The sequence below is a fragment of the Paraburkholderia sp. GAS82 genome (assembly GCF_050436285.1).
GTDB lineage: Bacteria > Pseudomonadota > Gammaproteobacteria > Burkholderiales > Burkholderiaceae > Paraburkholderia > Paraburkholderia phenazinium_B.
The window spans coordinates 169,751-227,421 of the sequence record NZ_JBNDLX010000014.1 but is presented as its reverse complement, the minus strand read 5'-3'; the positions used below and the strand labels follow the sequence as shown (position 1 = coordinate 227,421).

The 57,671-nt window shown below is 60.6% G+C and carries 43 protein-coding genes, 1 pseudogene and 1 riboswitch (1 of these 45 cut by a window edge); of the genes and pseudogenes, 22 read left to right on the top strand and 22 right to left on the bottom strand.

Features of this window, described 5'->3' with window-relative positions; genetic code table 11:
- From tnpC to P3T17_RS34090, 7 genes are all read right to left on the bottom strand, one after another.
- Window positions 1-416 carry the 5' portion of an IS66 family transposase gene (tnpC, locus tag P3T17_RS34120; RefSeq protein ID WP_429411335.1) on the bottom strand. Its footprint begins 1,138 nt before the window's first position, so 416 of the gene's 1,554 nt are visible here — the first part of the coding sequence; the start codon lies at window positions 414-416; the stop codon falls past the left edge of the window.
- A gap of 32 nt (window positions 417-448) precedes the next feature.
- Window positions 449-799 (bottom strand): IS66 family insertion sequence element accessory protein TnpB, encoded by a 351-nt coding sequence (gene tnpB, locus P3T17_RS34115; RefSeq protein ID WP_429411333.1) that lies wholly within the window; start codon window positions 797-799, stop codon window positions 449-451.
- Complete coding sequence (gene tnpA / locus P3T17_RS34110; RefSeq protein WP_429411331.1) at window positions 775-1,251, bottom strand: IS66-like element accessory protein TnpA; 477 nt, start codon at window positions 1,249-1,251, stop codon at window positions 775-777. Before tnpA ends, tnpB begins: the two co-directional genes overlap by 25 nt.
- Before the next feature lie 365 nt (window positions 1,252-1,616).
- Window positions 1,617-2,645, bottom strand: coding sequence for an IS110 family transposase (locus P3T17_RS34105; protein WP_429411329.1), 1,029 nt, complete (start codon window positions 2,643-2,645; stop codon window positions 1,617-1,619).
- 736 nt (window positions 2,646-3,381) lie between these two features.
- Complete coding sequence (locus P3T17_RS34100; RefSeq protein ID WP_429411327.1) at window positions 3,382-3,843, bottom strand: N-acetyltransferase family protein; 462 nt, start codon at window positions 3,841-3,843, stop codon at window positions 3,382-3,384.
- Between the two features lie 235 nt (window positions 3,844-4,078).
- Window positions 4,079-4,663 carry a hypothetical protein gene (locus P3T17_RS34095; protein WP_429411325.1) on the bottom strand — a complete coding sequence of 195 codons (585 nt, stop codon included), beginning with the start codon at window positions 4,661-4,663 and terminating at the stop codon, window positions 4,079-4,081.
- 649 nt (window positions 4,664-5,312) lie between these two features.
- Complete coding sequence (locus P3T17_RS34090) at window positions 5,313-6,350, bottom strand: hypothetical protein (protein ID WP_429411323.1); 1,038 nt, start codon at window positions 6,348-6,350, stop codon at window positions 5,313-5,315.
- 704 nt (window positions 6,351-7,054) lie between these two features.
- Here P3T17_RS34090 and P3T17_RS34085 point away from each other — a divergent pair.
- The 5 genes from P3T17_RS34085 to P3T17_RS34065 all read left to right on the top strand — a co-directional run bounded on the left by P3T17_RS34085 (window position 7,055) and on the right by P3T17_RS34065 (window position 15,636).
- The gene (locus P3T17_RS34085) at window positions 7,055-8,158 is read left to right on the top strand and encodes an acyltransferase family protein (protein WP_429411321.1); all 1,104 of its coding nucleotides are present in this window, start codon (window positions 7,055-7,057) and stop codon (window positions 8,156-8,158) included.
- A 1,050-nt stretch (window positions 8,159-9,208) separates the two neighbouring features.
- A complete protein-coding gene (locus P3T17_RS34080; protein ID WP_429411319.1) occupies window positions 9,209-10,591 on the top strand; it encodes an HlyD family secretion protein in 1,383 nt (460 codons plus the stop codon).
- Window positions 10,592-10,623: 32 nt separating this feature from the next.
- Window positions 10,624-11,913: a hypothetical protein gene (locus tag P3T17_RS34075; RefSeq protein WP_429411317.1), complete on the top strand. Its 1,290-nt coding sequence runs from the start codon at window positions 10,624-10,626 to the stop codon at window positions 11,911-11,913.
- A gap of 14 nt (window positions 11,914-11,927) precedes the next feature.
- Window positions 11,928-13,889 (top strand): glycosyltransferase family 2 protein, encoded by a 1,962-nt coding sequence (locus P3T17_RS34070; protein WP_429411315.1) that lies wholly within the window; start codon window positions 11,928-11,930, stop codon window positions 13,887-13,889.
- Between the two features lie 70 nt (window positions 13,890-13,959).
- Window positions 13,960-15,636: an efflux transporter outer membrane subunit gene (locus tag P3T17_RS34065; protein WP_429411313.1), complete on the top strand. Its 1,677-nt coding sequence runs from the start codon at window positions 13,960-13,962 to the stop codon at window positions 15,634-15,636.
- Window positions 15,637-15,692: 56 nt separating this feature from the next.
- Here P3T17_RS34065 and P3T17_RS34060 read toward each other — a convergent pair whose 3' ends face one another.
- Window positions 15,693-16,055: a Rieske 2Fe-2S domain-containing protein gene (locus tag P3T17_RS34060; RefSeq protein ID WP_429411312.1), complete on the bottom strand. Its 363-nt coding sequence runs from the start codon at window positions 16,053-16,055 to the stop codon at window positions 15,693-15,695.
- A 308-nt stretch (window positions 16,056-16,363) separates the two neighbouring features.
- On the opposite strand from P3T17_RS34060, the gene P3T17_RS34055 reads away from it, so the two are divergent.
- Window positions 16,364-19,417: a PAS domain-containing sensor histidine kinase gene (locus P3T17_RS34055; RefSeq protein ID WP_429411311.1), complete on the top strand. Its 3,054-nt coding sequence runs from the start codon at window positions 16,364-16,366 to the stop codon at window positions 19,415-19,417.
- A 55-nt stretch (window positions 19,418-19,472) separates the two neighbouring features.
- Here P3T17_RS34055 and P3T17_RS34050 read toward each other — a convergent pair whose 3' ends face one another.
- The 5 genes from P3T17_RS34050 to gcvA form a co-directional block, all read right to left on the bottom strand.
- Window positions 19,473-20,771 (bottom strand): L-fuconate dehydratase, encoded by a 1,299-nt coding sequence (locus P3T17_RS34050; RefSeq protein ID WP_429411309.1) that lies wholly within the window; start codon window positions 20,769-20,771, stop codon window positions 19,473-19,475.
- Between the two features lie 123 nt (window positions 20,772-20,894).
- Complete coding sequence (locus tag P3T17_RS34045) at window positions 20,895-21,836, bottom strand: ABC transporter substrate-binding protein (RefSeq protein WP_074265702.1); 942 nt, start codon at window positions 21,834-21,836, stop codon at window positions 20,895-20,897.
- 115 nt (window positions 21,837-21,951) lie between these two features.
- Window positions 21,952-22,977: an ABC transporter permease gene (locus tag P3T17_RS34040; protein ID WP_429411306.1), complete on the bottom strand. Its 1,026-nt coding sequence runs from the start codon at window positions 22,975-22,977 to the stop codon at window positions 21,952-21,954.
- Window positions 22,978-22,996: 19 nt separating this feature from the next.
- A complete protein-coding gene (locus tag P3T17_RS34035) occupies window positions 22,997-24,508 on the bottom strand; it encodes a sugar ABC transporter ATP-binding protein (RefSeq protein WP_429411304.1) in 1,512 nt (503 codons plus the stop codon).
- A gap of 283 nt (window positions 24,509-24,791) precedes the next feature.
- Entirely contained in the window at window positions 24,792-25,739 is a 948-nt protein-coding gene (gene gcvA, locus P3T17_RS34030) for a transcriptional regulator GcvA (RefSeq protein ID WP_429411301.1), read from the bottom strand.
- Window positions 25,740-25,923: 184 nt separating this feature from the next.
- Between gcvA and P3T17_RS34025 the strand changes: the two genes are divergently transcribed.
- Together P3T17_RS34025 and P3T17_RS34020 are read left to right on the top strand one after the other, a co-directional pair.
- Window positions 25,924-27,075, top strand: a complete 1,152-nt coding sequence (locus P3T17_RS34025) for an epoxide hydrolase family protein (protein ID WP_429411299.1) — start codon at window positions 25,924-25,926, stop codon at window positions 27,073-27,075.
- A gap of 376 nt (window positions 27,076-27,451) precedes the next feature.
- Window positions 27,452-28,624: a TIGR03118 family protein gene (locus P3T17_RS34020; RefSeq protein WP_429411297.1), complete on the top strand. Its 1,173-nt coding sequence runs from the start codon at window positions 27,452-27,454 to the stop codon at window positions 28,622-28,624.
- Window positions 28,625-29,009: 385 nt separating this feature from the next.
- Here the strand turns inward: P3T17_RS34020 and P3T17_RS34015 are convergent, their stop codons facing one another.
- Window positions 29,010-29,672 (bottom strand): TetR/AcrR family transcriptional regulator, encoded by a 663-nt coding sequence (locus P3T17_RS34015; protein ID WP_429411342.1) that lies wholly within the window; start codon window positions 29,670-29,672, stop codon window positions 29,010-29,012.
- A gap of 73 nt (window positions 29,673-29,745) precedes the next feature.
- On the opposite strand from P3T17_RS34015, the gene P3T17_RS34010 reads away from it, so the two are divergent.
- Together P3T17_RS34010 and P3T17_RS34005 are read left to right on the top strand one after the other, a co-directional pair.
- Complete coding sequence (locus P3T17_RS34010) at window positions 29,746-30,327, top strand: hydrolase (RefSeq protein ID WP_429411295.1); 582 nt, start codon at window positions 29,746-29,748, stop codon at window positions 30,325-30,327.
- A gap of 117 nt (window positions 30,328-30,444) precedes the next feature.
- Complete coding sequence (locus P3T17_RS34005; RefSeq protein WP_429411293.1) at window positions 30,445-31,635, top strand: FUSC family protein; 1,191 nt, start codon at window positions 30,445-30,447, stop codon at window positions 31,633-31,635.
- A 159-nt stretch (window positions 31,636-31,794) separates the two neighbouring features.
- Here the strand turns inward: P3T17_RS34005 and P3T17_RS34000 are convergent.
- Together P3T17_RS34000 and P3T17_RS33995 are read right to left on the bottom strand one after the other, a co-directional pair.
- A pseudogene (locus P3T17_RS34000) lies at window positions 31,795-32,013 on the bottom strand (alpha/beta fold hydrolase); the annotation flags it as partial.
- A gap of 81 nt (window positions 32,014-32,094) precedes the next feature.
- Window positions 32,095-33,804: a long-chain-fatty-acid--CoA ligase gene (locus P3T17_RS33995; RefSeq protein ID WP_429411291.1), complete on the bottom strand. Its 1,710-nt coding sequence runs from the start codon at window positions 33,802-33,804 to the stop codon at window positions 32,095-32,097.
- Window positions 33,805-34,474: 670 nt separating this feature from the next.
- Here P3T17_RS33995 and P3T17_RS33990 point away from each other — a divergent pair.
- Window positions 34,475-35,053 (top strand): hypothetical protein, encoded by a 579-nt coding sequence (locus P3T17_RS33990; protein WP_074265710.1) that lies wholly within the window; start codon window positions 34,475-34,477, stop codon window positions 35,051-35,053.
- A gap of 172 nt (window positions 35,054-35,225) precedes the next feature.
- The gene (locus P3T17_RS33985) at window positions 35,226-37,658 is read left to right on the top strand and encodes an ATP-binding protein (RefSeq protein ID WP_429411288.1); all 2,433 of its coding nucleotides are present in this window, start codon (window positions 35,226-35,228) and stop codon (window positions 37,656-37,658) included.
- A 118-nt stretch (window positions 37,659-37,776) separates the two neighbouring features.
- Here P3T17_RS33985 and P3T17_RS33980 read toward each other — a convergent pair whose 3' ends face one another.
- A complete protein-coding gene (locus P3T17_RS33980; protein WP_429411286.1) occupies window positions 37,777-38,382 on the bottom strand; it encodes a TetR/AcrR family transcriptional regulator in 606 nt (201 codons plus the stop codon).
- Window positions 38,383-38,509: 127 nt separating this feature from the next.
- Between P3T17_RS33980 and P3T17_RS33975 the strand changes: the two genes are divergently transcribed.
- The 3 genes from P3T17_RS33975 to P3T17_RS33965 all read left to right on the top strand — a co-directional run bounded on the left by P3T17_RS33975 (window position 38,510) and on the right by P3T17_RS33965 (window position 42,245).
- Window positions 38,510-39,433 (top strand): NAD-dependent epimerase/dehydratase family protein, encoded by a 924-nt coding sequence (locus P3T17_RS33975; protein WP_429411284.1) that lies wholly within the window; start codon window positions 38,510-38,512, stop codon window positions 39,431-39,433.
- A 2-nt stretch (window positions 39,434-39,435) separates the two neighbouring features.
- Window positions 39,436-39,780 carry a DoxX family protein gene (locus P3T17_RS33970; RefSeq protein ID WP_074265714.1) on the top strand — a complete coding sequence of 115 codons (345 nt, stop codon included), beginning with the start codon at window positions 39,436-39,438 and terminating at the stop codon, window positions 39,778-39,780.
- 269 nt (window positions 39,781-40,049) lie between these two features.
- Window positions 40,050-42,245 carry a glycoside hydrolase family 28 protein gene (locus tag P3T17_RS33965; RefSeq protein ID WP_429411282.1) on the top strand — a complete coding sequence of 732 codons (2,196 nt, stop codon included), beginning with the start codon at window positions 40,050-40,052 and terminating at the stop codon, window positions 42,243-42,245.
- Window positions 42,246-42,330: 85 nt separating this feature from the next.
- On the opposite strand, the gene P3T17_RS33960 is transcribed toward P3T17_RS33965, so the two are convergent.
- On the bottom strand, window positions 42,331-43,179 hold the full coding sequence (locus P3T17_RS33960; RefSeq protein ID WP_429411280.1) for a DUF2182 domain-containing protein: 849 nt from the start codon (window positions 43,177-43,179) through the stop codon (window positions 42,331-42,333).
- Between the two features lie 8 nt (window positions 43,180-43,187).
- Entirely contained in the window at window positions 43,188-43,955 is a 768-nt protein-coding gene (locus tag P3T17_RS33955) for a DUF899 domain-containing protein (protein ID WP_429411278.1), read from the bottom strand.
- A 131-nt stretch (window positions 43,956-44,086) separates the two neighbouring features.
- On the opposite strand from P3T17_RS33955, the gene P3T17_RS33950 reads away from it, so the two are divergent.
- Both P3T17_RS33950 and P3T17_RS33945 read left to right on the top strand, forming a co-directional pair.
- Window positions 44,087-45,325 (top strand): helix-turn-helix domain-containing protein, encoded by a 1,239-nt coding sequence (locus tag P3T17_RS33950; protein ID WP_429411275.1) that lies wholly within the window; start codon window positions 44,087-44,089, stop codon window positions 45,323-45,325.
- Between the two features lie 17 nt (window positions 45,326-45,342).
- A complete protein-coding gene (locus tag P3T17_RS33945) occupies window positions 45,343-45,990 on the top strand; it encodes a DUF5074 domain-containing protein (protein ID WP_429411273.1) in 648 nt (215 codons plus the stop codon).
- A gap of 21 nt (window positions 45,991-46,011) precedes the next feature.
- On the opposite strand, the gene P3T17_RS33940 is transcribed toward P3T17_RS33945, so the two are convergent.
- Entirely contained in the window at window positions 46,012-47,937 is a 1,926-nt protein-coding gene (locus tag P3T17_RS33940; protein WP_429411271.1) for a TonB-dependent receptor domain-containing protein, read from the bottom strand.
- A 45-nt stretch (window positions 47,938-47,982) separates the two neighbouring features.
- Window positions 47,983-48,072, bottom strand: a riboswitch (adenosylcobalamin (AdoCbl) riboswitch).
- A 259-nt stretch (window positions 48,073-48,331) separates the two neighbouring features.
- Between P3T17_RS33940 and atzF the strand changes: the two genes are divergently transcribed.
- The 3 genes from atzF to urtA all read left to right on the top strand — a co-directional run bounded on the left by atzF (window position 48,332) and on the right by urtA (window position 52,503).
- The gene (gene atzF / locus P3T17_RS33935) at window positions 48,332-50,146 is read left to right on the top strand and encodes an allophanate hydrolase (protein ID WP_429411269.1); all 1,815 of its coding nucleotides are present in this window, start codon (window positions 48,332-48,334) and stop codon (window positions 50,144-50,146) included.
- Window positions 50,147-50,274: 128 nt separating this feature from the next.
- A complete protein-coding gene (locus P3T17_RS33930; protein ID WP_429411267.1) occupies window positions 50,275-50,991 on the top strand; it encodes a GntR family transcriptional regulator in 717 nt (238 codons plus the stop codon).
- Between the two features lie 198 nt (window positions 50,992-51,189).
- Window positions 51,190-52,503, top strand: a complete 1,314-nt coding sequence (urtA, locus tag P3T17_RS33925; RefSeq protein WP_074265723.1) for an urea ABC transporter substrate-binding protein — start codon at window positions 51,190-51,192, stop codon at window positions 52,501-52,503.
- Between the two features lie 82 nt (window positions 52,504-52,585).
- Here urtA and metE read toward each other — a convergent pair whose 3' ends face one another.
- A complete protein-coding gene (gene metE / locus P3T17_RS33920; protein ID WP_429411265.1) occupies window positions 52,586-54,901 on the bottom strand; it encodes a 5-methyltetrahydropteroyltriglutamate--homocysteine S-methyltransferase in 2,316 nt (771 codons plus the stop codon).
- Window positions 54,902-55,032: 131 nt separating this feature from the next.
- Between metE and P3T17_RS33915 the strand changes: the two genes are divergently transcribed.
- Window positions 55,033-55,956 carry a LysR family transcriptional regulator gene (locus tag P3T17_RS33915; RefSeq protein WP_429411263.1) on the top strand — a complete coding sequence of 308 codons (924 nt, stop codon included), beginning with the start codon at window positions 55,033-55,035 and terminating at the stop codon, window positions 55,954-55,956.
- A 108-nt stretch (window positions 55,957-56,064) separates the two neighbouring features.
- Window positions 56,065-56,985, top strand: coding sequence for a hypothetical protein (locus P3T17_RS33910; protein ID WP_429411261.1), 921 nt, complete (start codon window positions 56,065-56,067; stop codon window positions 56,983-56,985).
- A gap of 87 nt (window positions 56,986-57,072) precedes the next feature.
- Here the strand turns inward: P3T17_RS33910 and P3T17_RS33905 are convergent, their stop codons facing one another.
- Window positions 57,073-57,501: a TOBE domain-containing protein gene (locus P3T17_RS33905; protein ID WP_429411259.1), complete on the bottom strand. Its 429-nt coding sequence runs from the start codon at window positions 57,499-57,501 to the stop codon at window positions 57,073-57,075.
- Window positions 57,502-57,671: the final 170 nt, after the last annotated feature.

Below are 57,671 nucleotides of genomic sequence, written 5' to 3'. Positions count from 1 at the left end.
ACGTCGAGTTGCTCGCTGGTCTCGACACCAATCTCAATCAGCGCATGGCCGTCGTGTGCGCAGAAGCGGTCCGGCTCGGGCAATTCATGCCGCACTATCTCGCGCGGCAGATTCGGATCTAGCGGTTTGCGACCACGCTTGCCACGCGTGTGGCCTGCAACCTGCGTGGCCGGTTCGTCCTCACGCGCCGGCGTGGCGTCAGCACCGAGCGCTTCGGCCTCGTTAAACAGGCCGAGCTGGTCAGTCGCGCGCGCCTCGCTCGACGCGCCGAACAGTTCGTGCTTGTAGGCACGTAGCCGTTCCTCCGCCAGATCACGCTCAGCCTTCGCCAAACGAAGCTCGCCACGCAGTGCTTCGCGCTCGGCGAGCAGCGCCTGATATTCTTCGACACTCAGTGTGACGATGTCGTTCGGCATGGCCGGTTAGACCATCCCGGTGCGCCGGGCGTTCAGCCGATCCGTTCGTAAAAACGTCGTGGATGCTTCTGGATAACGGCCAGGTCGATGCCGTCGAGCAACCAGTGCAGTTGCTCGACGGTGAGGGAGATGGTCTCGCCTCCCGATGGCCAGGTAAAGCGATCAGCCTCAAGTCGCTTGAGGAACAACCAGAAGCCGTTGCCGCCCCAGCCAAGTATCTTGATGCGATCGCGACGCCGGTTGCCGAACACGAATAGAGCCGATGTCATCGGGTTCAGGCGCATTGCCTGCTCGACCAGGATCGATAGTCCGTTGATGCCCACGCGGAAGTCGACTGGCTCGCGATGCAGGTACACCTTCAACCCTTCGTCGAACCGGAACATGGCAGCCTCCCGAGCATCTGGATGATCGTCTCCAGCTCTTCAGCGGGCGTCTGTCCAACCTCCATGCGAACGCCGTTGGGCAATCGAACACTCAACTGGAACGTCGTGGCTGATTTGATCGGTGGCGGCGGCAGCACAGGAGTCTCGACCGGTACGAAGGCCGGCTCATCTGATGGCGCAACCTCCGAAACCCCGGCCTGAGTCTCACGGACGAGCTCACTCGCAAGCCCGGCCACTCCGGCCCGTCCCTGCTCGCGCTGATACTGCGAAATCCAGGTCCGCACCAGGTTCGGATTGATACCATAATCCATCGCAGTGCGCGCTATCGACACACCGGGCTTAAGGCATGCCTGTATCAGCTCGCGCTTTGCACTCTCGTCGTATTTGCGCCGCCCGTCGCGCTTCGAGCCGACTACCAGCCGGCCCTGCAAGCCTTCTTCCTGTTCGCTCATGTACACGTGTCCACGTTCGTTGACATGGACAGGTAGCCTCTGTGAATCGGCCGTGCGATGGAAGGGCGTGCTTCATAGACCGTACATGGACGCCCCCGGCTTGCCAAGCTACCAGTTGGTGAGAACAGGAAGGAAGATTGCACCCGTACATTCGGACTTTGGTTGCGAGACATGCTCACTGTCCCTGATGGGTTCTGCTAGCCGGCGCCGCTATCGCTTACACGCACTCGAGGTGCCTCGGTCTATGTGGGCTTCGCCAGCCACGGTCTTACCTGTCTGCCATCACTTCGTGTTTGCCTGAGCAATCGGTGGTAGGGTTCTAGTGTCCTTAAATCGCCATTCCTTTAGGCGCTGGGTAACATGGATTAAACGGCACGAGGTACATAACCCTGCTGGAAACATCGATCATGCGCAAGCAGCGCCCATACAGTGCGGGCCACCTTGTTCGCCAACGCGACGGCTGCCACATTCTTGTTGCGACGGGTTGTGACGTTGTAGATCCAACTGTCCGGGTCGGCCTTCTGCATCGCCCGATAGATGACCGATCTGGCACCGTGGATCAACATGGTTCGCAAGTATGCATCTCCGCGCTTGCTCATGCCTAACAAGTTCTGCTTGCCACCGCTTGAATGTTGTCGAGGAACGAGTCCCAGCCACGCGGCAAGCTCCCGACCATTGGCGAAGTTTCTCGCGTCACCGACGGTAGCCACCAAGGCGGTTGCAGTGAGAGGACCGATTCCCGGGACCTTCTCGAGGCGCTGGCTCGCCTCATTGTCGCGGTGCCACGCCTTGATCACCGCTTCGATCTCGTCGATCTGGCGATGCAGCATCCTCAGATGCTCAAGCAGCCGGTCGATCAGCAGGCGGAACGAGCCCGGCAGCGCATTGCTTGCATCGTCGATAAGCTCGGGCACTCGCTGGGTGATATAGGCAATGCCCTGCGGCACAACAATCCCGAATTCGCTCAGCAGTCCACGAATTTGGTTCGCTTGCGCTGTGCGAGCCTTGACGAAACCTTGGCGAACACGGTGCAGCGAAAGCACCGACTGCTGCTCAATGTTCTTGATCGGAACAAATCGCATCGACGGCCGAACTACCGCCTCACAAATCGCCTCGGCATCGGCCGCGTCGTTCTTATTACTCTTGACGTACGGTTTTACGAACTGAGGTGCCATCAATTTGACCGTATGTCCGAGTGCTTGCAGTTTGCGCGCCCAATGATGGGCGCTACCGCATGCTTCCATGCCGATCAGGCACGGCTGTAAGTTGGCGAAGAACGTCGCGATCTGCTCCCGACGAAGCTGCTTGCGAAGGAGAACCTTGCCGTTCCGGTTTACCCCGTGGACCTGGAACACATTCTTGGCCAAGTCAATGCCGATCGTTGCAATCTCCATGATGGGCGCTCCCGCTATTCGAGTGGTTGTTGACACTTCCACTCTGGCACATCGATGCCGTTATAGGTGGGGGCGTCCATCCCATTGCTTACGAGCAAGCGGCTTCTTTTTCAGACTGCTTCGAAGGCAACGAGAGTTGTCAACGAGCTACAGGCGTGTGTCGCGTGTCCCGTACTGGCCGCGTGTTGTCCGACACGGGCGGCTGCGACTGGGCCACTATCCGTCGCCGTATGCTCGGGAGTCCTTCAGCATCGCCGCAACGAAGTCCTCAAGCGACCCATATGAAACCCATTCTGGGTACTTATCCGCGAATGGGCCTCCGTCTGACACGCTCCAAGTGAGGTGCACAACGACGTACGCCCCGTCGAAAAGGACCGCAACGATGTCATCGGTGTCAATGCGCCTGCCCTTGACGGTGGCTCCGCGGCCAAAGAGGGGATGCCGCGCGGTCACTTCCCTATCTAATTGACGTTTCAGTCCGATAGCTTCGTGCTCCGTAGCGAGCGGACGCCACGGAGCGAGCCAGTCTAGTTCGTCGATGCCCATTTGGAGGTCGCGCAGGTTGCCGAAAGTGGCTGGCCCGAGCTGAACGTTTCTATTCGAACTCGGGGGCCTCAATTGTCCGCGATCTAGGCGTCGACGTCGGTTGTCCGAAAGTGGCCGGCTGTTGACAAATGCATATCGCATAAATCAAGGCGGGACGGCCTACCACCGGATCGGCTCGCGAGGGCGCCGCTCAAATGGTTGGGGCAAACTGCCGGCGGTATTTCACAAAGCCACGCTTGAGGTCGGCACGGAACCCGACATGTTCGAAGAATTTATGGGCCTCGGCGCGGGAGGCCGAACTAAGCAACATCATCTTCGAACAATTCCGCGATAAGCAGTACTGCTCGACCTCACGTAGCAGAGCCTGTCCGATTCCATTTCCGCGGCATCGATGATCGACGACCAGATTTTCGATCACGGCTAAAGGTTGGCCGGCGTACATCACGTCTGCGCAAAGAGAGACCAGTACGGTAGCGCGGACGTCGCCATCAATCTCGCAGACGAACACCCGAGTGCGTGGGTCTTCCGCAATCATTTGAATCTGCGCTTCGGTGACATTCACGTTCACATCGTCCACCAACTGGCAATACAACGACTGGAGAGCCGCAGCATCTGTGCGGTCTGCTACGCGAACGACCGGAAGGTAACTCATGATGTACCGTGAACGTTTCGGAAATAAACGTCGATTTTAGATCACTAGAGCCGCCGACTGGTGGTGTTGCCCCGGTCAACTGACTGTTGACGATCAGCGAGCGACCCCGACCGGCGGCTTCTGGCCGATCCGTGCCCCATGCGGCCGGCTCATCTCGACCTCTCGACCCACTGGGACGGTGGCCGCGCGAATGAACGAGCATTCGAGCCACCTATCGCCATGCGATAGTCCAAGCTTATCTGAGGTTAAGTTGGCCGAGACGTGCATCACCGGTCCGCCACGTGTACGACCGACTCGTCCCGCCTTCGCAAGAGCCCGTAGTCGATATCACAAATGTTGGCAAGGTCAAAGTCAATGATCCATCGTCGCGAATGCCTGAGACGCGAATACGTCGGACATCAACAGCGCAGCCGTCGCCAACCTCCGTAAGACCTGACAGCGCATAGTACGGAAACGAGGACTCTGGCCCCGGATCAGCAGGCGGCCCGAAGACAGCAAGAAATTGATGAGCATTGTTTCCGTCGCCGAAGCCCTCGATGATAAAGGATGCAATCGCGATGGTCCCGTGCTTCGGCACGACAACAAACTGTAATTGCCTGCCATGCGGCTTTTCCGCCGCATACTCATCCTGAATTACGGCGACTAGATGGTCGAGTTGCGAGTTGATCTGGTGCGCACGAGAAAAGCGAACGTCCTCGGTCGCGTGCTGTCCCGCTAACGCCGGGAATGCGATAAAAATGGCCGCCAAAATCAAGGCGACGAGACGAGCGCATTCCGAGACCACGCGCGTCGTCGGCAACTTTGCCTTCCCCGTTTTCATAATCTCGATCTCTATTTGTTGCGTGCATTGTCGCCAATTCAGGTGGCCGCGGCGAATGTCTCATTGTGGCCGATTCCGGAAATTTGCCATAGACTATCGGCCGCTGAAGACCATAGTTCTGGCTGCGCTCCAGAAAGTTCAAAGTTAAACGAACTGCCGTCCGGATAGTTCAAACTTAAGTGAACCACAGGTTCAAGGTTTACTGAGCGGCCTGCCCGCGCAAGCTCGTCCCTCCGACATGACCTGTTCAAAGTTAACTGAATCTCGACACGGGAGTGCCGAGATTCCGCCAACTTTGAACTTTGTGCGCTTGAGTTTGAACTCCCGCCCTTGCATCGGATGTCGAATCTCTTCCATAAAAAACATCAACTTAGGCCCGAATCGATGTCTTAGTGCCGCACGTGGAGTACGGTCCCCTCCTTTTCTGGCGGCATCCGCTCGTCGGACCTGGTGACCCACCTTCATAGTGGGTAAACCCTGAAGACGAGACTGTGCTCATTGCCGAGATTGACAGTCGAATGGTGCGGACCGGGCTTGTTGCTGAACATTCAGAGTCGATGTTTTGACGGCCTCGGCGAGATCAAATTCTTTTATGTTGCTCCCGAGAGAAACTAGATCTCCGGCCAAACTGGTCCTTATCAACACGCTTTCAAGAACGGTCTGGTGTGACCCGTACCAATTTCGAGGATTGGCCGCGCTGGCTGAAAAGAGGCAGCCAGGAGGGAATCCGGTGAGCAAAACTTCGACGTTTCTGCAGCTTCACTGACACAACGTGGCTCCTGTCACCCACAAAATGGTTAATTCCGAGCAACCGTACCAAATCCTGAAGACAAGCAATTTCTCTGGCGCCGGAGAACTGAACCAGCAGAGCATCCATACCGCGTTGCAACTCTCGTAGGTCGGAGCCTGCATCGGCCTTGCTGACCAGCGCGACAACTTTCCTGACGAAATTCGTCACATCGCCAACGCCTACGTCTTCAAAATTGGGCTTTGTCCAATAATCCCTTCCCCCGCCGCCGTGATATCCGATTACGTAGTTTCCGCACAGGGCGGCTTCAATTGGCGGCAGGCCCAAGCCTTCCATCGCTGAAAACGAGAGGAACAGCCGGGATCGTCGAAGAACCGCTGCGACTTCCGGGATCGAAAGCCCGTCGATTGATCGAACGGACCATCCAGTAGGCAATTGACGACGCAACGCGAACAGAACCGCCTCTGCATGGGCACCGTTCTTCCGCGGCATGTAGGTAATCAACCTCTCCTTCTCTCCTTCAGAGTGAAACAGTCCAGCGTTGATTGTGGTTGCCATCCGGACCACGCGGTATGCAAGCTGGGGGTAATGCAAGCGGATCAGGTCCGATGTATCGTCAGAGATCGAGAGAATGTATGTTGCTTGCGCGTAGGCGAAATCTACATCGCTGTCCGTGAGATTCCGATCCCGAGTTGACAGGTAATAACCGTTCTGCACAAAAATCGAATATTGCATGCCCGCTGCGATAAGTCGGGGCGCTATCAACGCGGACTTTATCTCAGGGACAATTACGTGATCGCTCGATCGCAATTCATTATCTGCAATCGTCGGCACCGAGAGTTCGGTCCACGGGTACCGATAGCCGTTGCGCTCATGCATGACGTAAGCGGGAATGCCAAGTTCCACCAATGCACGCACATGATCGTAAATGACCTTCACTCCCCCGGCGTGCTTACCCGACCCCGGACACGTACAGAAATAAATGATTCGCATCGTTTAGAAGAAGATATCCGATACCAAACTCCGAGCCATCGATAGTGGCACGCGCCACGAGACGTCCTAGGCACGCCAACAATGGAAATTCGACCATTTGAACTCACCTGTTGAAATCTCAGCAGTCAGTCTGAGCTGAAAGTGGCGTAGGGAAATCCTTGGAGTCCTTATCAAATATTTCATGGTCGTCCGCACCGTCAGACCCGTTCTGTCGCGTACATATAGGGCGAATGGAAATCCAGCTCTGGTCTGTGTGCCCAATACGCCGTTGTGCTGCCACCGAGGTGCCCCCGCGGTCAGCGTCACGAAAGCCTTAGAGGGCTTCCCGAATTCAATAGCGAGAGGGCAAAGTGGGCCAGGATTCTGCCTTGCACCCACATGTCCTCTAGCCTTTCCCTGCTAACGCCTTTAACCAATGCCGTCCGAAACGATGCGCTACTTCCTCGGACGTCGGGTATCAAAACAACGCGGAAAACAATTCCGATCTATGCATGGAATATGAACCGTACTGCAACAGGTGTCTTACTGAGCGCACCGGGCAAGTGCCGGAGTAGCGCAGACGCATTCGTTTTATTCGTATGAAAAACTGATAGTGGATCACCGGACACGGTTAGAATTCCGCCTGGCGCAATCCTTACCCGAAATGTCTAGTGAGTAATAATTCCACTTCCTCACCCGGCCACCTCGCAAGTTTCGACGGCTTGCGGATCGCCTTTGCCGCAATGGTGTTGTTTTCCCATAGCTTTGCGCTTCTCGGCGTCGCAGATCCCATACGGTCGGTAGTGACCGGTGGCGGCGACCCAGGCGATCTCGCAGTCGATGGTTTCTTCCTTATCAGTGGTTACCTGATTACTAGAAGCTGGATATCTGATCCATCTATCTCCCGATTTCTCGCGAGGCGGGCGTTGCGTCTTTATCCAGCGTTTGTCGTCGCTTCAATCTTCTCCGTCCTTCTCGTCGGGCCGCTCGGTGCGTCTGCAGTGGGGGATTACTTTCACGCACTGAATCTCAGGCAGACGCTGGTAGGCTTTCTGGTGTTGCGCGAACCTCACACCCCGGCCGTATTTGCCGGGACGACGGTAGGTTCAGTCAATGGGTCGATGTGGACCATCTCATTCGAGGCGCGGTGCTATCTACTCGCAATGTTGCTGGGCCTGGCTGGCATGTTCAGGAAACGGACAACGCTGCTGATTTTGACTGTGATCGTAGGATGCGCAATTAGCTACGCCGTCCCCGAGGCTGGACCGACCGACAATCAGCACGTACTCTTCGGCATAAAAGCAGTGCGCGTTTCGGACTGGATGGCCTGGTTTGCGGCATTGTTTTTAATGGGAAGTTGTTTCTTTGTATTCCGAAGCCGCATTCGATTTACGTTATGGGGCCTCGCACTTGCGATGTTTGTGCTGGCCGCTTCGCTGTTCAGTGCCGCGTTATTGCGGCCGGGCATCCTGCTCGGAGGGGCGTACGTCGTCTTCGCACTGGCGTCTATCCGGCGAGGATCGAGAGCACAGCGACGCACTATGCCCGACGTTTCCTATGGAATGTACCTGTACGGTTGGCCCGTCCAGAAACTGCTGGGTTGGAACATACCGCACATGTCACCTTGGCTGATGTTCGTCCTGAGCCTGACCATTAGCGCTGTTCTGGGCTGGCTGAGTTGGACGTTTATCGAACGCCCGGCGCTCAAGAAAAAGCCCCACCGACCGTTGGCACATCAACGCAAGACGGATACACCCGAAGCCTTGCAATCATAGTCTGTGACCATCGACTGCGCATACGCCATACGGGTAAGCGGTGCTGTTATCAGCACCGCGGGAAATTTTCCTCAAAATAGTCTGGGATCTCATTACTTAACTCTCGCGAATCCCTAACAGCAAGCGCTTGTAAGCCGACCTCCCTGGTTTCAGGTCCTAGGCCGGGTTCTCGTACTTATTCCATTACCTGATCGGGATCCTTACCATCAAAGCACCCATTGATCTTCATCGTCGTCTTCCTGCCATGAACGCCGGGCTTGCTTTTTTGCATTGGCACTTTGTCCACTGAACGCCCAACCGCGCGTTGCTACGCCTTCATCCTGCTTTATACCCAGTTCGGATCGCACGAACCACTCACATGAATCATTGCCGGAACTTCATCACCAAAGCTGTCAAGGCACGGCGGTCATTACGCCCTCCCTCACGATCCCAAACGTCGGCCCTCCGCCCAATATTTTCCGAATTCCCCGCCACAAGTTTTCAAATCTTGCAGCGCCAAAAGTGGCACCTGCGCAACACGAACCGCCAAGTGTAAGAGGACGTTACCCCTCGATTTCAAGCTCATTTTTTGTTCCTGCCCTGCCGCTTCGCCATCTTCATACGCAAGCTCGCCATTAGCCGCGCGACGCTAGATGGCCGCGCGACGTCCAGCCAGTATTTCCGCCCCCGTTTAACCTCCACACACTACGTTTTCATTTCGTAACAAACCGCGCGCGTTCGTAACCGGGACTTGCTCTAGATTTTGGGTACCGGGATTCACTCCCATGTCTGATTCACGTTCTTCAATCTGCGAAGTCACCGCACATTCCAACGTGCCGGCTCGCCACTGCTAGCTACCTCTGCAACTCTGCCACGGCTGTGACCCGATCAGACGCGCAGATTGCAATGGCTATCGTTTAATCACAAACAGGCCTAGGGGACGCGATGAGCTGCAAAGCTCACCTGCCCACTGGCGTCAGGCCAACGGGTGGAACCGCGCGCGTTCCCGTGCATCGTTGCTTGTCAGGTCGCACTCCTAATTGTCAAAGAGGTGAGGTTATGGTGAACAAGGTGCAAACATCCGCGTCCGATCTAGGCGCTCCCCGCGGAAGCACGTCTTCGGGGCTGTCGCGCTGGTTCAGCGGACAGTCGATCGCACGGCTCGCCGGCTTCGGCGTGGTGATCTTCATCGGGTGGACGCTGCTTTCGATGGTGATGCCGCCTATGTTCTTCCGCTCCTCGCAACGGGCCGTGGTCGATGTACCCACCACTCTCGTCACCACACCGATTGAAGGCACGGTCGCATCGCAGCGGCTGCACATCGGAGACCGGTTTCATGCCGGCGATGCACTGGTGGATATCCAGAACCAGAACGTCGACCGCTCGACGCTCGTCGAACTGACCAGCAAAAGGATGGAGCTCGCCCAGCAATACGATGCAGTCAGCACGCAACTCGATGCATCGCGTATCCGCCTTGCCACCGCCGATCAGCAAATGACCAAGTATCAGGCGGCCACGCAGAAGATGAACGACGCCAACCTTTCCGGCATCCGCTCGAAACTGGCCATCGCCAACACACAAATCGACGCACAGCAGGACATCGTCAACCGCGACTCGACGCTGGCCGCGGCCGGCGCAATCAGCGGGTCGGTCAGCGACACCTCGAAATACCAGCTATCTGAGTTACAGAACGCGAAAGCCGCGATACAGGCGGAACTGCAGGCAGCCGAGACGGATAGCCAGGCGTCGAAGAACAAGGTCTTCTTCGATGACAAGGACAACGGCGTATCCACGCTTGCCCACGAGCGCGAAGATCTGCACAACACGGTGGACCAGTTGACCGCGCAGGCAAGCGCACTCCAGCAATCGCAGAGCACCATCGATCAGTTGATCGCCAAGGAACGCGACCGGGTCGACCGCATGTCCAATTTTGAAATCAAGGCTTATGGTGACGGTGTCGTCAAGGACGTGCTGGCTCCTCCTGGCACGCAGGTAAGCGCCGGCGCAACGTTGATTCGCGCTGTCGATTGCTCGCGCGCCCAGGTCGTCGCCGTCTTTCCGCGCAGCCTCAGCGACAGCCTGCTGCCAGGCACGCGTCTGAAGGTACGTGTCGATGGCGTCGACCATCCGGTTGGCGCGTCCGTCACCGGGCTCTTGCCGCGTGCGTCCGATGGTGACCAGGCCCGCTACTTCGTGCCGTTCCCATCAATCGAATCCAACGAGATCTACGCACTCGCCACTTTCGACAAGCCACTCGATGCGAATGCACAGGGTGATGCGGTGCAAAGCGGCAGCGTTCAGGGCAACAACGCGCCGGGTGACGGCACGCAAAGCGGCTCGTGCAAGCTGGGCCAATGGGTGCATGTAAGCATCGACCGGCCTTGGACGAACCGGCTGCAGGCCTTCCTCGGCGGCCACATGCCGGGACTGTCGTCCGGCGGCAGCCAGTCGTGATTCGTGTGTCTCGGCGCGGCCCGGAGGTCGTCATGCGAAGTTTCTCGACACGGTTGCGGATACAGGCGTTAGAGGCGCTCGCTATGCTGACCTCAGTGGTAATTTTCCTGTCGCCCGCCCCTGCCAGGGCTGTGGATTCCCCCGCGCAGCAACAGAAAATGCTGGCGACGGGCTGCGACGCACTCGTCCATCAGGTCGCTGCGATACCCGGCAACGGACCGGCGTTTGTGCAGAGCTATGAAGCCGCAGATGGCCAACCGCTCGCTCCCGCCTTGCAAAACGCCGCCTTCGTCTACGACAACGCGCTCGCCAGCATTGCGCTCGTCGCTTGCGGCAAGACCGCAGAAGCGCGACGGATTGCCGATGCATTGGTCCTCGCGACCTCACATGACCGCCACTACCACGACGGACGTTTGCGCAACGCGTATCGTGCCGGAGCCGCCAGTCACGACCCGCTCGAGTTGCCGGGATGGTGGGACGCGCCCGCGAATCGATGGGATGAGGATGCGTATCAGGTCGGCTCGGCCACCGGCAATGTCGCGTGGGCCGCGCTGGCTCTCATGACGGTGTACGACACCACACACGAGCGGCGCTATCTCGATGCCGCGGCTTCGCTGATGAACTGGGTCGCCACCAACACCTTCGATGCCGGACCGCCCGATGGTTTTATCGGTGGCTATTTCGGTGAAGAGCCGCAGCCGCTGCGGCAGTCGTGGAAGTCGACGGAACAGAACGTCGATGCGTACGCCGCTTTCAGTTGGCTCGCGCGCGCAACCGGCGACTCGCATTGGACAGCGCAAGCCCAACACGCACGAGACTTCGTCGCGGCCATGTGGAACGCGCAGGAAGGACGCTTCAACATCGGCACACAGAATGACGGCCGCACGCTCAATGCGGGTCCGTCGGCCATCGACGCCGAGCTATGGCCATTGATCGCACTGCCAGGCAACGCCACCAGCGGCTGGGGCCACTCAATCGACTGGACCCTGCAGCATCACCGCACCGGCGCCGGCTTTGGCTTCAATGCCGCACCCGATGGCATATGGACTGAAGGCACCGGGCAAGCGGCTTTGGTGCTACAAGCCCGAGGACACAGTCAGGATGCGGTGCCGCTGTGGGACGTATTGCTCAGTCAACGCGCCCCGTCCGGACTGCTGTATGCCACACCGAACGAGCGCATCCGTACGGGCCTCGCGATCGGGCCCACCTCGAAGAACGCGGATTTCGACTACTTCCACCTGCCTCACCTGGGCGCTACCGCCTGGGCAGTGCTGGCGGCAGCAGGATGGAATCCTTTTACGGGCCGCAGGCTCGGCGCCTGACTGGATACGCTGCCATGTACGAACAATTCTTCGATACCAGCACGCTGTTCAATATCAATCTGGGTACGCTCGCGATCGTGACGGTGCTCTGCCTCGTGTCGGATCGGCGTCGCGCTTTCGACCGGATCGTCGTCGGCAGCGTGACGGCCTTTCTGCTCGTCAACTACCTGCTATGGCGCAGCACCTCGACGTTGCCCGAATTCAAACCGGAACTCGCGAGCCTCTGGCCATATTGCTTCTTCGCGTTCGAACTGCTGACCGTGACGTACACGCTGTTCTCGATCGTCGTGCTGACGCGCAGTTCCGACCATAGCGAGCGGGCCAACCGTGGCGAAGCGAAGCTCAGGCGTAGCCCAGCCGTGCCGGCCGTCGACATCTTCATTGCCACGTATAACGAAGGCCTCGACGTGCTCGAGAAAACCATCGTTGCCGCTTTGGCTGTCGACTATCCGAACTTTAAGGTGTGGGTGCTCGACGACACACGTCGCGACTGGTTGCGCTCGTTTTGCGAGGAAGTCGGCGCGCACTATCTGACGCGTCCCGACAATACGCACGCAAAAGCCGGCAATCTCAACAACGGCCTGCAGGCAACCGCAGCGCTCACCAACGCGCCCTACATCCTCGTGCTCGATGCGGATTTCGCCCCGCAGCGAAACATCCTCATGCGGACCATCGGCCTCTTTGACTCGCCCGATATCGGTGTCGTACAGACTCCGCAGTTCTATTACAACGCCGATCCGATCCAGTACAACCTGCGTTCGACCGAGTGCTGGGTCGACGAACAACGCGTCTTCTTCGACGTGTTTCAACCCGCGAAGGATGCCTGGGGCGCGGCCTTTTGCGTCGGCACCTCGTTCGTCGTGCGGCGCGATCTGCTGAATCTGATCGGCGGATTTCCCACTGGCACAGTGACGGAAGACATCCACCTGACGTACCGGCTATTGCCGCGCGGCTACAAAACACGCTGGCTCAACGAGCGGCTAAGCGTCGGACTGTCTGCCGAAGGACTGCCTGAATACATCACGCAGCGAAGCCGCTGGTGTCTGGGAACGATACAGGTAGCACTCCTGCCGGACGGACCGTTTCGCGGCAAAGGCTTTGCGTTCATGCACCGGTTGCACTATCTGCACGGCATGCTGCACTGGTTCAGCCGTCCGTTCATTCTGATGATGCTGGTGGCGCCGCTCCTTTACTGGTACCTCGGGATTCCCTCGATCTACACGAACCCGGCGGAATTCCTCGCTTACGGCACACCCGCGCTGCTCGCATTCTGGTTCTACAGCAGCTGGATTTCCGGCTCGCGCACGCTGCCGGTGTTTACCGAAGTCACGCAGATCGTCGCGGCGTTGACCGTCAGCGCCACGCTGGCGAGTGCGCTCCTCAGACCGTTCGGACGTCCCTTCAAGGTCACCAACAAGGGCCTTGATCGTTCACGCGTCGTCGTGCACGCCAAGCTGGCTGGCTTTTTCGGCAGCCTGATTGTGCTGTCGTCGCTGGGCCTCGTGCGCTCGCTGCTCGACAATCCCGGCGCGCCCGGCTTCGCCTTCAATGTCGTGTGGACCGCCATCGCACTCGCGCTGTATCTGGTGTCGCTGCTCGTCTGCATCGAGTTGCCGCGTCCACGAAAGGAAGAGCGCTTTCCGTTCGATGCCACCGCGCGGCTGAATGTGAACGGCATCGAATTTCCCGGCAACACGCGCGACCTTTCGTGCAGCGGTGTCGGCATGATCTGCGGGCGCGCACGTGACATCCCTGACGGCGCCGAAGGCTGGGTGAAGATCGAGCCGGCTGGCTGGGTCGCGTGCCGGGTCGTGCGTCATCAGGGCGATTTCATCGGGCTCGAATTCAATCACATCAAGGCGACGCGTCACGCGTTGATCCGGCTGCTATTCAGCGAGACGCCGGTCAACCTGGCGAGCAAGGCGAAGCGCCGCATGGCGCTGGCGAGATTGCTACAACGAGCGTTCCTCGGCTGAGGACGCAACAGCATTCGCCACCGCACTTCTCAGCGTTTGCGAATCGGAAATCAGAAGAATGAGGATCACTATGCATAAGTCCTGTCTCTCGATGATCTGCCTGAGCCTGCTCACTGCATGCTCGTTCGAACCGACCTATGAAAGACCGGCCGCCCCAGTCGCCGGTACCTACCCGAACGGCCCCGAATACCAGTCGGGATCCTCCGGGCAAAATGGCGGTAACGGCGCCGGGCAGGCCGCGGATATCGGCTGGCGTGACTTCTTTGCCGATCCGCGCCTGCAACGCCTGATTTCGATTGCATTGCAAAACAACCGCGACTTGCGTATCGCGACGCTAAACGTTGAGGATTTGCGAGCAAAGTATCAGATTCAACGTTCGACCCTGTTTCCGACCGTCGATGCGCTGGCCAACTCGACCACGCTGCATCAACCGGGCGCGCTGCAGTATGCGGGCGAGCCATCGACCATCTATAGCGTGGGCGTCGGTGTGACCTCCTATGAACTGGACTTCTTCGGGCGCGTGCGCAGCCTTAAGGATCAGGCGTTACAGCAGTACTTCTCGACTGAACAGGCGCGTACCAGTGCGCAGATCACGCTGGTTGCCGAAGTCGCAAACGCGTATCTGACGTGGGAAGCGAATCAGGAACTGGTGGCGCTGGCGCAGGCAACCTTGAAGTCGCAGAAGGAAGGCTATGACATGATGACGCGCCGGGTCGAGGGCCGCGCGGCCTCGCAACTCGATCTGGAGCGCGCGCAAACCCAGGTGGAGACAGCCGATACGGCACTCGATGAATACCGGCGCCAGGCGGCGAAAAGCGAAAACGAGCTGACGCTGCTCATCGGCAGCCCGATTCCGAACGATCTTCCGCCTGCGCGTCCGCTCGAAGCACAAGGCATTCTGGCGGACCTGCCAGCGGGCCTGCCGTCCGATCTGCTCGAGCGCCGGCCTGACATCATCGCAGCGGAAGACCAGCTCAAGGGCGCGAACGCAAATATCGGCGCGGCGCGCGCGGCATTCTTTCCGCGCATTACCTTGACTGGTACGTTTGGTGTCCAAAGTACTTCGCTCGCGGGGCTCTTTTCCAGTGGCCTTGCGTGGAGCTTTGCGCCCCAGGTCACCTTACCGATCTTCGACGCCGGCTCGAACAAGGCGAACCTGGCCTCCGCAAATGTCGAGAAAAACATCTACGTGGCGCAGTACGAAAAGACCATTCAGACGGCCTTTCGCGAGGTATCGGATGGGCTGGTGGGACGCACCACCCTGGATAGCGAGGCGCGCAAGGAGCAGACGCTCGTCGACACCACGTCGAAGAGCTATGACCTTTCGATGATGCGTTACCGCGCAGGCGTAGGGGATTACTTCGATGCGCTCGATACTCAGCGTTCGTTGTTTGCCGCGCAGCAGACGCTGGTTGAAGTGCGTCTGGCGCGTCTGACCAACCTCGTCACGCTCTACAAGGCACTCGGCGGCGGATGGACTGAAACGACTGCGCAGGCCGCGCAGCCGGCGCCGGTGGCGGCTGTCGCGCCGGCTGTCGCGCCTCGGGCTGCGCCGGCTGCGGCGCCCAGGGTTGCGGCTGCGGCGGCCGCTGCGCCGACGGTTGTTACTACACCATTGGCTGCGCCTGCCACTGCGTCGACCGCCGCACCTGCACCTCCAGTTGTCGTTGCCTCGCCCGCTCCGCAGCCCGCGCCATCCGAAACACAGCATCGAATGTTCGCCCCGATCCAGTCCAGCAGCAACTGACACGGCAGCGCATTGCCAAACTGGCGGTAGCGGCCGCGACAGACACAGGACCGCAGCTACACCATCCTGTCCAGACATGCCCATACGGCGCCGTCGATCTCTTCGGCGTCGTATGTCATCGCGCGGGCACCCTCGAGGCACGCGTTAGAGGTAGTCAGGCGCCGCACCACCTGCCCGTTGACGTCGAATCGCCACCCGTGTTCAGGACATGCGATCAACCCACCCGTCACCCGCCCACGCGACAACTCCGCCCCCCGGTGCGGGCAATGGTCACGCCATACATGCACGTCCCCTTCCGCGTCTCGCCACACCACAAGCTGCCTGTCCTGGACCACGCACCCTAGCGCAGTCTCCTTGCCGACCTCCGCTGACTGGCAGACAAGCTCCCAGCCCTCCCGCTGATGTGATATGTGGGTCATCGTTTACATGATTATCGTATGACTGTCCGGCGCAACCCGGTCTGGACAGGTGGCCCGAACGGTACAACAATGGGCGTGCGCATCCGGACGGCCGCACCAAGACGAAACGCCTTGCCGCAGCCTCTGCGATGCACTGGATTTACTGGGAAAAGAACGATCCGCCCACTGAATCGTATTACTAACTTCGCATCGATAGACTATCTGTCGGCGTCGAGACGTTCGCGAAACGGCCGTCTCGACGCGCTCGCATTATAAATTCCGGCTTAAGACGCGATTTCGCGGCATGTAGAAATATTTGTGGGCAACGTATGAACGAATCCGCACGCGACGCTGAGACAGATACGATTCTCCGGGAACTGAAACGGGAAAATGCGGAGCTTCGCGAGGAGCGCGAAAACCTGCAACGCCTCGTGACCGAACACAACGAACTGCTGCATCTGACCAGCTTCGTGCTCAACAGGGTGCACGAGGCCGCCTATCTGCTCGACGAAGCCGGCCGCCTCGTCTACGTCAACGAAGAGGCCTGCCGCACGCTCGGGTACAGCAATGCCGAATTGTTGCAGATGAGCGTGGCAGACATCGATCCGGAATGGACCATCCCCCTGTGGAAACAGGAATGGTCGGTGCTGCGCGAGCGAGGCTCACGCATCATCGAGACCACGCACCGTCGCAGGGACGGCAGCTCGTTTCCGGTCCAGGTCAACGCCAACCACTTCGAATACGGCGGAAAAGAATACAACCTGGCGCTCGCACGCGATGTCACGGAGCGCGAGCGCGCAAAGCACGCACTGCGGGAAAGCGAACAGCGTTACCGGCAAGTCTTCGACAATGTCTCGGACGTGCTTTATCTGCTCGAGGTCACGCCGGAAGGACGCTTTCGCATACTCGAAATGAACCCGAGCGGCGTGCAGTCGCTCGGCATTCCAAGGGCGGAGTTGATCGGCAAGCTCTTCGACGATGTGGTGCCCAACGAAGTATCCAGCGTCCTGATCGAGAAATTCAGGCGATGCGCCCAGTCCGGCGAGGCGTTCGACGATCAAAGGACGCTCCAGCTACCGACCGGGCCGCACCACTACCACTCCACCCTGATCCCCGTACATGACGAGTCAGGACGGGTGCACAGGATTGTTGGTATCGCGCGCGACATGACGGCTCATCACCGGACGGAATCGCTGCTGACCACCCAGCTGGAACTCGAAGCGCAGTTTCGCAGGCTGGCAGAAAGCACGCTCGACGTGATCTGCCGTTATGACCGCCAATGCCGTCTGGTCTACGCAAATTCAGGGCTTTCCACGACATTGCGCAAGCCCTTGCGGGAGATGCTGGGTAGGACTCCGACCGAACACGAGCCCGATGGCCGCTACGCGCAGTACCAGGCACTGCTCGCGGACGTCATCGAAACCGGCACCGAGCACCAGATTGAAGTCGTGATACAGGATAGCGGCAATGGCACGCGCCATCATCATGTTCGCCTCCTCCCCGAGCGCGGCCTGCAGGACGAGATTGTGGGCGCGCTTGCTCTTGGGCTCGACATTACCGCGCGCAAGGAGGCCGAGTTGCGCCTCTATGCGAGCGAACAGGCCTTCCGTGCCGTTGTCGAACATTCGCCCGATTACATCGCCCGCTACGATCTGAGCTACCGCCGCATCTACGCCAACCCGGCGCTTCTCAAGCTGATGCGTCTGCCTGCCAGCGACGTGCTCGGCACGACGCCGGCCGAGCGAGGGTCGTTCGTCGATGCAGCCCGGTACATGCAGCAGTTGCAACACGTGGTCGAAACAGGCATGGAAGTGACCGAAGAGTTAGCGCTGCGGGATGCCGGAGGCCGGATCCGCTGGGGGCATATGCGTATCGTTCCCGAGTTTGCACCCGATGGTACGGTAGCCAGCGTGCTCGCCATCAGCCGCGACATCGACGAACTGAAGCGTAGCGAGCAGCTCTTTCGTACGCTCACCGAGAATTTCCCGGACTTCATTGCTCGCTTCGACTGCGAGAGCCGTCATCTGTACGCCAATCCGGCCATCGCCCGCGCCTTCGGCGCGCCGCAGGAAGCCTTTATCGGCAAGACGCCCCGGGAGTTGGCGCCGACCTCCGACGCAGAACAGAACCTACGCCTCGAGGAGGCCGTCCGGCGTGCGTTCGTGGAGGGGCAACCGAACACGCATGAAGCACGTTGGCTAACTGCCAACGGCCCCCGTATCTTCGAGGTGCGGCACGTTCCGGAGAAGGACGACGAAGGCCGCGTCGTCAGCGTGCTGGGCATTGCTCACGACGTCACCCGTCTGAGAGACATTGAACTGGCATTGCGCGATAGCGAACGGGCCTTTCGCACGCTGGCGGAAAACGCGCCGGATCCCATCATTCGCTACGACCGTGACTGCCTGCGCACGTATGTGAACCCGGAGTTCGAACGCATCAGCGGTGTCGGGGCGCCGAAGCTGCTTCGCAAGCAGGCCGGTCAGGTACCGGCTGCGACGGCCGAAGTCGCGCGGCGCACCCGCGCGAAACTGAAGGAGATCATGGAAAGTGGCGTGGCGGCCAAATTCGAGCTGGCCTGGACCAAACACGGAAAATCGCAGTGCTGGTACGTGCATGCGGTGCCCGAGTACAACGCGGATGGGGTCGTGCAGAGTGTATTGACTATCTGGCGCGATATCTCCGAACGCAAGGAAGCCGAACAACGCCTGTACGAGTCTTACGACTTGCTGCGCGAACTCACCTCACGTCGCGAAACAGCACGTGAGGAAGAGCGCAAACGTATCGCCCGCGAGATGCACGACGAACTCGGCCAGCACCTGACCGCACTGCGCATGGGTGCCTCGACGCTGCGTCTGCGCTTCGGCAACGACAACCCGGCTCTCGGCGAGCACGTTCAGAAGATATTGCTGCTGGCGGACAAGACGATCCAGGTGGTACGCGACGTGGTTGCCTCGTTGCGCCCCGCGGTGCTCGACGCGGGTATCGCAGCAGCGCTCGAATGGCTCGCCGACGAATATTCGCAGAATGGTGAGACGGCCTGCCGCCTGCGCGTGCCGGAAGAAAGTCCGGAGCTTGCCGAGGATCGGGCCATTGCGCTGTTTCGGATCGTGCAGGAGGCGCTCACCAATGTCACGCGGCATGCCAACGCGAAAGAAGTGTTCATCACGCTCGAACAGAAGGGTAACGACTGCCTGCTGGAAGTGCGCGACGATGGCCGCGGATTCGATCCCGTAGCAATCCGCAATAAATCCTTTGGCCTCGCGGGAATGAAGGAGCGTGTGCTGATGCTCGGTGGTGCGCTCGACGTGGTCAGTTCGCCGGGCAACGGCACCCTCATCAAGGTGCGCGTGCCCGTTTCGGTCAGGGCGGTGGACTTCTCCTGAGCGGCGTCTGCTTCAGCGCCGCGTCACAAGCGTAGCGGTACTAACGTAACGTAGGTTACGTTCGCCACACCGGCCCCGCCGGAAAATCATGCTGATCGAGCGACGCCGCATGCATCTCGATGCTGTAGCCGGGGCGTTGCGGTGGCATGTAACGGCCCTGGCGGATCACCACCGGATCGACGAAGTGCTCATGCAGATGATCCACGTATTCGAGCACGCGGTTCTCTAGCGACCCCGACACGCAGATATAGTCGAACAGCGAAATGTGCTGCACGTATTCGCACAAGCCGACGCCGCCCGCATGCGGGCACACGGGCACGCCGAATTTCGCCGCCATCAGCAACACGACGATCACCTCGTTCAGGCCGCCCAGACGGCAGCTATCGACCTGACAGAAATCGATGGCCTGCGCCTGCAGCAACTGCTTGAACATCACGCGGTTATGACAATGCTCGCCGGTCGCGACGCCGATGGGCCGCAGGCGCTCGCGGATGGTCGCATGACCGAGAACGTCGTCGGGACTCGTCGGCTCCTCGATCCACCACGGATCGAATTGCGCGAGACGCCGCATGTTCGCAACCGCCTCGTCGACATCCCACACCTGATTCGCATCCATCATCAGCTTGCGGTCCTGGCCGATTTCTTCGCGCAGGATGCGGGCCCGGCGCATGTCTTCCTCGAGGTTGCCACCCACCTTCTGCTTGAAGTGCGTCCAGCCCTGCGCCACGCCTTCGCGGGCAAGGCGGCGAATCTTCTCGTCGTCGTAGCCGAGCCAGCCGGCCGAGGTCGTGTAGGCCGGATAACCGTGCGCCAGCATTTCCTTTTCGCGCTCGCCTTTCGTTCTTGCATGACGGTGCAGCATGGCGATCGCTTCATTGGGCGTGATCGCATCGGTCACGTAGCGGAAGTCGAGGCAACGCACGAGTTCCTCGGGGCTCATGTCGACGAGCAGCTTCCACACCGGCTTGCCTTCCGCCTTCGCCCACAGATCCCAAGCCGCATTCACGACCGCCGCGGTCGCCAGATGAATCGCGCCCTTGTCGGGACCGATCCAGCGCAACTGGCTATCCGAGGTCAACGCGCGCCAGAATGCGCCCATGTTGGCGGAGATATCCTCGAGTGTCTTGCCGACGACGAGCGGCGCCAGCGCCTGCGCCGCGCTCACGCAGATCTCGTTGCCACGCCCGATGGTGAACGTAAGGCCATGTCCCGTCAGCCCATGTGGCGAGTCGGTTTCGAGCGTCACATAGGTGGCGGAGTAATCCGGTGCGGCGTTCATCGCGTCGGAGCCGTCGAGCGAACGCGACGTCGGAAACCGGATGTCCCGGACAGTTAGCCTGGTGATCGTAGTCATCTAAAGCACCTTCCTCTGCGAGAGCTTTCAGCATGCATCCATGAACAAAGAGGGGCGTGGCGTCATGCAACGCCGCCGCCCCTCTTCTCTTTTGTCGCGCGCTACAGCAACGTCTGGCGACGCTCAGTCATACAGCACGGCGGCGATCTTCGGATCGGTGATATTGCTCTTGTCGTACCAGTAGAAGCCCGTGTCGACCTTCTTGGGCAGCGTTTCACCCTTCAGCGCCTTCACTGCGGAGTCGACCACGCACTTGCCGATACCAATCGGGTTCTGCGTGATGGCGCCGTACATCAGGCCAGACGTGATGTCGTCCTTTTGCTCCTTGCCCGAATCGTAGCCAATCAGAATCAGCTTCTTGCCCGATTCCTTGACGCCGATTGCAGCACCTTCGGCCGAGCCTTCATTCGAGCCGAAAATGCCCTTGAGGTTCGGATTGGCCTGGATCATCGTCTTGGCAATTTCCGCCGATTTCAGATGATCACCGCCACCGTACTGCACCGAGACGATCTTGATGTTCGGGTACTTCGCCTTGATCTCGTTCAGGAAGCCATCGCGGCGATCCACGCCGGTGCGGCTCGTCTGGTCGTGCACGATCAGGCCGACTTCACCCGAACCGCCAATCGCTTCGGCCATCTTGTCGGCGGCGAGCGCGGCCGCGGCGATGTTATCGGTCGCGCACGTCGTCAACGGAATGGTGCTGTCGACGCCCGAGTCGAAGGCGATGATCGGGATCTTCTGGTTCTGCGCGCGCTTCAGCAGCGGAATGGCTGCCTTGCTGTCGAGCGCGGCGATACCGAGTGCCTGCGGCTTCTTGGCGAGCGCCGCCGAGAGCATGTCGATCTGCTTGTCGACCATTGCCTCGGTTTCCGGACCTTCAAACGAGATCCTGACGTTCTGCTCCTTCGCGGACTGCTCCGCACCGGCTTTAACGGCCTGCCAGAACTGGTGCTGGAAGCCCTTCGAGATGAGCGGGATGTACGGCTGATCCGCGAGCGCGATGCTCGTGCCGCCGACAAGTGTGCCGACGCCGATTGCGACACTGATAAGTTTTCTTTTCAACATAAGGTATCTCCTCCTGATGTGTGGGCCATCTATCTTCAGCCATTGAGGGAGCCAACCGCACTCCCGTTTCTTGATGTTTGCTTCTGCTCCTGCCTGTCACCTTTGCCGCGCCATCTCAGCCCTTCCCGCGCCGCAAAATATCGGCGTAGACCGCGAGAATGATGATGAGACCGGTCACGACGATCTGCCACTCCTGAGCCACCGACATGATGCGCAGGCCATTGGTCAGCACGCTCATGATGAACGCGCCGATGATGGTGCCCAGAATCGTGCCCGAACCGCCGCTCAGCGAAGTCCCGCCAATCACCACCGCAGCGATCGCTTCGAGCTCATAACCCTGGCCTAGCGCCGGCTGGGCCGAATTCAGGCGCGAGGCAATCAGCAGTCCGGCGATGCCGCAAATGGCCCCGCCCAGGCTGTAAATAGCGATCTTCCAGCGGTCGACATTCACGCCTGAAAGACGCACCGCTTCCTCGTTGCTGCCAAGCGCAAAGGTGTAGCGGCCGAGTGCCGTGCGATTGAGCGTGATCGAACTCGCGACAGCAAGGAAAAACAGGATCAGCACGGCGTTTGGAATCGGCACGCTCGGCAGAAAATACGCGATCAGCGAATCCTGCGAGATCATGTAGAAGTTGTCGGTGTCGGTGAAGTAGATCGGCTTATCCGCCGAGACGACCAGCGACAGTCCCTTCAGCAACATCATCATGCCCAGCGTGGCGATGAACGGCGGTATTTTCATTTTCGCCGTGAGGGTGCCTGAAATGCTTCCGCACAACGCGCCCGTGCCGATCGCAGCCAGCACGCCGATCCACATCGGAAAGTGCCAGTTGGTGAGAAACACACCGCAAATCACGGCCGTAAACGTCATCAAGGTGCCGACAGACAGGTCGATGCCCCCGGTGATGATGACGAACGTACAGGCAATTGCCAGCACACCGTTGACCGCCGTCGCCTGCAGAATCCCGAGCATGTTGTCCATCTGCATGAACGAGGGCGACGCGAAGCTGAAGAAGATCAGCAGCAGGATCAGGCTGCCGAAGGCCAGCAGTTTTTGCAGGGCGGTCGGCGAGAAGAAGCGGGCTCTCAGGCCGGACGATCGTCCCTGGCTACCCAGCGCCGAACTATCCGATGGCTGTGTCATAAATTGGACCTCTTGAGATTCACGCTGCTTTTAGGGTTTCGCGCCGCGTCGCCAGTTGCATGATGCGCTCCTGCGTCGCCTCCGCGGCTGAAAGTTCGCCAGTAATGCGGCCCTCGCACATCACGACGATGCGGTCGCTCATGCGCAGGACTTCCGGCAGCTCGGAGGAGATCATCACAATCGCCTTGCCCTGCCCGGCCAGTTCGCGCAGCAGCTTGTAGATTTCGCTCTTCGCGCCCACATCGATACCACGCGTCGGCTCGTCGAAGAACAGCACGTCGCAGTCGCGCTCAAGCCATTTCGCAATCACGATTTTCTGCTGGTTGCCACCCGATAGAAGCCGCACCGTTTGCGTCGCCGAGGGCGTGCGGATGCCGAGCAGCTTGATGAAATGCGAAGCGGTCTTGCGCATCTGATTGCGGCGCAGGAAAAAATTGAACGACAGGAATTTGCGCAGGTTGGACATGACGATGTTCGATTCGACATCCATGCCGGTTGCAAGACCGAAGCGCTTGCGGTCTTCCGAGAGATAGCCGATACCGCGCTCTACCGCGTCGCTCGGCGTCCTGATCGTCGCCTTCACACCGTTGACGATGATTTCGCCGGATTCAACCGGATCAGCGCCGAACACGGCGCGCGCAACTTCGGTGCGGCCGGCGCCCATCAGGCCGGCAAAGCCCAGGATCTCACCTTTGTGCAGCGCAAAACTCACGTCTCGCACGAGTGGCCCAGCGTTCAGATGATTGACTTCGAGGGCGACCTCGCCTTTGTCTGTTCCGCGCTGGGAAGGCTCGGCGTCGGTCAAGGTTCGGCCCACCATCATGCCGATGATCGTTTCCACGTCGGTATCTTGCGCATTGACCGTTGCCACATATTCCCCGTCGCGCAGCACGGTGACGCGGTCGGAAATCTGCTTGAGCTCATCCATCTTGTGGGAGATATAGATGATTCCCACGCCCCCGCTCTTCAGTTCCCGAATGATGCGGAACAGCTCAGCGATCTCGGCGTCGTTGAGTGCCGAGGTCGGTTCATCCATGATCAGCACGCGCGAATCGAAGGACAAGGCCTTGGCGATCTCGACCATCTGCTGCTTCGCGACCGTCAGCGTGCTGACGATGGCGCGCGGATCGAGCTTCATATGCATTCGCGCAAGAATCTCACTCGCCTGCTTATTGAGCTTGTCTTCATCGAGGAACACGCCGAGCCGTCCACGCGGCTCGCGGCCGATGAACATGTTCTGGGCGACGCTCAGATGATTCATCAACTGCAGTTCCTGATGGATGATGCATACGCCCAGAGCCTGCGCCTCGCGCGGGCTCTGGAAGTCCACGGGCTGGCCGTCGTAGACAATCTCGCCGGAATCGCGGGTATATACGCCCGCGAGGATTTTCATCAGCGTCGATTTGCCGGCGCCGTTCTCGCCCATCAGTGTGTGGACTTCGCCCGCCACGAGATCGAACTGGATGTCGTGAAGCGCTCGCACGCCGGGAAAGCTCTTGCTGAGCTTTTTGACGGAAATGAGCGGGGTCATGAGGCGGACACCGTGAGAATGCCACGGCTGCCGCTGGCCTTCCCGGAAGAAGCGGATCGAACAGGCACCGCAGACGCCATGTAGCGCCGGATATCGCGGTCAAATTCGCAACGAGAAGCCAGACACATTGCTGGACCCCCAATCAGATGTAAGACGATTTTACGATGCTGGGTGGCAGCCGCTCAAGCGTAGGCATTCCCTAATGTCTGAGCAAATTCCGGCTGCGCCTGATTGTGTCGGCTTGACGTCTGCTTGCGCCTGCTTGCACCTCCTTGTGCCTGCTCTATTGCGATCGCGACGGGCGCCGGGAGCGCCGTGTACGCGGAGAAGGTGAGGAACGCGGCAAATCCGCACCTTCGCGTTCGAGCCACGCGCGGAACAGCGCGACCAGGTCGTTGTCGCTTTTCGCATCCGGAACATACGTGCAATAGCTTCGGGACGGCAGGCGCGGACCAGCAAACGGCGCGACCAGCCGGCCAGCGGCGAGATCGTCGGAGACCAGCGCAGTCGGGCCCATCGCGATGCCGATTCCGTCAATGGCGGCCTGCAAGGTCAGGTAGAAGTGGTCGAACGTCAGGGTGGCAGCCGGCCGCAGCGAGGGAATCTCTGCCCTTGCCAGCCAGTCCGGCCAGAGCCGCGGCAAACTCGACGTATGCAGCAACGTATGCTGCCGCAGGTCGTCAGGCATCCGCAGCGGCAGTCGCTGAAGGAGTGCCGGGCTACAGACCGGGAGCCGCTCCTCGGCGAGAAAAGGCTGCATCGCGTAGCCATAGAACGTATCCGGACCGCCCCGGATGATGATGTCGTAAGGTTCTTTCAGACTCTCCACCGGCTCGTTCGACGTCTCCACTGTCACATCCACGTCGACATGCTCAGCGCGGAATTTTGCCAGCCTCGGCACCAGCCAGCGCAAGGTGAAGGTCGCGGGAGCGTTCACGGCCAGGGTGCGCGAAGCCGTTCCGGAGACACCATATCTGGCGGTTGCCTGCGAGAGCTGCTCGAAGAGCGGGCCGACTTCCTCCAGATAGGCCTTTGCCGCCGGAGTGAGCGCCACGCGCCGGTTGTGCCGTTCGAACAACGGCGCACCGAGCCAATCCTCGAGCAGACGCACTTGCTGGCTCACCGCACCGTGAGTCACGTGCAATTCAGTGGCGGCATCCTTGAAGCTGCCGAGCCGGCCGGCAGCCTCGAAGGCACGCAGTGCATTAAGTGGAGGCAATACCCGTTTCATTCACGAGAGTTTCTCTAACACGAAGGGTCAATCTAACGGGTTTGTGGTCCGACCACAAGATAGATATCTTGCCTGGTGCCCTCGGGCTGCTCGCTCACCTGCGGGAAAACCGAATTTCGTTAGACTGCGTATTCCTGGCAATCAGTGGTTGCCAATTGACTGCCCCCCTTCCAAAGGACGTGCCATGCATATCGAGCCATTTCAAATTTGCGTGTCCGATGTTGAGATCGACGACTTGCGCCGGCGTTTGCGCGACAGCCGGTGGGCGCCCGCGACACCGTCCGAGCCATGGCAACAAGGCGCAGACGCCACATGGCTGCGCGAACTGGTGAAATACTGGGCCGACAGTTTCGATTGGAGGGCTGCGGAACGCGGTCTGAACCAGCAGCCTCAATTCATGGCCGACGTGAACGGTCAGCGTGTGCACTTCGTTCATCAGCGTGGTGTTGGACCCCGGCCTTATCCGCTGGTTATCACACACGGGTGGCCCGGATCGTTCTTCGAATTTCATGAGCTGGCGGAGCGTTTGCGCGACCCGGCTGCATTCGGCGCGGACCCGAACGATGCCTTCGACATCGTTATTCCTTCACTGCCGGGCTTTACGTTTTCGACGGCGCCTGCCGCCGCGGGTACTTCGGCGTTTCAGGTGGCCGACCTGTGGGCTTCGCTGATGCGAGGTCTTGGGTACCAGCGTTTTGGTGCTCAGGGTGGCGACCTGGGCGCGGGGGTGTCGATCGCGCTTGCCTTGCGGCACGCCCAGGTAGTCGATGGAATTCATCTAAACTTTCTGCCGAGCTCGTACGAACCGGCAATTGACGCCACTGATTCGCCGCTTACCACCGCAGAGCAAAACTATCTTCGAGAGAAAGCTGAGTGGGCTGCGCTCGAGGGTGGTTATGCGCATATGCACGGCACGAGGCCGCAAACATTGGCCGCGTCGCTTAACGACTCACCGGGCGGACTGGCCGCGTGGATCGGCGAGAAGTTTCGCGCGTGGAGCGATTGCGACGGGGTTATCGAGCGGCGATTTTCGAAAGATGAACTGCTTACCAACCTGTCGCTCTACTGGTTCACCCAGAGCATTGGTACCGCCATTCAGATGTACTGGGAAAACCGGCTGCAACCCATGCGTTTCACCGCCGGACAACGGGTATTGCCGCCGGTGAGCTTTGCACACTTTCCGAAAGAGATTAACCACCCGCCACGCGGATGGCTGGAGCGAGTGTTCAATGTCGCGCAATGGACCGACATGCCGCGTGGCGGTCATTTCGCGGCCATGGAAGAACCTGAACTTCTTGCGGCCGACATTCGGAGTTTTTTCAGGCGCTTCCGCTAGTGAGGTTGTTGAACACCATCGCAACAGCAACAAAGCCCCCGACGATCGATAGTTCTCCTCTGTCATGCAGAGACTTTTCCGTCCGCATGCATCGCGGGCGGTACTGCGGCCCCCCTCGGCAAGGCGATCCATGTAAGGTCCTTGCGGCTATTCGCTGATGGCCTGAAGCACGTCACGCGCGTTCACAACTTTTTGGCTGGACGGATGGAATAGTCACGCGTGTTATTCGTTGCACAGCATCTGCTTTTATCTAGCCAGTTCAACCATTGTAGTCACACGAAATCGCACACGAAATAAGCCCTGTCGCGGGAATAAACCCCGTGTCTACTTCGTTCAATGACTGTCACGGCTTTCGGACAGAACAGGGGGTGCGGTCATGAAATCTCTACTCGACGTGTTCGGCGTCGTAGCATGCGGCGCGGCTATCGCGACTCTCGTGTCATGCGGGGGCAGCTCCGGTTCGAATAATTCAAACCCACCCATCCAGTCGTCGTTCAGTGTGACGGCCCTCGTGTCGGATGGCGCGGTGCCCGCTGCGCACACGGACGCGAATCTGAAAAACCCATGGGGCGTCGCCTTCAATCCGAAAGGCTTCGTTTGGGTCGCGGACAACGGTACCAATGTCGCGACGCTCTATGACGGCAACGGCGTGCCGCAATCGCTGGTCGTCACGATACCCGACGGCAAGAATGGTTCAGCATCGCCCACGGGCATCGTCTTCAACGGCACTCAAAGCTTCACCGTCCTGGAAAACGGCAAGTCGGGCGCCGCTGCATTCATCTTCGCTGGGGAAGGCGGAACCATCACCGCCTGGGCGCCCTCCGTCGGGCCGACCAACGCGTTCGTGATGTACGACGACGGCACGGGCGGCGCCGTGTACAAGGGTCTCGCGCTCGCGGCAATGAACGGAAACAACTTTCTTTACGCGACGGACTTCCATAACAACAAGATCGACGTCTTCAATACCAGCTTCACCAAGGTCGCGATGCCAGGCAACTTCACGGACCCGGCGATTCCGGCCGGCTTCGCGCCGTTCGGCATTCAGGCGATAGGCTCGAATCTGTTCGTCACCTATGCGATGCAGGATGCGGCCAAGCACGACGATGTCGCGGGCGCGGGTCTCGGCATGATCGATGTGTACGACACGGCGGGCAACCTGAAGCAGCGCTTCGCGACGGGCGGCTCGTTAAACGCGCCCTGGGGCATTGCGCAAGCGCCCGGCAACTTCGGCTCGATGAGCGGTGCGATACTGATCGGCAATTTCAGCGACGGCACGATCAACGCGTTCAATGCATCAAGCGGCCAGTCGATCGGGCCGCTCAATGGACCGAACGGCGGTCCGGTCGCTGAGCACGGCATGTGGGGCATTGCGTTCGGCAACGATCTCAGCAATCAGCCGTCCAACACGCTGTTCTTTGCCGCGGGGCCGAATGACGAAGCCGATGGCGTCTATGGAAGAATCGATCTGAATACAACGTCGAGTTCAGGCGCGAGCACGGGTTCGGGCACGGGCACAAACGCGGGCGTTGGGACGAGCATGGGCATGTAGCGCTGATCGCACAATAGACAACTGTCGTTCTCTATGCGAGCGCGGCCGCATTTTTTTGCAACTCGACGCGCGCCGCAGACCTGGCGACGCAACTTGGCGGGCTCAGCGCGAGTGGCCGTTAGATCGCTAACGTCTTCCTCTTAAGTCGGGAATTGGGCTGCTGCTCCCGGCCATAAAAAGCCCTTCGAACTGCGTTCACGAACGTCCGGATGTGAGGGCAGATCTGCCGTTGGAGCCTGGTATTGCCAACCGGCTAATGCCAGAGCGGCGCTCTGGTCCGCGAAAAACATCAATGGTGTGGCTCATGGTGGGGAGCCCGAAAATTGACTACATGGCACAAGGGCAAACCGTGCGCCTCGGATTGGACGTACCACGCTGTGGAGACTTATGAAGACGTGAGGGTATCCAGGTTCGCACGCTGGATCGCGTCCTGCAGGTAATGACGCATAAGGCCCTCCAGTTCGTCCATGACAGCTTTACGACTGGCTATGGAGGTATCGCCATTAACCGCGACGGCCGCCTTCATGATCTGCTGGATCACGGCGGCACGGACGGCGATCTCTGCCGGTGCCAGATGCGGCGCCACTTCAGCCAGCACGGATTCGATCTGTCTACGCAGACTTTCGCGGATGCTCATGGTGCCCGGCAGAGCGTAACTGTAGGTCTCGACCAGGACCGCAAATGCCGGATGGGTCGCGCGGAACTTCACGAACGTTCTCGTCAACCGGCTCGCAAGCAGCGATACGTCCAGAGACGGCGCAGCCTCGCGCAGCTTGTGGAACGTCTCTGCCAGTATGTCCAGATAGCTTTCGAGCAACGCACCCGCGATTCGGTCCTTGGTAGGAAAAAATTGATACAGCGAGCCAATTGATGCGCCCGCGCGGGAGGCAATCGCCGTCATGGTTGCTGCATCGTATCCCTTGTCTGCGAATTCGGTACCCGCTGCCTCCAGCAGCGCTGCGACCCGTGCGTGACCGCGTGCACGCTGTGGGGCTTTCGCTTGCCCGCTTTCGGCACGCAATGTTGCGGTTGACTTTTGTGAGGGCATGCTCATAAAATAGATATGTGAGACGAGCCTCACAATACACCTTTGGCTCACTAACTTCAACGGAAGGCAAAAGATGTTGCAGAAACTTGACTCCAAAACTACGGCGCTCGTTCTGATCGACCTCCAACAGGGCATCCTTGGTTTTGGAAAGGCCCCTCGCAGCGCCGAATCCGTGCTGACGGCCTCAGCGAAGCTCGCGAAGCGCTTTCGGGAACTCAGCGCGCCGGTCGTGCTGGTCCGCGTAGGCTGGAGCGACGATTTCGGCGACGCGCTGAAGCAACCCGTCGACCAGCCCGCGGCGCTTCCTGCCGGCGGACTTCCGTCGACGTGGTGGGACTTCCCCGAAGCGCTCGAAGCCGCCGAGCACGATCTCAAGATCACGAAGCGGCAGTGGAACGCATTTCACGGCACGGAACTCGATCTGCAATTGCGCCGCCGTGGCATCAAGACCATTGTGCTCGGCGGAATTTCGACGAATATCGGTGTGGAGTCGACAGCACGAGCTGCCTTTGAACTCGGCTACACACTCGTGCTCGCCGAGGATGCGATGAGTTGCGCCACGGCTGAGCATCATCACGCGTCGGTTAATTACATTTTTCCGAGGCTCGGCCTGGTGCGTCAGTCCGCGGACGTGATCCAGGCACTCGCGGACTGACGCTGGTCCACGAAGGGGCATGACGGCCCGAATGCGCAGCCGCTGACAGGCCGGAAAGTGCGCCGGTCGGTACGCCTTCATCTGGAACAACCGATCGGATCGGGTCAACGCGCGGGTTTGTACATCGACCTGTCCGCACACGCGAGAGGGCAGCAGCAGAGCACGAAGATTCGGTGCAGGAGTTCCGGGATGTCCACATCAAGGTCCGACGAACAATCAATTAACCGTATAACCGACGCTTCGCCGACGCAAAAAAGGCGTTACGAGGCTGTCGGATCGGCCATGTCGCGCATCGGGGCTGCTATCGACAGCAAGGCGCTTGTTCGCACGTTGACGGCCCTTTTCCCATTAGTCGTCCTCGCGCTGGTTTCCGGTCAGACAAAGTGGTTGCTCGTTTCGCTGGTGACGGTGTCGACCGCTATCGCAGTGGATCGCTCGCATCTCGCTCCGCTCGGGGTTATTTCCCACGGGATAACCATCGGAGCGGGCTTCCTGGTATTGATGGCCTCGCTTGCGTATCCACCACTGTTTGTCGTAGCCACTGCCCTAATGGCAATGGGGTCGATTTTGGTGACCGCACGGGGAAGCGAATTGCGCTCACTCGGTAGCTATACGTTCATTCCGGTACTTTACCTCGCCTGCGAGAGCGCCGAGGGAGTGAGGCAATCCTCACTCATTCATCGCGGGTTCGAACTTCTTCCCTTCGTATTGGCTGCTTTCTTGCCGGTTCTGCTGATTTCCTCGATCAATCATTACCGCGAACGCCGTCCAGAGGTTTCATATCTAGCTCACTATGCGAAATGGTCGAAGCGTTCTGAGCGTGGCGACCGTGTTCCGTACGTCGAAGCGATGATCGCAATAGCACTCGCCGTAGGCCTCGCAGCTGCGCTCGTGGAGTGGAGGCATATCGAGCGCGGACAATGGATGATCTGGTCTGCGGCGAGCGTGGTGACGGGCAGTGCGGCGAGCGCCCGAGTCAAGTTCCGGAATCGTATCGCGGGGGCCATCGTAGGCGTGCCGGCCGGTATCTTCGTCGGGTTGTTGGTCCCCCACGACTATTTCGTGCGAGACCTGGTTATCCTCGCTGCGTTGCTGACACTCGTCTGCATTCGGCCCTACGTTATGGCATTCGGCACGCGTTGCGCCTGCGCCGCGATGGCATTCGTGGTTGCCGGGCAGTCGTGGACTTTCGCTAGCGAGCGTCTGATCAACGTAGCGGCCGGCAGTGCAATCGGTCTCTTGATTACGCTGGCTGTGCACGTTATCGCGAGGCGCATCGAACGCTCGCGCAAACCGGTCTCATTTTGATGATCGGCAAGATTCCGGTCGCCCCTGTTGGCAGGTCCGATGTTGCGTCGCGCGCGCAAGCGAACGGCCGTTCGGAGCTGCTCATCGGCCGTTCAGCGATCCGCGCGACCATACCGGCAATTGCACGATAGCTACACTCGCAACGATTGGAATCGCGATTTCCGGCGCGAGCAGCGGAATGAGACTATCAAACATCCGCGACGACGACGGAAACCCGTGAAGAAGTACGATGGTTGGCGCGTTTTTCGGCCCCGCCTCCCGATAGAAGACGCCAACACCTTTCACTTCCACCCGGTGATAAGTGAGGGTCGATGAGGACGATCCGCTCGGATCAGTTCTGCGTGAGCGAGAATCGGTAGACGGACTCTTTGTATTCATGGTGACTCCGTTATGAGGCAACGTTGGAGCGGCAAGTTAAGTCTGCGCCCTTCGGTCCCTCGAAGCAGACGACATTGCCCGTCAGTCACCTTGGCTGGCGACCAAGGCGGACGCATTTTCCCGCTCCTGCAGCAGTCGCCACTGAACCTTTCCGCTGCCCGTTCGGGGTAGCCCAGCGACGAATTCGACGATCTGGGGTACCTTATACGCAGCCATATGCTCACGTGCCCATTCAGTGATCTGCTTTGCTGATACATCAGCGCCGGCCCGCACGACCACGAATGCCTTCACCGCCTCACCCTTGCGCGCGTCTGTTGTTGCTACGACACATGCTTCCTGAACCGCAGGGTGCGCAAACAACAAAGTCTCGACTTCCGCGGGCCATACCTTATAGCCAGACACATTTATCATTCGCTTCAACCGGTCGACGAAGAAGAAATATCCGTCCTCGTCGATATAGCCGAGATCGCCAGTACGCAGATAACGTATGCCCGAAACCTCGACGAAGGCGTCGCGCGTGGCGTCGGGGCGTCCCCAGTAACCGGTGAACACCTGCGGACCGCTGATCAGAATCTCGCCCGTTTCCCGCGGACCGAGCACTTCGAGCGTGATGGGATCAACCACAATTGATTCGGTATCCTGTATCGGTATGCCCAGACACTGCAGCTTGCATCGCTGCGGTGGATTGATGTGAGTCGCTGAGATGGTCTCGGACAATCCGTAGCCCTCCATGTAGGGGACGCCCAAGCGAGCTTCGATGCGCTGTGCCAGTGCGTTCGGCATGGCGGCGCCACCGCCTGCCAGACGCTCGATGGAACTCAAGTCGAAACGATCAAGATCGGGCAGGCTCATAAAGTCAACCATCATCGTCGATATCGCAATCCAGAGCCCTACGCGATAGCGCTCGATCAGGAGAGCGGCACATCGACTGTCCCATCGGGTCATCACAACCATGGTCGAACCGAGAGAGATCGCCACGTTCATGCATTGCTGCATGCCGGTAACATGAAACATCGGCATCGCGCACAAGATCGCCGAGTCAGGAGACACATGACACCATTGCGCAGAGGCCGCGACGACATGCGTTGCGCTACGATTGGTGTGCATGCATCCTTTCGGCGCGCCCGTGGTGCCCGACGTGTAGGGGATCACCGCAAGGTCCTCGGGCGATGCCACGTACGGCGACGGCTGCTGAGCGGCCGCAAGCGCGGCACGCCAACGCACCACGTTCGGCGCAATAGCTACAGAGTGCTCGGAGTAGATATCGAGTTCGGGGACGGTTTCAGTCAGCACGACTGGCAGCGGCAGGTCGGTGTTGTCAGCAAGATAGTCGGAATAGCGCGCCACAATCGCGTGGCTGATCGCGCCGCCAAGAAGAGGCTGGGCATTCTCGTAGAGTTCTTCACCCAGCAGAACGACCTTGGCGCCGCAGTCCTCAATAATCTGCCGAAGTTCGGCGGTCGTGTTCATCGGATTCACCGGCACAACCACTGCATTGGCTCGCAAGATTGCATAGTAGCCGATCACGTATTGCGGGCTGTTCTGCATATACAGTGCGACGCGATCGCCACGCGCGACGGCGCACTGACACTGCAGAAAGCCGGCCAGCGCCTCTACTTCTTGCCGCAATTGCGCATAACTCAACGTCCCGCCGTAGTAGTGAAGCGCCGTCTTCCCGGGATATCGGCTGGCAGAGGTTTCGAGGTTTCCGTACAGCGAAGGCTGCGGCGATGACAGGTGATGCGCAAGGCCCTCGGGCCAGTATGGCGAATCTTTCACGTTTCCCTCCATCAGGTGGCGCTCCGGATGCCTTCAACGATTGATGCCGTTGAGTCGGCGCCGTTGCCGTGGCATCCGTTATGTACGACTGGAAAAGCCGACGGCGTTATCGAGCTTTGTTTGTGCGTTCGATCCCGTCTTAAGCTTAGTACGCCAGTGACGCTGCGACACAGTATCGACGGCTCTACTTGCTGGCCGACCTACGAGGCCTTCGCAGTCATTTGCTCCCAGCGATAGCGCGTTATTCGCGCCGCGCGATTCTGAATATGCCTGCCTTTTGTCCGATGTTCATCTGGCATCTGTGAATATTGTGGATTACGCTACCTTTTGCTATGCGACTTTAAAACGTAGCTGACTCACGAAGTCACAATTGCGCGGACTTTCGTGCACCCCTTCTGCACGTGCCTGCCGACACCGAGCGAAAAACGACCGCCTGGTGGGGCATTTCGCCATTTAATTACTTAGACCAACGCCGCGGCTTTCTCGCATCCCCAGCGGGAACAGCCGACCGCATCGACAGCCCCTCGTTGTCTTATCGCGCGTTTCCGCAAACGGCAGCAGCCAGGTATTACTCCAGCAATCTTTAATTTCATTGGTTTGAATTGGACGCCGCATCCGGCCGGCAAACAGGCTCCTGCCCGCCGCGACGTTACGCGCCTGATTTGGCGACAAGGAGATGGCCATGAAGATCAAGCATTTAAGCATTTTGTCGGCAACCGCCGTTGCACTTCTCTCGCTCAGCGGTGCCGCGCAGGCCGGCGGCCCCGGCGGCGTTTGCTCGAACGCAACGCTAAAGGGAGCGTTCGGGTTTATCGGTCACGGAGAGATTCTTGGACTGATAGGCGCCGATGGTACGGTGCACCCTTACGCTGCCCCATCGATCCTTGATGACGTCGCGCTGGTGACGTTCGACGGCGCGGGCAATTTTTCGCGCACCGACTTCGGGGTTATTGGCGGGCTGCCGAAAGGGGGTGAGACCACATTCAATCCGAACCAGACCGGCACCTACACGGTGAACTCCGATTGCACCGGCACCATGAAAATCGTCTATACCCCCGGCGGAGGCGTTCCGGCCGGCGTCGAAACTGACCTGAACATCGTCGTGGCTGCTGACGGCACGCTCATCGAGTCGGTTGTCTACAGGGCGATCACTGTCTCAGGTGCGAGCGCGGACGGCGTAGTAACGTGTCCGTCATATTGCCAGCAAGGTGTGCAGGAAAGTTTTGAGGGGAAAAAAGTCCTGGTCTACGGCTTTCGTTAGTCAGGTCCGGATGGGCTCACAACGGTCGGACGGGCTTTCAATCTGGAGTCCATATTCGCGCCACACGCGAGATTGATCCATCGTCGTTTGAGCATACCCAGGGGTTTTCCCGCCTGTGGAAGCAGGTGGGCGCGCCGTTACTACAGGTCATCGGTAAGGACTGGTAATGATCATGAGGCGCGAATTCAACCGGCTGGATGTATTGACGCAACTGCTCGCGGGATCAGCGGCCATGGTCGTGCTGATCGTCTTGCTGGGCGTGGTGGCCATTATCGAGATGCACGCAGGTAACAGCCGGGTATCAGCGCTGCAGGGAATCCAGCTACCCGCGGTGCGCAGCAGCCTGCAGATGGCCGCGAGCACGCGCGAGATCGCGCTGGGCGAATTTCTCGCCGTCGGGGCGAATACGCCGCTAGACATAAAGCACGGCACAGACATGACCGACGCCGGCATCGGCATGTTCCGTAACGCGCTCGCTGGCTATCGCGCGCTCGCTTCGGGCGATGACGTGGCGCGCGTCCGACGCGTGGCCGATTTCTTCGAACACTACATTGCTATCGACGCGAAGATCCGTGCCGCGCTGGCCGACGGCAATCAGGCGGATGCCTCGCAGCAGATCATGGGGGCGGCAGCACAAACCCGCGCCGCGCTTGATCGCGAACTGGAGGCCATTGTGGCGGGCAACGATGCCGCGGCCGCGAGGGAGGGCGCCGCCGCGCAGGCCGCGTATCACCACACGATCCTCACGGTAGCGGGTTTCATCCTGTTCGCGTCGCTCATCGCGCTCATCGTCTCGCTCGTGATCGCCAGAGGCATCCTGCGCCAGCTCGGCGGAGAGCCGCGGGTTGCCGCTGCCCTCACTGCCCGCATTGCCGCTGGTGACCTCTCGACGGCCATCCGCACGCGCCCTGGCGATGGCACGAGCCTGATGGTCGGGCTTGAGTTCATGCGTGAGCGCCTCGCCGCCATGGTCGAGGAGATCCAGCAGAGCTCGCTCCAGCTGAAACAGAAAACCGCCGACATCCAGGCGATGCTGCAGAACATGCAACAAGGCATTTTGACCGTCGTCGACGGCGGCATCGTGCATCCGGAATACTCGGCGTACCTCGAAGCAATTCTCGAGACGACCGACATTGCGGGGCAGCCGCTGCTCGATCTCGTGTTCGACAACACCGACGTGGGCAGCGATGCGCGTGCGCAGATCGAGGCCGCGCTCGACGCGTGCCTCGGCGAAGACAGCATGAACTTCGCGTTCAACGAGCATCTGCTTGTCAACGAAATCTCGAAGACGATGGCCGATGGCCGCGTGAAAATTCTCGACCTGAGCTGGTCGGCGATCATCGGCGAAAACGACATCGTCGTGCGCCTGATGCTGTGCGTGCGCGACGTAACCGAGCTGCGTGCGCTTGCCGCCGAAGCCGGCGAGCAGCGCCGCCGCCTCGAAATGATCGGCGAGATCCTTGCGGTGAGCGAAGAGAAGTTTCACCAGTTCGTGGAAAGCTCGATCGGCTTTATCCACGAAAACGAACGCATCATCCGTGAGCATGACAGGCCCGATCTGGACGCGGTCGCGAAGCTGTTCCGCAACATGCATACGGTGAAGGGCAATGCACGCACCTACAGCTTCCAGCACCTCACGAGCGTCGTGCACGACGCCGAGCAGCGCTATGACGCGCTGCGCACGGCGCAAGGCGATCACATTTGGGACCAGCAGGCGCTGATCGCCGACCTCGGGCACGTGAAGGCCGCGCTCGAAGCGTACGCGACGATCAACGAAGTGAGCCTCGGCCGCAAGGGCGGCAAGGCCGCGAGCAGCGCCGAGCGCTACCTGATGGTCGACATCGCGCTGATCCAGCAACACCTCGAAATGCTCGAGGGGGCGGATGCATCGGATCCGCAGGCGCTGCTGGAGATGCGTGAGTCGATGCACCGCACGCTTCGGCTGCTCGGTACTGAGACGCTCGGCGAAGCGCTCGGCGGCGTACTCGGCTCGCTGCCGTCGCTCGCGAAGGAGCTCGGCAAGGAAGTGCCGCACGTGCGGATCGACGACAACGGCTACCGGGTCCGCAGCCAGGCGTGCGGTGTGCTGTGCGATGTCTTCACGCATTTGCTGCGCAACTGCGTCGACCACGGCATTGAGCCGGCGGACGAGCGCATCGCCGCAGGCAAACCGGCGCCGGGCACGATCGCACTGGAGATGGGCGTTGACGACCACGCCCTGCAGATCACGGTCAGCGACGACGGACGCGGCCTCGCGCTGGCGAAGATCCGCCGCGCGGCAATTGAACGCGGATGGCTCAGCATTGACGAAGCGGCGAGCGACGAGACCATCGCCGCCTTCATCTTCCGTCCGGGCTTCTCCACCGCGCAGACGGTGAGCGAAGTGTCGGGACGCGGCGTCGGCATGGACGCGGTGCGCGATTTCATCCGCCGTGAGCATGGCCGCATTGAGCTGCGCTTCACCGATGACCGTCAGGGCGCCGACTTCCGCAGCTTCCAGACGGTCGCCTGGCTGCCCGAAACGTGGACGGTAGACAGTCTCGGGGAGCCGGACCGCGCGCAACGCAGGCGCGGTGACGAAGTAAGCACAGCGATCGCAGGATAAGGTGCCACGCCAGGGGCGTGATGAATTGATTCAGTAAACCAACAGGCACCGCCCTGCTTCCCGCGCTACACGCTGTTGCGTTCCGCATGCAGCGACCCGACATCTTATGCGGTGCTCCTTAGCGAAGTGCAGCCGCTACCGCCTCGTCGATCTGCAGCGCAAAGCGTGCTTCAACATCGGGCACCGCGTAGCCAATTGACAGTTCCAGATACGCGTCGCCAAGCACCAACTGAACGAATGTCGCTGACCGCAAGGCAGCAGTCGATTCGTCAAATCGCTTGCGCAGAATTTTTGCGGCGAAGGCACGCACGACCTTTGCACCATTTTCGTAAAACACCTGGCCAAGTTCCGGAAGACGCTCGGCCTCAGCAACGATGGCCCGGTAAAGCCGCAAATTATCCGGCGTAATAAGACCTCGTGCCAGCAACCATCCCAACTCGCGCAACTCAACTTCGGGTGCGCCATCGGTTTGCTCGCCCTGAGCGCTGGCAAGCAACGCGCCCACCTGAGCGCACATCTCGCCGACCAGACCAACGAAGAGCGCCTCCTTCGACTTGAAGTGGCGGTAGACCGTCTGTTTGCCGACGCCGGCGGCCGAGGCGACATCGTCCATCGTTGCCAGGCCGAAACCTTGGCTTAAAAAAACGGTTTTTGCACCGTCGAGGATGGCGAATCGCTTACGGCGTTGCAGCGGGCTCAGGTCGGGGAGAGAAGAAGTGTCCATGCGAGATAAATAGCAGATCATCGAGTAGTTGACAAGACTGGTCAGTCTCGTTTGGATTTGCGGAAACGAGACTGATTAGTCTCGTTTGTACGACGATTCAACTCGCAGCCAAACATGGGAGAACGCTTTGAAACTGTTCATTACAGGTGGTACCGGCTTCATCGGGCAAGCGGTCGCGCGCAAGGCTATCAACCTCGGCCATCAGGTGACGGCGTTGGTTCGCAAGGACAGTTCGGCGGCCGCCAGCAAACTGGCACATCTCGGCGTGACACTGCATTCCGGCGACCTGCGCGAGCCACAGTCTTTCGCCGCGATTGCCGGTGCCGCTGATGGCGTGGTGCACACCGCGTCGACCAACGATGCTTCCGCCGGCGCTGCTGATGAGGCCGCGGCTGTCGCGATGCTTTCGCATCTGCATCCGGGTGCGGCATTTGTTTATACGTCGGGCACCTGGGTCTACGGCAATACGGAGGGGGAGCCCGCGACTGAAGCATCGGCGCTGAATCCGACGCCACTCATCGCCTGGCGGCCCGCAGTGGAGCAACAGGTGCAGGCGCTAGCAGCAAGCCGCTCGATTGCTGCAGTGATCCTCAGGCCGGCGATGGTGCATGGCTACGGTGGCGGCGTGTTTGGCATGCTTGCCGGCATGGCCCGTCAAACTGGCAGTGTGAGGATCGTAGGCGATGGTCGCAACCACTGGCCTGCCGTTCACGTCGATGATCTCGCCACGGCCTATCTGAGCGCGATGGAGCGGGCGGCGCGCGGGGACGCACAAGTCATGGGACAGATCTTCAACGTGGTCACGGAAGATGCCGTTGCCCTTGCCGAAATAGGTGAAGCAATTCGGGCCTCGGTCGGCGCTGATCGCGTCGAACCCTGGCCGCTCGACGATGCTCGCCAATCGCTGGGACCGTTCGCTGACGCACTGGCACTCGATCAGACAGTAAGCGGCCAGCATGCCCGGCGAGTTCTTGCGTGGACGCCCCGCGGCCCCGGCCTGATTGCGGATCTCTCTGCACAAAGGCACTTTCAGCAAGTCAACGGGGCATGACCATGGCGTGGAACAGTGCATCTTTCGAGTCGATTCTCGCGATGATCGTAGCGGTTCTGTTCGCGGTCGCCGGGGTGGTCAACCTCGCGGGACGCGGCGCGGTGAAGCGCGACTTCGCGCGCTGGGGTTACCCCGCATGGTTTCATTTGCTCTGTGGCGCTCTTGAGCTGTTGTGCGCGGCACTTCTGTTTGGACAACAAACCAGAGTCCTGGGTCTGATGCTGGCCGGGGCGATTTTGATCGCCGTGCTCTTCACGTTGGTGCGAAACCGCGAGTCGTTCGGGCATCTCGCCCCGGCGCTGGTCTTCTCGGCTCTCGTGGTGGTTACTGTGGCGCTCCGCGGTTGAGGCTTGCCGCCACGGTGCGTCCCTCGCCGCGTTGTAAGGCATCTTTCAGGCATGCCCGCCAACTTGCGCTATCAGTACCACTACCAGGTCACATTTGATTGACAATTCTCACATCGTCTTACAACAATAGCAGTAAGGATCCCATCAGAAGGTCCTGCCCGATCTCGTCACTGCGTCTATGCATTCCGCCGCGCACGAGCGTCGCCACGTCGCTCCCTGGAAGACGAATGGATGACCACTTATCGGTAAGACAAAAGGAGATGAATCAAATGGCAGCGCATGACAAAGACGATACTCCGCTCCCCGCACCCCACAACAACGCGCCCGCCTCGCCTGGCCGGCGCGCGTTTATGGCCTTTGCCGGAGTATCCGCAGGTGCAACCTTTCTCGCGACCGGCCGCGCAGCGGTAGCGGCAGATTCCATGTTTCCGTTTCCTTCAGGTCCCGGAGACCAGCCTCCGCCACAACCCGGTCACCCGTTCGCGTCCGACCCAATCTGGGGCCCAGCCGGCGAGGCCACGGCCATCATCAGGAGGCTCGCCTATATCAGGCCCGAGATGTTCTCCCGCGCAGACTTTCACGTGATGAGCTACGGTGCGCGCACGCTGCCCGCCTCCGCGCTGATTTCGTCGACCGCGTGGCCGGGCGGCAAGATTCCCTGGGTGACCGGCGGCACGGAGCAGACGGCGCATCCGACCAGCGACCTGCAAAGCCCCGGCTCGGACGTGATGGTGCCGTGCGACTACACGGGCACCCAGCACGACTCGTGTGCCGCGTTCAATGCCGCGATCATGGACGCGAATCGTGCCGGCGGCGGCCGCGTGGTGGTGCCGGCCGGTAACTGGTATTGCGGCGGTCCGATCGTGCTCCTGAGCCACGTGAACTTCCATCTGGAGTCGGGCTGCACGATCTATTTCAGCCCTAACCCGGCGGATTACGCGAAGAGCGGTCCGTACAGGACGGCGAACGGCAATCTGTACCACACGCGCTGGCAGGCGAACGACTGTCTGAATTTCGGCTCGCCGATCTATGCGTTCCGCCAGACCAACATTGCACTGACCGCCGACGACAACACCTGCGTGCTGAACGGTCAGGCGATGACGCCGATACAACTGAGCAATCAGCCGCCGACCTCGTGCTGGTGGACCTACAAGGGCAGCAGCAACACGTATGGCTGTGCGGGTTCATCGACGCCATCGCAGGCTTATGCGAATCCGAACAACGTCCCACTGACGAGCCTGCCCGCTTCCCAGATCAAGAACCCGCAGGCAAATGTCTCCTTTACGAATCAGTACGGTGTGACGGGTTCGCTGATGGACCTGCTCACAGGCACGGGCTGGAACCAGGACCAGAACTATCTGCCCGCGCTGTCCGAGCTGCGCGTGCCGTTCGAGGACCGCATCTTCGGCAACGGACACTTTCTGCGTCCATGCATGATCGAGTTCATTGGGTGCACGAACGTGCTCCTGCAGAACTACCACACGCAGAACACGCCGTTCTGGCAGCACCACCCGACCGATTGCATAAACGTCGTGATCGACGGCGTGTTTGCCGACAGCGTTGGCCCGAACAACGACGGCTTCGATCCGGACGCGTGCAACTACGTGCTCGTACAGAACGTTCAGTTCAACACCGGCGACGACTGCATTGCAATGAAGTCCGGCAAGTACCTCGACACCGAGTACGGTCCGATGCAGAACATCGTCGTGCAGAACTGCACGATGCAGAGTGGCCACGGAGGCCTGACGATCGGCAGCGAATTGAGCGCGGGCGTGCAGAACGTCTACGCGCGCAATCTGACGATGCAGAACGAGAACTGGGCGAGCAATCCGCTGAACATCGCACTGCGGTTCAAGACCAACATGAACCGCGGCGGATACATCAAAAACGTCTGGATCAACGGTGTAACGCTGCCCAATGGGGTGAACCTGGCCGGCAAATATGGCGGTGGCGCGCTCGGCACCGCCATCAGCAAGATCACCGGTACCGGAACGACCGGTCTCGCGACGAACCCGTCCACGGGTCAAGGCGGCCTGATTACGTTCGACTGCGATTACAGCCCGTCCGGCGATGCGGTACGCTGGACTCCGTCGGTGATCAGCAACATCAACATCACGAACGTGAACGCGAGCGATGTGTCGGGGGCGGTATCGTACTCAATGCCTTCGGGCTTCGTCGCCGGGTCGAACTCGTGCTTCCAGGCGATCGTCATGCAGGGCCCAGAGGCGGTCGACTACAACGGTCCGCTACCGGTGCCGACCGTGAGTCCGATCAGCGGCGTCACGATCTCGAACTGCAATCTCGGCTCGCCGGTGTGCACGGGCGCGGCCCCGACGACGCCTTCGACGTCTGCGTCGGCGGCGCCGGGTCCGATCTTCGTAAGCAATGTCAGCGGTATTACGCTGAATAATGTGGTGATCACGGGCACCACGTACAACACGACGCTGAGCGCATCGGCGACTTGATATAGACGCACACGGCGGCGGGCAATCGTGGCCGTGTGCGCGGCGATATCAAGTGACGAGCCGGTTCAAACCCCGGCCTTTCCGATCATCCCAACCCTACGGCTCGCCCGACCAGAGCCACGCCCACGCTGACAATCACAACGCCGATCCCGCGCGCGACATCTTCGCTGAATGGCGCGAGACGCTCTACAGTGATAGCCGCTGTTACTCCAGCCATCACCCAAACATTCATGACCCCGGCAACGAGCAGGATCGACGTCAGGCCAGCGCAGCAGTAGCTGCAATGAAGCCCAAGGCGCAGGCCGTATCGCCACGCTGCGCCGGCATCCGTTGGCAGTTCGCAGTCACAGTACCCCGGAGCTTCACGGCAGCAGCCAAGGTGACGGACCTTCCAGCTAGTGAACTGAAGTGCCCCCGCTCCGAGCACGACCATACCGGCCACGACCGGAACGGCGCGCGCCAACACCGACAGCTGCATCTCCAGCACCGACAGCGCGGCGCCCACCGCAAAAGCAGCCAGCCCCAAGAAGGCCCAGACAAAGAAATACCCCGCGCCCGCCAGTAGGGTGAGCCGGTCAGGCTGCATCTGACCTGCCCCGGCCAACGCCTCACGATAGCGCCACAACGCGGGCGCAAGCGATGGCAGCATCATCGCGACCATCATCACGAGCCACATGCCGAGGAACGATGCCGCGACACCGGGCCACGTCTGTCCGCACATCGGCAGCCACGCCATCGACATCGTCCAGCCGCCTGGCATCGGCATCCCGCCCATCGCCGACATCGACGCGCACCACATGAGCGTCACCGTCGCGCTTGCTGCAAACAGCAGCGCGCAGATGCCGTAAAAAGTGAAGCCGGCGCGTTGGAAAACCGCGTGGCGCAAGAACGCCCCACGCGGTGTCCGCTGACCGGTTGCGCGAACGTCACTCATGACTGGGCTCAACCCCTGGCGTACTCATCATGGCGCTTCCACCAGACGCCCGTCTCGTTGCGCCCCTTCGGCGCACGGTCGAGCCACTGGTACATGCCCCAGATGCCGTCCACGCCGCGCGCATAGGTGGAGTACGTGTGATACACGGCGCCATCCTCGAGTATGAAAGCGCTCATTCCAGGCCGGTCGCGCGCGTACGTTTGCGCGTCGGTCCCGCAGTTAGCTGCAAACTGGACAACGGGCTCAGGTGCCGGTGTCGCATCCATCGCATGCCGGCCACGCAGGTAGTTGTATTCGACTTCGCCATCACGCTGTTGCGCCTCGGTGAACGAAATATTGAAGTCGAAGTTGAAATCGCTCCCGGCCGAGGACGCCCACGGAAACGTCCATCCCATGCGCCGCCGGTAGGCCAGCAGCTTCTCCAGCGGCGCCCGCGACACAGCGGTGAGCGTGACGTCATGGTTCGCGAGGTGAACGGCGATGCCGTCGAACCCATCCGCAATCGACGAACACGACGGGCACCCAGCCTTATAGTCCGGCCCGAACATGAAGTGATAAACGAGAAGCTGCGAGCGTCCACTGAAAAGCTCCGCCAGCGATACGCTGCCGTGCTCGGTCTCGAACCGGTACGCCTTGTCGATCCGCACCCAGGGCAGGGCCTGGCGTTGCTGCACCAGCTCGTCGCCGCGGCGCGTGAACTCCTTCTCCGCCGCGAGCAATTTGAGCCGCGCCGCCAGCCATTCTTCGCGTGTCCCGGTTGCATGTGTCGTCGTCATGATTCGCTCCTTAGGTGTCCTGTGTCGTTTGTTCCGTTCCCAAATCCGCTGAGAGGCTTGGGTGTCGTGCTAGATTAGTCCCGGGCACCGCAGGAGGGGGAGTGACAAGTGTGACGCGATTAGAGCAGCCGATGGACTCGCCAGTCACGGCCGCGGCGCATGCGCTCGCGGCCGGCGACCCGCTCGGCGCGCTGAAGCGGATCGCATTGCGCGACGACGCGCCCGCACGTGCGCTGCGCGGCATCGCGATGGCGCAACTCGGCGATTTCGTGCGAGCCAGGGCGCTGGTGCGCAGTGCAGCACGCGCCTTCGGTGCAGGAGAGGCTGTATCCCGGGCTCGATGTGTGGTCGCCGAAGCCGAGATCGCGCTCGCCTCGCGTGACCTCGCCTGGCCCACCAAGGCGCTCGACGCCGCGCGGGCGACGCTCGAAGCGAGCGGCGACCGGGCTAATGCGGCGTATGCGCGGTATCTCGAGATGCGGCGTCTGCTACTGATTGGGCGTCTTGACGAGGCTGAGCACGCACTCACCGAACTTGACCCCACGCCCTTTCCGCCCGGACTCAGGGCCGCTCACGAACTGGTCGTCGCAGGTATAGCAATGCGCCGCCTGCACACGCAAACGGCCCTTGCCGCGCTCAAACAGGCCGAATACGCCGCGCACCGCGCGGGCATCCCTGCGTTGAAGGCCGAGGTCGAAAACGCATTCTTCGTATTGAACGCGCCCGCCGCAAGGTTAATTGCATGTGGCGAGGAACGCCCTCTTCTGCTTGCCGAAGTCGAAGCCTTACTGGCATCCGACACGCTCATCGTCGATGCATGCCACTATGCCGTGCGCGAAGCGGACAGCGTCGTTTCGCTCGCAAGGCGTCCCGTGTTGTTCGCGCTTGCACGCGCGCTCGCCGAAGCGTGGCCGTCCGACGTGCCACGGGACACGCTGATCTCGCAGGCATTCCGCACCCGGCATCCCGACGAATCGCATCGCGTACGCCTGCGCGTCGAAATCGGACGGCTTCGCACATTGCTCGGAACGCTGGCGAGCGTGAATGCAACGAGAGCCGGTTTTGCACTGGCGCCGCAGCGGGCGCGAGAAATCGTGGTGTTGGCGCGACCCGTCGAAGAAGGACATGCGGTGGTACTCGCCCTGCTCGCCGACGGTGAGTCGTGGTCGAGCTCGGCGCTCGCGCTTGTGCTTGGCGCCAGCCAGCGCACCGTACAGCGGACGCTCGACTCGCTGGCGGCCGCCGGCAAGGTGCAGTCGTTTGGACGTGGACGGGCGCGTCGCTGGATGACCCCGGCCCTGCCGGGATTCACGACGACATTGTTACTCCCCGCGCCGCTACCGGTTGATTATGATGGAATCGACAGGTGACCAGCCAGGGAGACGCCATGAAGCGTGCAACAGCAGAAATCGTCAATGAATACGGCCCATTTCCGGGTATCGATGGCGTGCATGGCGTCACCTATGATGGTGAGCACGTCTGGTTTGCCAGCGGAGACAAGCTGAACGTGCTCGATCCGCAGAGCGGCAAGACGCTGCGCTCGCTCGATGTCGCCGCGCACGCAGGCACGGCCTTCGACGGCCAGTACCTGTACCAGATCGCCGATCATCACATCCAGAAGATCGATCCGCAAACCGGCCGCGTGCTCGCCTCGATCCCGGCTCCTGGCGGCGACGATGCCGCAGGACTCACGTGGGCCGAAGGGTCGCTGTGGGTGGGGCAGTATCGGGATCGGAAGATTCTTCAGATCGACCCCGAAACCGGGAAGGTTCTTCGCAGCATCGAATCGAACCGCTTCGTCACCGGTGTGACGTGGGTTGACGGAGAGCTTTGGCACGCCACATGGGACGATAACGAAAGCGAGCTACGACACGTCGATCCACGTAGCGGCGAAGTCGTGGAGAGTCTCGAAATGCCGCCCGGCGTCCACGTGTCCGGGCTGGAGTCCGACGGAGCCGAGCAGTTCTTCTGCGGCGGCGGACGCAGCGGCAAGCTGCGAGCCGTCCGCCGGCCGAAGCGCGGCGCCACCGCCTAAAACACCGCCTGGAACGCTGCCTTAGAACGTGTAAGCCAGCTTGCCGAACGCCGTCCGGCCCAACGTGTTGTAGCCGTACGCGGTTACGTACTGCCGGTTGAACAGATTCGACAGATTGGCGGACACGGTGAGATGCGAGTTGACCTTGTACGCAGCGCGCAGGCCCACCGTTGTATAGGATGGCAGATAAATCGAGTTGGCCTGATCGTCGAAGGTCGATCCACCGTACAGCACGGAGATGCCCGTGCTCAGTGCGTGCAGGTGGAACTCGTCCCACATGTGATCGATGTTCAGGCTGAACGTCTGACGCGGGCGGCGGTTAAGCCAGGTCTGATCCGTGACGTCCTGCGGATTCAGGAAACCGACCGAGAGGCTCACCGGCGTCGATTTGCCGATGATGCCCTTGTACGACAGGTCGATGCCCTGAATATGCGCGCGTCCGACGTTCACCGGCAGGAAGGTCAACGAGTCGTATTCGATCAGGTTGTGAACGCGCGTGTCGTACACCGCCGCCGTGAAGGTCCCGAACGACGTGGTGGCATCCAGCGCCGCCTCAACCGTATCGCTGCGCTCCGGCAGAAGGTTTGGGTTCCCGTAGCCCGGATAGTACAGGTCGTCGAAGGTCGGCAGACGGAACGCATTGCCATACGAAACGCGCGCCGTATAAACCGGCGTAATCGCATAAGACAAGGCAACGTTGCCGGTATTGACCGACTGCCCCTCGATGATCTCGTGACGGCCTGCCAGGAACACGGTCAACGGGCCGAGCGTCGCCGACTGATGCAGCGAAACCGCTGAATCGTCGCGCGTCGGCACACCCGACGGAATGTCGTACGGCAGGAAGGCCTGCTCGCGCGAGAAGTCGTAGGCAAGCTTGGTCTCGCCGGACAGCGGCAGGTTGAACAGCGCGGGCCCACGCTCCTGATGCGTCAGCGAGGTCGACGTGCTCAGGCGCGTCGAGTCGATCTCATCGGATGGGATGCCCGGCGTATTCGTATACAGGAACTCGCGGTCCGTGGCGTAGCCGACCGACTGATCGAGCTGCGTGAACGGCGTGATATCCAGATGGAACGCGGCGCCCGTCGTCAGCTGATAATCGGCCTGCCGGTCGTCGCCGCCCGCGTCATCGTAGGAGAGATCCGAGCGGTGATACAGGAAGAACGTGGAGAGCGACCAGTTGTTGTGCGCGTAACCCAGGCGTCCATCCACGTCCTGCGCATGGTACGGGTTACGGCCGTCTTCGTGACCGAAGACAACCGGCTGCGTCGCATCGATCCCCGCCGTGTTGTAGTCATGCAAGCCGAGCGAGTAGGTCAGCCCGCTCAACGCCGACAGCGCGCCGGTGGACGGGACCGAGCCCGATGTGCGGACCTGCGTATCGAAGGTCTTGTTCGACCCGCCGCCCACCGACACCGTGGTCTGATTGGGCTGATTGGAAGCGTGGTTCGTGAAGAGCTGGATCACGCCACCCATCGCATCGGCGCCGAACGAAGCGGCTGCCGGACCGGAGATCACCTCCACGCGGTCGAATGCGGAGGTCGGCAGATCAGCCCATTCGGCCTGACCGCTGGTCGCGGAACCGACCCGGATACCGTCGATAAACACGGCCACCTGATTTCCCGCCGAGCCACGGATGCTGACGGACGCAAGCGAACCTGGGCCGCCGTTCTGCGCAATGGTCACACCGGGCAGTGTAGCAAGCGCCTGCGTGATGCTTGGGTCAATGGGCGAAAGACGGTCGAGATCTGCGCGAGTCAGAACCTGGGTCGTGGCATATCGCTGATCGAACGATTGCGGCAGATGCTGCGTGTCGCCGGTGACGAGGATATTCGGTAGCGTGGTTTGCGCGACGGCCTGATCCTGGGTCGACGACGAGTCGTCGGCGTGGGCGACCTGGCAAGCGGTAACCGTCAGCGCGGAGCTGATGATGAGATGACGAAGCTTCATTATTGGAATCCTGGGGATAGCGCGCCCCACAGTTGAATAGTAGACAACGACGCCGAGGTCTGACTTCCGGTTCGGACTGAAACCGGTCACAGTGGCGCGACCGCGCTGGATTTGCACCAGCTTCCACGAGTCGTTTGCGCGCATTCTACTTGTGAATCTAACGGGGACCGGAATAATTCCCGCCAATCGACGCGTCATTGCAACATCGCACCAGCGCGGTTCTGACGCCCAACGATCGGGCGTTTCGCGCCAGACGGGTGCATCCGAGAACGGCTCGGGCGCGGCGTACATGCCTGTATCGCCCTGCCCTGAAAAGGCGCGACAGCCTTCCCGCGCGGTTGGCATGAGTCTTGAGTACAATTTCCCTGAACTTGTACACAAGAGGGAATACGAGATGCGCGGATGGACAATTTCGGATTGGCAGGAAGCGTATCGGGACGGTGCGACGCCCGCCCAGTTGCTTGGCGAACTGGTCCGCGGACTGACGCCCGAAGATGACCCCGCATGGATATCGACCGTGACGCAAGCAGTGCTCGACGCGCAGCTCGCGGGCCTCGAGGCCAGGCTAACCGCGGTCGGTGGCGATCTGACGAAGCTGCCGCTCTATGGCGTGCCATTCGCCGCGAAAGACAATATCGACGCCGCCGGCTTCGAGACCACAGCCGCCTGCCCCGCCTTCGCCTATACGCCAGAGCGCAGCGCGACGGTCGTGCAGCGGCTGACCGATGCCGGCGCAATCGTCATTGGTAAAACCAATCTCGATCAGTTCGCGACCGGCCTCGTGGGCGTGCGCTCCCCTTACGGCATCCCGGCCAACAGCTTCGACGCCGAGTACATCTCGGGTGGCTCGAGTTCGGGGTCAGCCTCGGTGGTTGCGCGCGGCATCGTCCCTTTCTCGCTGGGCACGGATACGGCCGGCTCGGGACGCGTCCCTGCGGGCCTCAACAATATCGTCGGAATCAAACCTACTCGTGGCGCGTTCAGCAATAGAGGCGTGGTGCCGGCATGCCGCACGCTCGACTGCGTGTCGGTCTTCGCGACCACTTTCGACGACGCCGCGCTCGTGTATGACCTGGCCGCCTCACTCGATCTGGCCGACGGTCTGTCCCGCGAAGCGCCCGCCTCCGCGCTTCAGTGGCGCGTTCCCGCCGCGCCGCGTTTTGCGGTCCCGTCACAGCCGGAATTCTTCGGCGATGAACTGTCCGCGCAAGCCTTCAATGCCGCCGTGGCGCACCTTGAAGCGCGCGGCGCGATCTGCGTGCCGCTCGATTTTTCGCTCTTCGACGATGTCACTGCGCTGCTGTATGACGGCGCATGGGTAGCGGAACGCTATGCGGCGATTCGCGACTTTGCTGGCTCGAACGAAGCCGACATTCACCCGGTTGTGCGCGACATCATCTTCAAGGCCAAGGAATTCTCCGCCACCGACACCTTCGAATCGATCTACCGTCTCGCCGATCTCAAACGCCGCGCCGATGCGATGCTGGCGCAGTTCGACGCCCTCGTCGTGCCGACTGCCCCGGCCCACTACAGGATCGCCGAACTGCTGGCGGATCCGGTGCGTCTGAACAGCAATCTCGGCAAGTACACCAACTTTGTCAATCTGCTCGACTGGAGCGCAGTGGCCGCGCCGGCAAACTTCCGCGAAGACGGACTGCCGTTTGGGATTACCTTCATTGGCGAGGCGTGGCGGGAACGGGCGCTGGCTGACTTCGCGGCGCAATGGCATCGGGCCACCGGGCTGCCGCGTGGAGCGACTGGGATGCCGCAGGCTGCGCAGTCCGGTGCCGCGCAACCAGCGCCTGAGGCAAAACGCAGCGCGGCGAGCGACACCATTCGCGTCGCCGTCGTCGGTGCCCATTTGCGTGGCATGCCGCTCAACCATGAACTGACGAGTCGTGGCGCAAGCTTCGCGGAGAGCACGACGACCGCGAGCAACTATCGTCTCTTCTCGCTCGCAAACACGACTCCGCCGAAACCAGGGCTACTCCGTTCCGAAAGCGGCGCACCGATTCAGCTGGAACTCTGGGACGTGCCGGCGACTGCATTTGGTTCTTTCGTCGCTGGCGTCCCTGCACCACTTGGCATCGGCACTGTAACGCTCGCGGACGGCAGACAGGTGAAGGGTTTCATCTGCGAGCCTTACGCCCTGCAGGATGCGCAGGACATCACGGCATTCGGCGGCTGGGCTGCCTGGCTCGCGCGTTAGCTTCTCTCATTGCGCGCCGGAATCGTCCAAACATTCCATCGCAAGCCGCGTATCATGATCCAAGCTCGCGATCTTCCGCTGCCGTTGGAACAAGCTAGCCGCATCCCCTCACGCACCTGGAAATACTGATGGTGGACAACAGCGCGCCGACTGCGCCGGCGAAAAGCGCCAGCAACCTTGCTGCGCAAATCTATACGCAACTGAAGGCCGATATCTTCGACTTCCGCCTGCTGCCGGGCGACAAGTTCAGCGAAGGCGATATCGCAACACGTATGCAGGTCAGCCGCACACCGGTCCGGCAGGCGCTGTTCTGGCTGCAGCGCGAAGGCTATGTGGATGTCAACTTCAAGAGCGGCTGGCAGGTCCGCGCGTTCGACTTCAAGTATTTCGAAGACCTCTACGAAGTGCGCGTCATGATGGAAACTTCCGCAATCGCGAAGCTCGTGGAGCTGGACGCCACCTCACGGCTCGACGCCCTGCGCGAGATCTGGTGCGTGCCCGTGAAGAAGCAGCTTGACGATCCCGCCACCGTCGCCGCGCTGGACGAAACCTTCCATGGACGTCTCGTCGCCGCCGTGGGCAACAACGAAATGGCTCGGATGCACGAGGACATCACCGAACGCATCCGCATCATCCGCCGGCTGGACTTCACCAAGAAACCGCGCGTGGCGGCAACCTATAAGGAACACGCGGCGATTCTCAAGGCGATCTTTGCGGGCGAAGCGTCGGACGCCCAGCAGATGATCCGTGCTCATATCGCGGAGAGTCAGGCCGAGGTCAAACGCATCACGCTCTATATGATGCAGACCGCGCGCGAACGTTACGGTGCGCGCGAAACGATCTAGCGTCTTCGCCATCCCTGGATACGTGCACGACGCACCAGCGTGGCGCGTCGTGCGCACCGCTGTCACACAGCGCCTCACGATCTCGCAAGCGTGGCAAAGCCTCCCGTTCCTCATCCCCCGCCTGGCTTGGAAGTTGCTCAAGCACTGCGCCTTGTATTCAAGGCGATATCCAACTTTCAAAATGGCAGAGGACGATCAATGAACAAGCGTGAGTTTCTGAAGGTCGCATCGGCAGCAGGGGTTGCGGGTGTGACGGGGGTCGCAGGCGGGATTCCTTCCGCGTTCGCGCAAGGCGACACCGGTCCGATCAAGGTAGGCATTCTGCATTCACTGTCGGGCACGATGGCGATCTCCGAAACGTCGCTGAAAGATACCGCGTTGATGACGATCGCACAGATCAACGCAAGCGGTGGCGTCAATGGCCGCCAGCTCGAGCCGGTAGTCGTGGACCCGGCTTCGAACTGGCCGCTGTTCGCCGAGAAGGCACGCCAGCTGATCACGCAGGACAAGTGTGCTGTGGTGTTCGGCTGCTGGACTTCGGTGTCACGCAAGTCGGTGCTGCCGGTGTTCGAGGAACTCAACGGCCTGCTCTTCTACCCCGTGCAGTACGAAGGCGAAGAAATGTCGCGCAACGTGTTCTACACGGGCGCCGCACCGAACCAGCAGGCGATTCCTGCTACCGAATATCTGATGAGTGCAGAAGGCGGCGGCGCCAAGCGCTTCTTCCTGCTCGGCACGGACTATGTGTACCCGCGTACGACCAACAAGATTCTGCGCGCGTTCCTGAAATCGAAGGGCGTTCAGGAAGCGGATATTCAGGAGGTCTACACGCCGTTCGGCCATAGCGACTATCAGACCATCGTCGCCAACATCAAGACCTTCTCGCAGGGCGGCAAGACCGCGGTGATCTCGACCGTCAACGGTGACTCGAATGTGCCGTTCTATAAGGAACTGGGCAACCAGGGCCTGAAAGCGACGGACGTGCCGGTAGTGGCGTTCTCGGTGGGCGAAGAAGAACTGCGCGGTATCGATACGAAGCCGCTGGTGGGCAACCTCGCTGCGTGGAATTACTTCATGTCGCTGCGTAATCCGGAGAACACCAAGTTCAAGGCGATGTTCGCCAAATGGGTCAAGGACAACAACCTGCCGGGCGGCGACAAGCGCGTCACGAACGACCCGATGGAAGCGACCTTCGTCGGTATCCATATGTGGAAGCAGGCGGCCGAAAAGGCCAAGAGCACCGATGTCGACAAGGTGCGCGTGGCGATGATCGGCCAGAAGTTTGCGGCGCCGTCGGGCTTCACGCTCGAGATGGACGGCAACCACCACCTGCACAAGCCGGTGATGATCGGCGAAGTGCGCGCCGATGGTCAGTTCAACGTAGTCTGGCGCACCAAGACGACTGTGCGCGCGCAGCCGTGGAGCCCGTATATCGACGGTAACAAGGGTAAGCCGGACGTGGTCAGCTCGATCTCCGACTTCCTGCGCCGTCGCCGCGTCGCTGAGGTCTGAGCTGGGGGATGTGAGTTTGACGTGAGTATCGCGTGATGGCGGAAACGCCATCACGCGTGCAGCAAGCCTGCAGCCAGCGCCGTCAGGCTGCTGCTTCGCTCGCGCTTTCCCGCTTCTCCCCCTGCGCCGTTTCTTCGAGCTTCTTCCGCATGGATCGCGCTGCCGCGATCATGTTTCTAAGGGCCGCCTCCGTTTCCGGCCAGCCACGCGTCTTCAGACCGCAGTCCGGATTCACCCACAAACGCTCGGCAGGAATCACCTCGCAGGCGCGCTCGAGCAAGCGCTCCATCGTGTCCACGTTCGGCACACGCGGCGAATGCGTGTCATAGACTCCGGGCCCAATTCCATTCGGATAGGCAAATTCGCCGAAGCCGTCGAGCAGTTCCATCGAGGAACGCGAGGTTTCAATCGTGATGACGTCCGCGTCCAGCGCCGCAATCGACGGCAGGATGTCGTTGAACTCCGAATAGCACATATGCGTGTGAATCTGCGTGGCATCCGAGACCCCGCTCGACGCGATCCTGAACGCCTGCGTCGCCCATTCCAGATAGGCGGTCCAATCCGCCTTGCGTAGCGGCAGGCCTTCGCGGAACGCCGGTTCGTCGATCTGAATGATGCGGATGCCAGCCTGTTCCAGGTCGTTCACTTCGTCGCGAATCACCAATGCCAGTTGCAAGGCAGTTGTCGAGCGCGGCTGGTCGTCGCGCACGAAAGACCATTCGAGCATCGTCACCGGTCCTGTGAGCACGCCCTTCACCAGACGGTCCGTCAGGGACTGTGCGTGGCAGGCGGTATCCACCATCATCGGTTCGGGACGAAATACGTCGCCGAAGATGATGGGCGGCTTCACGCACTGCGAACCATAGTTCTGCACCCAGCCGTTTTCGGTGATCGCATAGCCCCACAGTTTCTCAGCGAAGAACTCGACCAGGTCGTTGCGTTCTACCTCACCGTGCACCAGCACATCGAGTCCGAGTTCCTCCTGCTTGCGCATCACCGTGGCCGTTTCGGCGCGCATGCGTTCGAGGTAGTCGAGCGCGCGCAATTCGCCGCGCTTATAAGCCGCGCGGGCCTGGCGGATCGCGGGCGTCTGCGGGAACGAACCAATCGTTGTAGTGGGCAGGAGCGGCAGCTTCAGGGCGTGCCGCTGCACGCGGCTGCGGGCTTCGAACGGGCTCTTGCGGCTCGCCATCGCCTCTGTCACGGCCGCAATCTTTCTTTGCACCAGCACGTTCGTGACCGCCTTCGACGCGCGCCGCGCAGCGAGAGCCTTGTCCGCGGCGGCAAGCGAAGGCTCGGCCGCGGCCTCATCACGTAGCGCCAGCGCAAGCGTGCCGATTTCCGCGAGCTTTTCCGTCGCAAAGGCTAACCACGTCTTCACCTCGGGATCGAGCCGCTTCTCCACTGCGAGCGAAACGGGGACGTGCTGCAGCGAACACGACGGCGCAATCCAGAGCGTGTCGCCGCGTTCGTCATGCAACTGCTGCAACGATCCGACGATTTCGCGCAAAGCGGCGCGCCAGACATTGCGTCCGTCGATCACACCGACCGACAGCACCTTGTCCTTCGGCAGCACCGTGCGCCACGTGTCGAGTTGCTGCGGAGCCCTGACCAGATCGATATGCACGCCGTGGACCGGGAGCTTCGCGACGAGCGCGGCGTGATCGGCGGCGGTGTCGAAATAGGTGGCCAGCAATACCTTCACGCCTGCGGCGCCCAGCACGTCATACACGGCTGAAAACGCTTCGAGCCACTCGGCGTCGAGGTCGAGACACAGCGCGGGTTCGTCGATCTGTACCCACTCGACACCACGCCGCTTCAACTCATCAAGAATGCGTAAGTAGCGGATCACGAGCTTCGGCAGCAGCGACAAGCGGTCGAATCCCGGCGTCTGGCTCTTGGACAGCCACAGATACGTGATCGGCCCAATCAACACCGGTTTAACCGGCAGATCGAGCGCAAGCGCTTCATCGATCTCTTCGAAGAACCAGTTCACGCCACCGTTAAAGGTCGTCTGCGGTCCCAGTTCCGGCACGAGGTAGTGGTAGTTGGTGTCGAACCACTTGGTCATTTCCATGGCCGGCTGCGCCTTGTTACCGCGCGCCAGTTCGTAGTACTGAGCCAACGACAACGCCGCCGGCTCGAATTCGAAGCGCTCGGGCAGCGCGCCCAACAGTGCGGTCAGATTCAGCATGGGGTCGTAGTACGCGAAATCGCCGACCGTCACGAAGTCCAGCTTTGCTGCACGTTGCTGCTCCCAGTGACGCGCGCGCAATTCCCGCGCGACGCCGCGCAGGTACGCGTCGTCAGACTCCCCGCGCCAGAACGACTCCTGGGCGAACTTGAGTTCGCGATGCGCGCCGATGCGCGGAAAACCATGTATGTGGGTGCGAGCCATTGCCGATCCTTGACTGAATGGCGCACAGTTTGAGAGGCACGCTATGATTCATCAAGCGACATCTTTTCATTATCGTATGAGCCACATTCATATCACGCACACCTCGCCTTACGGCCACCGCGGGCGGCAGCATGCTTGAACTGCGCCATCTTCGCTCCCTGATCGCGATCGCCGATTCGGGCAAGCTCGTCACGGCCGCCGAGCGCGTCAATCTCAGTCAGTCCGCCCTATCCCACCAGATCCGCGACATGGAAGCCCACTACGAGGTATCGCTATTCGAGCGGACCCGGCAAGGTCTGCGCTTTACGGTGGCAGGCGAACGGCTGCTGGCTCTCGCTCGCGAAACGGTGGCGGGAGTAGCGGCCGCTGAACGGGATCTGGTTCGCCTGAAGGAAGAAGTGCGCGGCGAGCTTCGCATCGTGCTGGAATGCCACACGTGTTTTGACTGGCTGATGCCGGTAATGGATGAGTTCCGGCGCCGCTGGCCGGAGGTCGAGGTTGACCTTGTGGCGGGATTTCACGCAGATCCGATGCGGCTCTTGAGCGAGGGCAAAGCCGATGTGGTGATCGGATCAAAACCGGCCACCCGGCGCAATCTGGACATCGCACCGCTGTTCAGGTTTGAAATCCAGGTAGTGCTTGCCAATGAACACCGTCTACGCAGCAAGCGGCGTCTGACCGCTGAAGATCTGCGCGGCGAAACCCTCATCACTTACCCGGTTCCCGAAGCGCGCATCGACCTGATCCGCGAGGTGCTGGAGCCGGCCGGCATCCGGCTCGAACGCCGCACCGCCGAGTTGACCATTGCGATCATGCAACTGGTGGCGAGCCGCCGGGGTATCGCAGCGTTGCCGAACTGGGGCTTGAAGAATTACGTCGACCACGACTATGTGCTGGCGAAACGGGTCGGCACGAGCGGGCTATGGAGCGAGCTTTACGCCATCGCGCCGAGGGGGACAGCGGGCCGTCCTTACTTCGAAGATTTCGTGTCGATAGTGCGCGACACCTGCGCGGCACAGCTCGACAGTATCGAACTGCTGACGAGTGTCGAGTGATCGTGCGCCAGTCGGCGGTCGCTGGTACCTTAGCTTGAACCCGGCGCCCTTGTGTAACGCGAGTTGTGCGTCTTCCGTCTAATCAGGCTGAAGCCCTCTGGAGAAAACATGCTTGCATCGCCTGTCAGGCTGCGCAACGCCGCAGCGGTCATCGCAACGTTTAGCTTTGTCGCAGCGCTGGCCGGTTGCTGTACCCCTCAAACCGTTGTCCAGGCGCAGAAAACCGCCGTCGATGCGTTGCCAAACGGGATTGCCGTGCGGCCAGCCGATGGCGCGCTCTTCGTCACCGATGATCGCACCAGCAGCGTGTTGTCCTCGCACGGAGGGGCATTCTCGCCATATGCAGCGATTCCGGTTGGAGTGGCCCAAGGTAAAAGCCTCAGCCAGATCACCTTCGCGCAGGCAGGCGCCTTGCTCGCCGAACGGTTCGGGTTTGGCACCGCGAGCGCGATATTCGAAGTCAGCGGCAATGGCACAGCCGTGGCGCTAAGCGGACCCAACCCGGCCCGGCGCAGGTTGGGACTGGTTGAACTTGCGCCTGGCCAGCTCCTGTCTACCTGGTTCATCAAGACCGGCAGCAACCCGCCGCAAGGTGCCCTGAGTCTGGTGACCTATGACGAGGCGACCCACGCCGCAACCGAACGCGATCTGCTCACAGGGCTCGGCAAACCGGTTGGGATTGCCGTATCAGGGGGGAACGTGTTTGTCTCCGATCAGGCCAACGGCAATATCGTGAAGGCGAACCTGGGTGCGCTTCTGAGCTCTCCGGCGCCGGTAACGCCTACCGTGTTTGCACGCGTAGATAGCCCCGATCTGATGACCGTGGATAGCGAGGGTCGGCTCTATACGAAATGCAACAAGAACGGCCTCTGCGCGATCGCCCCGGACGGCACGGTCAGCGTGATGGCCAACGACTTCCAGGATGCCCGCGGCGTCGCGATCGATGCCGCGCATCATGTCCTGTATGCGGTCGACCGCGGGCCGTCATCCGGCGGGACCAGTTATGTGCGCAGCTTTCCTATCAAGTGACGGCGCTCAGGCGGTGTAATCAGACAGGCGATGGGGCTGCCGGCTGTGACAACGCGCGGCCCCATCGCTCAACACCTCGACACCTCGTTATTGCTCGACGCCTACGATCACGCTCGACGCCTTGAAAATGGCGGTAGCGGATTTACCGGATGCGAGACCCAACCGGTCGACGCTTTCATTGGTGATGATCGCAGCAATCTGCGCGCCGTTCGGTGCAGCAATCTCGACTTCGGAATTAACCGCGCCTTTGGTGACAGCAGACACCGTCCCGGCAATGCAGTTACGCGCCGACACCTGGCTGCTCTTGACATCCACCATCACGATGATCGATGAAGCCTTCACCAGCGCGATTGCCGGCTTACCCTGGGCGAGACCAAGCGATGTTGCACTGCCATGCGTGATGACCGCGACGATCTCGAGGCCGTCCTGCGTGCGTAGCGTGACCTCGTCGTTCACGGCACCGTGCTTGAGTTCCACCACTTCGCCTTCAAACTGGTTTCGGGCACTGGTTCGCATTTCCAATCTCCTGATGTTGCGTGCTCTCACAATGATGCGCGCACGCTTTGCTCTGTATAAGGTCAGCGAACAAGTCTATCGATAAGTCTCGTGGGGGGCGAGCGGTAATGTCATTGCGGCGGAGCGATGCGGGATACCGGGTTTTGTCTGCAACCATCGGTCCGCGGTAG

Excerpts from the sequence above, each read along its gene's own strand:
- P3T17_RS34015 (WP_429411342.1), bottom strand. The coding sequence starts at position 29,672 with ATGCCCTCACAAAAGTCAACCGCAACATTGCGTGCCGAAAGCGGGCAA.
- P3T17_RS33950 (WP_429411275.1), top strand. The coding sequence starts at position 44,087 with ATGGACTCGCCAGTCACGGCCGCGGCGCATGCGCTCGCGGCCGGCGAC.
- P3T17_RS34100 (WP_429411327.1), bottom strand. The coding sequence starts at position 3,843 with ATGAGTTACCTTCCGGTCGTTCGCGTAGCAGACCGCACAGATGCTGCG.
- P3T17_RS33960 (WP_429411280.1), bottom strand. The coding sequence starts at position 43,179 with ATGAGTGACGTTCGCGCAACCGGTCAGCGGACACCGCGTGGGGCGTTC.
- tnpB (WP_429411333.1), bottom strand. The coding sequence starts at position 799 with ATGTTCCGGTTCGACGAAGGGTTGAAGGTGTACCTGCATCGCGAGCCA.
- P3T17_RS33995 (WP_429411291.1), bottom strand. The coding sequence starts at position 33,804 with ATGGAGGGAAACGTGAAAGATTCGCCATACTGGCCCGAGGGCCTTGCG.
- metE (WP_429411265.1), bottom strand. The coding sequence starts at position 54,901 with ATGGCTCGCACCCACATACATGGTTTTCCGCGCATCGGCGCGCATCGC.
- P3T17_RS34020 (WP_429411297.1), top strand. The coding sequence starts at position 27,452 with ATGAAATCTCTACTCGACGTGTTCGGCGTCGTAGCATGCGGCGCGGCT.
- P3T17_RS34070 (WP_429411315.1), top strand. The coding sequence starts at position 11,928 with ATGTACGAACAATTCTTCGATACCAGCACGCTGTTCAATATCAATCTG.
- tnpA (WP_429411331.1), bottom strand. The coding sequence starts at position 1,251 with ATGAGCGAACAGGAAGAAGGCTTGCAGGGCCGGCTGGTAGTCGGCTCG.
- urtA (WP_074265723.1), top strand. The coding sequence starts at position 51,190 with ATGAACAAGCGTGAGTTTCTGAAGGTCGCATCGGCAGCAGGGGTTGCG.
- P3T17_RS33970 (WP_074265714.1), top strand. The coding sequence starts at position 39,436 with ATGGCGTGGAACAGTGCATCTTTCGAGTCGATTCTCGCGATGATCGTA.
- P3T17_RS33980 (WP_429411286.1), bottom strand. The coding sequence starts at position 38,382 with ATGGACACTTCTTCTCTCCCCGACCTGAGCCCGCTGCAACGCCGTAAG.
- P3T17_RS33985 (WP_429411288.1), top strand. The coding sequence starts at position 35,226 with ATGAGGCGCGAATTCAACCGGCTGGATGTATTGACGCAACTGCTCGCG.
- P3T17_RS33940 (WP_429411271.1), bottom strand. The coding sequence starts at position 47,937 with ATGAAGCTTCGTCATCTCATCATCAGCTCCGCGCTGACGGTTACCGCT.
- P3T17_RS34075 (WP_429411317.1), top strand. The coding sequence starts at position 10,624 with ATGCGAAGTTTCTCGACACGGTTGCGGATACAGGCGTTAGAGGCGCTC.
- P3T17_RS33990 (WP_074265710.1), top strand. The coding sequence starts at position 34,475 with ATGAAGATCAAGCATTTAAGCATTTTGTCGGCAACCGCCGTTGCACTT.
- P3T17_RS34045 (WP_074265702.1), bottom strand. The coding sequence starts at position 21,836 with ATGTTGAAAAGAAAACTTATCAGTGTCGCAATCGGCGTCGGCACACTT.
- P3T17_RS33955 (WP_429411278.1), bottom strand. The coding sequence starts at position 43,955 with ATGACGACGACACATGCAACCGGGACACGCGAAGAATGGCTGGCGGCG.
- P3T17_RS33945 (WP_429411273.1), top strand. The coding sequence starts at position 45,343 with ATGAAGCGTGCAACAGCAGAAATCGTCAATGAATACGGCCCATTTCCG.
- P3T17_RS34035 (WP_429411304.1), bottom strand. The coding sequence starts at position 24,508 with ATGACCCCGCTCATTTCCGTCAAAAAGCTCAGCAAGAGCTTTCCCGGC.
- P3T17_RS33905 (WP_429411259.1), bottom strand. The coding sequence starts at position 57,501 with ATGCGAACCAGTGCCCGAAACCAGTTTGAAGGCGAAGTGGTGGAACTC.
- P3T17_RS34095 (WP_429411325.1), bottom strand. The coding sequence starts at position 4,663 with ATGAAAACGGGGAAGGCAAAGTTGCCGACGACGCGCGTGGTCTCGGAA.
- atzF (WP_429411269.1), top strand. The coding sequence starts at position 48,332 with ATGCGCGGATGGACAATTTCGGATTGGCAGGAAGCGTATCGGGACGGT.
- P3T17_RS34025 (WP_429411299.1), top strand. The coding sequence starts at position 25,924 with ATGCATATCGAGCCATTTCAAATTTGCGTGTCCGATGTTGAGATCGAC.
- P3T17_RS34060 (WP_429411312.1), bottom strand. The coding sequence starts at position 16,055 with ATGACCCACATATCACATCAGCGGGAGGGCTGGGAGCTTGTCTGCCAG.
- P3T17_RS33965 (WP_429411282.1), top strand. The coding sequence starts at position 40,050 with ATGGCAGCGCATGACAAAGACGATACTCCGCTCCCCGCACCCCACAAC.
- P3T17_RS34040 (WP_429411306.1), bottom strand. The coding sequence starts at position 22,977 with ATGACACAGCCATCGGATAGTTCGGCGCTGGGTAGCCAGGGACGATCG.
- P3T17_RS34050 (WP_429411309.1), bottom strand. The coding sequence starts at position 20,771 with ATGACTACGATCACCAGGCTAACTGTCCGGGACATCCGGTTTCCGACG.
- P3T17_RS33930 (WP_429411267.1), top strand. The coding sequence starts at position 50,275 with ATGGTGGACAACAGCGCGCCGACTGCGCCGGCGAAAAGCGCCAGCAAC.
- P3T17_RS34065 (WP_429411313.1), top strand. The coding sequence starts at position 13,960 with ATGCATAAGTCCTGTCTCTCGATGATCTGCCTGAGCCTGCTCACTGCA.
- P3T17_RS33915 (WP_429411263.1), top strand. The coding sequence starts at position 55,033 with ATGCTTGAACTGCGCCATCTTCGCTCCCTGATCGCGATCGCCGATTCG.
- gcvA (WP_429411301.1), bottom strand. The coding sequence starts at position 25,739 with ATGAAACGGGTATTGCCTCCACTTAATGCACTGCGTGCCTTCGAGGCT.
- P3T17_RS34055 (WP_429411311.1), top strand. The coding sequence starts at position 16,364 with ATGAACGAATCCGCACGCGACGCTGAGACAGATACGATTCTCCGGGAA.
- P3T17_RS33910 (WP_429411261.1), top strand. The coding sequence starts at position 56,065 with ATGCTTGCATCGCCTGTCAGGCTGCGCAACGCCGCAGCGGTCATCGCA.
- P3T17_RS34105 (WP_429411329.1), bottom strand. The coding sequence starts at position 2,645 with ATGGAGATTGCAACGATCGGCATTGACTTGGCCAAGAATGTGTTCCAG.
- P3T17_RS34010 (WP_429411295.1), top strand. The coding sequence starts at position 29,746 with ATGTTGCAGAAACTTGACTCCAAAACTACGGCGCTCGTTCTGATCGAC.